Annotated in this window: 57 protein-coding genes (2 of these 57 running past the window's edge); 22 read left to right on the forward strand and 35 right to left on the reverse strand. The window is 63.8% G+C overall.

Annotation, left to right across the window (positions count from 1 at the left end):
• Positions 1 to 32 carry the beginning of a sulfate adenylyltransferase subunit CysD gene (gene cysD / locus AC0SZ7_RS13650; protein ID WP_008365348.1) on the reverse strand. It extends 886 nt beyond the left edge of the window, so 32 of the gene's 918 nt are visible here — the first part of the coding sequence; its start codon is at positions 30 to 32; the stop codon falls past the left edge of the window.
• Positions 33 to 177: 145 nt separating this feature from the next.
• Entirely contained in the window at positions 178 to 936 is a 759-nt protein-coding gene (locus AC0SZ7_RS13655) for a Nif3-like dinuclear metal center hexameric protein (protein WP_475504905.1), read from the reverse strand.
• A 115-nt stretch (positions 937 to 1,051) separates the two neighbouring features.
• On the opposite strand from AC0SZ7_RS13655, the gene algW reads away from it, so the two are divergent.
• Entirely contained in the window at positions 1,052 to 2,215 is a 1,164-nt protein-coding gene (gene algW / locus AC0SZ7_RS13660; protein ID WP_475504906.1) for a Do family serine endopeptidase AlgW, read from the forward strand.
• A 124-nt stretch (positions 2,216 to 2,339) separates the two neighbouring features.
• Positions 2,340 to 3,155 (forward strand): carbohydrate binding domain-containing protein, encoded by an 816-nt coding sequence (locus AC0SZ7_RS13665; RefSeq protein WP_475504907.1) that lies wholly within the window; start codon positions 2,340 to 2,342, stop codon positions 3,153 to 3,155.
• 126 nt (positions 3,156 to 3,281) lie between these two features.
• Here AC0SZ7_RS13665 and hisC read toward each other — a convergent pair whose 3' ends face one another.
• The 10 genes from hisC to AC0SZ7_RS13715 form a co-directional block, all read right to left on the reverse strand.
• The gene (hisC, locus tag AC0SZ7_RS13670; protein ID WP_475504908.1) at positions 3,282 to 4,325 is read right to left on the reverse strand and encodes a histidinol-phosphate transaminase; all 1,044 of its coding nucleotides are present in this window, start codon (positions 4,323 to 4,325) and stop codon (positions 3,282 to 3,284) included.
• A gap of 3 nt (positions 4,326 to 4,328) precedes the next feature.
• Positions 4,329 to 5,657, reverse strand: a complete 1,329-nt coding sequence (gene hisD, locus AC0SZ7_RS13675) for a histidinol dehydrogenase (RefSeq protein ID WP_475504909.1) — start codon at positions 5,655 to 5,657, stop codon at positions 4,329 to 4,331.
• Positions 5,658 to 5,795: 138 nt separating this feature from the next.
• Positions 5,796 to 6,431, reverse strand: coding sequence for an ATP phosphoribosyltransferase (hisG, locus tag AC0SZ7_RS13680; RefSeq protein ID WP_027976828.1), 636 nt, complete (start codon positions 6,429 to 6,431; stop codon positions 5,796 to 5,798).
• A 119-nt stretch (positions 6,432 to 6,550) separates the two neighbouring features.
• Positions 6,551 to 7,816: a UDP-N-acetylglucosamine 1-carboxyvinyltransferase gene (murA, locus tag AC0SZ7_RS13685; RefSeq protein WP_027976827.1), complete on the reverse strand. Its 1,266-nt coding sequence runs from the start codon at positions 7,814 to 7,816 to the stop codon at positions 6,551 to 6,553.
• A 22-nt stretch (positions 7,817 to 7,838) separates the two neighbouring features.
• Positions 7,839 to 8,078 carry a BolA family protein gene (locus AC0SZ7_RS13690; RefSeq protein ID WP_027976826.1) on the reverse strand — a complete coding sequence of 80 codons (240 nt, stop codon included), beginning with the start codon at positions 8,076 to 8,078 and terminating at the stop codon, positions 7,839 to 7,841.
• A 120-nt stretch (positions 8,079 to 8,198) separates the two neighbouring features.
• A complete protein-coding gene (locus AC0SZ7_RS13695) occupies positions 8,199 to 8,504 on the reverse strand; it encodes an STAS domain-containing protein (protein WP_475504910.1) in 306 nt (101 codons plus the stop codon).
• A complete protein-coding gene (locus tag AC0SZ7_RS13700) occupies positions 8,501 to 9,145 on the reverse strand; it encodes an MlaC/ttg2D family ABC transporter substrate-binding protein (protein ID WP_475504911.1) in 645 nt (214 codons plus the stop codon). Before AC0SZ7_RS13700 ends, AC0SZ7_RS13695 begins: the two co-directional genes overlap by 4 nt.
• Positions 9,146 to 9,156: 11 nt before the next feature.
• Positions 9,157 to 9,624, reverse strand: coding sequence for an outer membrane lipid asymmetry maintenance protein MlaD (gene mlaD, locus AC0SZ7_RS13705; protein ID WP_475504912.1), 468 nt, complete (start codon positions 9,622 to 9,624; stop codon positions 9,157 to 9,159).
• A complete protein-coding gene (gene mlaE, locus AC0SZ7_RS13710) occupies positions 9,624 to 10,421 on the reverse strand; it encodes a lipid asymmetry maintenance ABC transporter permease subunit MlaE (protein WP_475504913.1) in 798 nt (265 codons plus the stop codon). Before mlaE ends, mlaD begins: the two co-directional genes overlap by 1 nt.
• The gene (locus AC0SZ7_RS13715; protein WP_473004452.1) at positions 10,421 to 11,230 is read right to left on the reverse strand and encodes an ATP-binding cassette domain-containing protein; all 810 of its coding nucleotides are present in this window, start codon (positions 11,228 to 11,230) and stop codon (positions 10,421 to 10,423) included. Before AC0SZ7_RS13715 ends, mlaE begins: the two co-directional genes overlap by 1 nt.
• Positions 11,231 to 11,461: 231 nt before the next feature.
• Between AC0SZ7_RS13715 and AC0SZ7_RS13720 the strand changes: the two genes are divergently transcribed.
• From AC0SZ7_RS13720 to AC0SZ7_RS13765, 10 genes are all read left to right on the forward strand, one after another.
• A complete protein-coding gene (locus AC0SZ7_RS13720; RefSeq protein WP_475504914.1) occupies positions 11,462 to 12,436 on the forward strand; it encodes a KpsF/GutQ family sugar-phosphate isomerase in 975 nt (324 codons plus the stop codon).
• The gene (locus AC0SZ7_RS13725; RefSeq protein WP_475504915.1) at positions 12,436 to 12,960 is read left to right on the forward strand and encodes a KdsC family phosphatase; all 525 of its coding nucleotides are present in this window, start codon (positions 12,436 to 12,438) and stop codon (positions 12,958 to 12,960) included. Before AC0SZ7_RS13720 ends, AC0SZ7_RS13725 begins: the two co-directional genes overlap by 1 nt.
• An 8-nt stretch (positions 12,961 to 12,968) precedes the next feature.
• Complete coding sequence (gene lptC, locus AC0SZ7_RS13730) at positions 12,969 to 13,541, forward strand: LPS export ABC transporter periplasmic protein LptC (protein WP_475504916.1); 573 nt, start codon at positions 12,969 to 12,971, stop codon at positions 13,539 to 13,541.
• A complete protein-coding gene (gene lptA / locus AC0SZ7_RS13735; RefSeq protein ID WP_416426873.1) occupies positions 13,528 to 14,067 on the forward strand; it encodes a lipopolysaccharide transport periplasmic protein LptA in 540 nt (179 codons plus the stop codon). Before lptC ends, lptA begins: the two co-directional genes overlap by 14 nt.
• Positions 14,067 to 14,792, forward strand: a complete 726-nt coding sequence (gene lptB / locus AC0SZ7_RS13740) for an LPS export ABC transporter ATP-binding protein (RefSeq protein ID WP_475504917.1) — start codon at positions 14,067 to 14,069, stop codon at positions 14,790 to 14,792. Before lptA ends, lptB begins: the two co-directional genes overlap by 1 nt.
• Before the next feature lie 172 nt (positions 14,793 to 14,964).
• Positions 14,965 to 16,461 carry an RNA polymerase factor sigma-54 gene (locus AC0SZ7_RS13745; RefSeq protein WP_475504918.1) on the forward strand — a complete coding sequence of 499 codons (1,497 nt, stop codon included), beginning with the start codon at positions 14,965 to 14,967 and terminating at the stop codon, positions 16,459 to 16,461.
• A 111-nt stretch (positions 16,462 to 16,572) separates the two neighbouring features.
• Positions 16,573 to 16,881, forward strand: a complete 309-nt coding sequence (gene hpf, locus AC0SZ7_RS13750; RefSeq protein ID WP_416426876.1) for a ribosome hibernation-promoting factor, HPF/YfiA family — start codon at positions 16,573 to 16,575, stop codon at positions 16,879 to 16,881.
• A gap of 12 nt (positions 16,882 to 16,893) precedes the next feature.
• Entirely contained in the window at positions 16,894 to 17,358 is a 465-nt protein-coding gene (gene ptsN / locus AC0SZ7_RS13755) for a PTS IIA-like nitrogen regulatory protein PtsN (RefSeq protein WP_475504919.1), read from the forward strand.
• A 2-nt stretch (positions 17,359 to 17,360) separates the two neighbouring features.
• Positions 17,361 to 18,218: an RNase adapter RapZ gene (gene rapZ / locus AC0SZ7_RS13760; RefSeq protein ID WP_475504920.1), complete on the forward strand. Its 858-nt coding sequence runs from the start codon at positions 17,361 to 17,363 to the stop codon at positions 18,216 to 18,218.
• A gap of 16 nt (positions 18,219 to 18,234) precedes the next feature.
• Positions 18,235 to 18,510 (forward strand): HPr family phosphocarrier protein, encoded by a 276-nt coding sequence (locus AC0SZ7_RS13765; RefSeq protein ID WP_475504921.1) that lies wholly within the window; start codon positions 18,235 to 18,237, stop codon positions 18,508 to 18,510.
• Between the two features lie 198 nt (positions 18,511 to 18,708).
• On the opposite strand, the gene AC0SZ7_RS13770 is transcribed toward AC0SZ7_RS13765, so the two are convergent.
• The 5 genes from AC0SZ7_RS13770 to pmbA all read right to left on the reverse strand — a co-directional run bounded on the left by AC0SZ7_RS13770 (position 18,709) and on the right by pmbA (position 23,090).
• Entirely contained in the window at positions 18,709 to 19,320 is a 612-nt protein-coding gene (locus AC0SZ7_RS13770) for a superoxide dismutase (RefSeq protein ID WP_475504922.1), read from the reverse strand.
• Position 19,321: 1 nt separating this feature from the next.
• Positions 19,322 to 19,753: a hypothetical protein gene (locus AC0SZ7_RS13775; RefSeq protein ID WP_475504923.1), complete on the reverse strand. Its 432-nt coding sequence runs from the start codon at positions 19,751 to 19,753 to the stop codon at positions 19,322 to 19,324.
• A gap of 30 nt (positions 19,754 to 19,783) precedes the next feature.
• Positions 19,784 to 21,160 (reverse strand): class II fumarate hydratase, encoded by a 1,377-nt coding sequence (locus tag AC0SZ7_RS13780; protein ID WP_475504924.1) that lies wholly within the window; start codon positions 21,158 to 21,160, stop codon positions 19,784 to 19,786.
• The gene (locus AC0SZ7_RS13785) at positions 21,153 to 21,548 is read right to left on the reverse strand and encodes a FagA protein (protein WP_475504925.1); all 396 of its coding nucleotides are present in this window, start codon (positions 21,546 to 21,548) and stop codon (positions 21,153 to 21,155) included. The genes AC0SZ7_RS13780 and AC0SZ7_RS13785 overlap by 8 nt, the downstream gene beginning before the upstream one ends.
• Positions 21,549 to 21,743: 195 nt before the next feature.
• Complete coding sequence (gene pmbA / locus AC0SZ7_RS13790; protein ID WP_475504926.1) at positions 21,744 to 23,090, reverse strand: metalloprotease PmbA; 1,347 nt, start codon at positions 23,088 to 23,090, stop codon at positions 21,744 to 21,746.
• Between the two features lie 109 nt (positions 23,091 to 23,199).
• On the opposite strand from pmbA, the gene yjgA reads away from it, so the two are divergent.
• Positions 23,200 to 23,721: a ribosome biogenesis factor YjgA gene (gene yjgA, locus AC0SZ7_RS13795; RefSeq protein ID WP_475504927.1), complete on the forward strand. Its 522-nt coding sequence runs from the start codon at positions 23,200 to 23,202 to the stop codon at positions 23,719 to 23,721.
• A gap of 37 nt (positions 23,722 to 23,758) precedes the next feature.
• Here yjgA and tldD read toward each other — a convergent pair whose 3' ends face one another.
• The 8 genes from tldD to mreB form a co-directional block, all read right to left on the reverse strand.
• Entirely contained in the window at positions 23,759 to 25,201 is a 1,443-nt protein-coding gene (gene tldD, locus AC0SZ7_RS13800) for a metalloprotease TldD (RefSeq protein WP_475504928.1), read from the reverse strand.
• Positions 25,202 to 25,203: 2 nt separating this feature from the next.
• On the reverse strand, positions 25,204 to 26,055 hold the full coding sequence (locus AC0SZ7_RS13805; protein ID WP_475504929.1) for a carbon-nitrogen hydrolase family protein: 852 nt from the start codon (positions 26,053 to 26,055) through the stop codon (positions 25,204 to 25,206).
• Positions 26,056 to 26,073: 18 nt separating this feature from the next.
• On the reverse strand, positions 26,074 to 29,886 hold the full coding sequence (locus AC0SZ7_RS13810; protein WP_475504930.1) for a YhdP family protein: 3,813 nt from the start codon (positions 29,884 to 29,886) through the stop codon (positions 26,074 to 26,076).
• Between the two features lie 64 nt (positions 29,887 to 29,950).
• Positions 29,951 to 31,408, reverse strand: coding sequence for a ribonuclease G (rng, locus tag AC0SZ7_RS13815; protein WP_475504931.1), 1,458 nt, complete (start codon positions 31,406 to 31,408; stop codon positions 29,951 to 29,953).
• Positions 31,409 to 31,497: 89 nt separating this feature from the next.
• Positions 31,498 to 32,097: a Maf family protein gene (locus AC0SZ7_RS13820; protein ID WP_475504932.1), complete on the reverse strand. Its 600-nt coding sequence runs from the start codon at positions 32,095 to 32,097 to the stop codon at positions 31,498 to 31,500.
• Between the two features lie 52 nt (positions 32,098 to 32,149).
• Positions 32,150 to 32,641: a rod shape-determining protein MreD gene (gene mreD / locus AC0SZ7_RS13825; RefSeq protein ID WP_475504933.1), complete on the reverse strand. Its 492-nt coding sequence runs from the start codon at positions 32,639 to 32,641 to the stop codon at positions 32,150 to 32,152.
• Positions 32,641 to 33,687, reverse strand: coding sequence for a rod shape-determining protein MreC (gene mreC, locus AC0SZ7_RS13830; protein ID WP_475505086.1), 1,047 nt, complete (start codon positions 33,685 to 33,687; stop codon positions 32,641 to 32,643). Before mreC ends, mreD begins: the two co-directional genes overlap by 1 nt.
• A 183-nt stretch (positions 33,688 to 33,870) precedes the next feature.
• Complete coding sequence (gene mreB / locus AC0SZ7_RS13835) at positions 33,871 to 34,908, reverse strand: rod shape-determining protein MreB (protein ID WP_008371426.1); 1,038 nt, start codon at positions 34,906 to 34,908, stop codon at positions 33,871 to 33,873.
• Positions 34,909 to 35,130: 222 nt separating this feature from the next.
• Here mreB and gatC point away from each other — a divergent pair, with 222 nt between their 5' ends.
• The 6 genes from gatC to AC0SZ7_RS13865 all read left to right on the forward strand — a co-directional run bounded on the left by gatC (position 35,131) and on the right by AC0SZ7_RS13865 (position 40,366).
• Positions 35,131 to 35,418 carry an Asp-tRNA(Asn)/Glu-tRNA(Gln) amidotransferase subunit GatC gene (gatC, locus tag AC0SZ7_RS13840; RefSeq protein ID WP_008371428.1) on the forward strand — a complete coding sequence of 96 codons (288 nt, stop codon included), beginning with the start codon at positions 35,131 to 35,133 and terminating at the stop codon, positions 35,416 to 35,418.
• 18 nt (positions 35,419 to 35,436) lie between these two features.
• A complete protein-coding gene (gene gatA / locus AC0SZ7_RS13845; protein WP_475504934.1) occupies positions 35,437 to 36,888 on the forward strand; it encodes an Asp-tRNA(Asn)/Glu-tRNA(Gln) amidotransferase subunit GatA in 1,452 nt (483 codons plus the stop codon).
• Between the two features lie 12 nt (positions 36,889 to 36,900).
• On the forward strand, positions 36,901 to 38,346 hold the full coding sequence (gene gatB / locus AC0SZ7_RS13850; RefSeq protein ID WP_475504935.1) for an Asp-tRNA(Asn)/Glu-tRNA(Gln) amidotransferase subunit GatB: 1,446 nt from the start codon (positions 36,901 to 36,903) through the stop codon (positions 38,344 to 38,346).
• A 141-nt stretch (positions 38,347 to 38,487) separates the two neighbouring features.
• Entirely contained in the window at positions 38,488 to 38,859 is a 372-nt protein-coding gene (locus AC0SZ7_RS13855; protein ID WP_475504936.1) for a septal ring lytic transglycosylase RlpA family protein, read from the forward strand.
• A gap of 56 nt (positions 38,860 to 38,915) precedes the next feature.
• The gene (locus tag AC0SZ7_RS13860; RefSeq protein ID WP_475505087.1) at positions 38,916 to 39,968 is read left to right on the forward strand and encodes a calcium/sodium antiporter; all 1,053 of its coding nucleotides are present in this window, start codon (positions 38,916 to 38,918) and stop codon (positions 39,966 to 39,968) included.
• Positions 39,969 to 39,982: 14 nt separating this feature from the next.
• A complete protein-coding gene (locus tag AC0SZ7_RS13865) occupies positions 39,983 to 40,366 on the forward strand; it encodes a carboxymuconolactone decarboxylase family protein (protein ID WP_475504937.1) in 384 nt (127 codons plus the stop codon).
• Here AC0SZ7_RS13865 and AC0SZ7_RS13870 read toward each other — a convergent pair.
• From AC0SZ7_RS13870 to AC0SZ7_RS13910, 9 genes are all read right to left on the reverse strand, one after another.
• Positions 40,363 to 41,718 (reverse strand): amino acid permease, encoded by a 1,356-nt coding sequence (locus AC0SZ7_RS13870; protein WP_475504938.1) that lies wholly within the window; start codon positions 41,716 to 41,718, stop codon positions 40,363 to 40,365. The two genes, AC0SZ7_RS13865 and AC0SZ7_RS13870, sit on opposite strands and share 4 nt — an antisense overlap.
• Before the next feature lie 57 nt (positions 41,719 to 41,775).
• A complete protein-coding gene (locus tag AC0SZ7_RS13875; protein ID WP_475504939.1) occupies positions 41,776 to 42,717 on the reverse strand; it encodes an AEC family transporter in 942 nt (313 codons plus the stop codon).
• Between the two features lie 90 nt (positions 42,718 to 42,807).
• Positions 42,808 to 44,361 carry a galactarate dehydratase gene (gene garD, locus AC0SZ7_RS13880; protein WP_027976792.1) on the reverse strand — a complete coding sequence of 518 codons (1,554 nt, stop codon included), beginning with the start codon at positions 44,359 to 44,361 and terminating at the stop codon, positions 42,808 to 42,810.
• Positions 44,362 to 44,373: 12 nt separating this feature from the next.
• Complete coding sequence (locus tag AC0SZ7_RS13885; protein WP_473004473.1) at positions 44,374 to 45,738, reverse strand: D-galactonate transporter; 1,365 nt, start codon at positions 45,736 to 45,738, stop codon at positions 44,374 to 44,376.
• Positions 45,739 to 45,886: 148 nt separating this feature from the next.
• Positions 45,887 to 46,798 (reverse strand): 5-dehydro-4-deoxyglucarate dehydratase, encoded by a 912-nt coding sequence (kdgD, locus tag AC0SZ7_RS13890; protein ID WP_027976790.1) that lies wholly within the window; start codon positions 46,796 to 46,798, stop codon positions 45,887 to 45,889.
• A gap of 211 nt (positions 46,799 to 47,009) precedes the next feature.
• A complete protein-coding gene (locus tag AC0SZ7_RS13895) occupies positions 47,010 to 47,756 on the reverse strand; it encodes a FadR/GntR family transcriptional regulator (RefSeq protein ID WP_027976789.1) in 747 nt (248 codons plus the stop codon).
• A 67-nt stretch (positions 47,757 to 47,823) separates the two neighbouring features.
• Positions 47,824 to 49,563, reverse strand: coding sequence for an ABC transporter ATP-binding protein/permease (locus AC0SZ7_RS13900; RefSeq protein WP_475504940.1), 1,740 nt, complete (start codon positions 49,561 to 49,563; stop codon positions 47,824 to 47,826).
• 85 nt (positions 49,564 to 49,648) lie between these two features.
• A complete protein-coding gene (locus AC0SZ7_RS13905) occupies positions 49,649 to 50,209 on the reverse strand; it encodes a response regulator transcription factor (RefSeq protein ID WP_416426900.1) in 561 nt (186 codons plus the stop codon).
• Complete coding sequence (locus AC0SZ7_RS13910) at positions 50,202 to 51,464, reverse strand: ATP-binding protein (protein WP_416426901.1); 1,263 nt, start codon at positions 51,462 to 51,464, stop codon at positions 50,202 to 50,204. The genes AC0SZ7_RS13905 and AC0SZ7_RS13910 overlap by 8 nt, the downstream gene beginning before the upstream one ends.
• A 327-nt stretch (positions 51,465 to 51,791) precedes the next feature.
• Between AC0SZ7_RS13910 and AC0SZ7_RS13915 the strand changes: the two genes are divergently transcribed.
• Complete coding sequence (locus tag AC0SZ7_RS13915; protein ID WP_475504941.1) at positions 51,792 to 52,316, forward strand: RNA polymerase factor sigma-70; 525 nt, start codon at positions 51,792 to 51,794, stop codon at positions 52,314 to 52,316.
• Between the two features lie 3 nt (positions 52,317 to 52,319).
• Here the strand turns inward: AC0SZ7_RS13915 and AC0SZ7_RS13920 are convergent, their stop codons facing one another.
• On the reverse strand, positions 52,320 to 53,231 hold the full coding sequence (locus tag AC0SZ7_RS13920; protein WP_475504942.1) for a LysR substrate-binding domain-containing protein: 912 nt from the start codon (positions 53,229 to 53,231) through the stop codon (positions 52,320 to 52,322).
• A 241-nt stretch (positions 53,232 to 53,472) separates the two neighbouring features.
• Here AC0SZ7_RS13920 and AC0SZ7_RS13925 point away from each other — a divergent pair, with 241 nt between their 5' ends.
• A complete protein-coding gene (locus AC0SZ7_RS13925; protein ID WP_475504943.1) occupies positions 53,473 to 54,585 on the forward strand; it encodes an ABC transporter ATP-binding protein in 1,113 nt (370 codons plus the stop codon).
• A gap of 9 nt (positions 54,586 to 54,594) precedes the next feature.
• Positions 54,595 to 54,699 carry the beginning of an ABC transporter permease gene (locus tag AC0SZ7_RS13930; protein WP_475504944.1) on the forward strand. It continues 825 nt past the right edge of the window, so 105 of the gene's 930 nt are visible here — the first part of the coding sequence; the start codon lies at positions 54,595 to 54,597; the stop codon falls past the right edge of the window.

Raw genomic sequence — 54,699 nt, forward strand, 5'->3', positions numbered from 1 at the left:
AACTGTTTCAAATGCGTCAGTTTGTCGACCATGGCTACTCACGGGGATTACATTCGTTATGGACGGCCTGCGGGCCGTGTTCGAGCCGCCCACTCTAGCACAGCGGCCTCTTCTATCTAATTGGGTGGTTAGAACGAAGCAGTATAAGAATATGCCTGGGAGTTTGGGCCCTTCCCCTCAAATAGGATTCGGGATGTCGATGAAAATGTGCTCCAGCGCAAAGCGCCTTGCCAGGTAGTCGCCCAGCGCCTGCACGCCGTAGCGCTCGGTGGCGTGGTGGCCGGCGGCGATGAAGCTCACGTCGTTTTCGCGCGCGCTGTGGAAGGTCTGCTCGCTGGCTTCACCGCTGATGAACAGGTCGACGCCGGCAGCGATGGCCTGGTCGATGTAGCCCTGGCCGCCCCCGGTGCACCAGCCGACGCGGCGGATCATGTCGCTGCCTTCGATGACCAGCGGCTCGCGGCCCATGACTTCCTGCACCCGACGGGCGAAGTCGCGGGCAGTCATGGGCTCGGCCAACGAGCCCACCAGCCCCACTACGCGGGCGTTGTCGGGGTCCAGCGGGCCTTCCACGGTAATGTCCAGCTGGCGAGCCAGCTGCACGTTGTTGCCCACCTCGGGGTGCAGGTCCAGCGGCAGGTGGTAGGCCAGCAGGCTGATGTCGTGCTTGAGCAGGGTTTTCAGCCGGCGCTGCTTCATGCCCACCACGCAAGGGTTCTCGCCCTTCCAGAAGTAGCCATGGTGCACCAGCACCAGGTCGGCCTGGGCTTCCACCGCCGCATCCAGCAGAGCCTGGCTGGCGGTGACGCCGCTGACGATGCGCATCACCTGCGGGCGCCCCTCAACCTGCAGGCCATTGGGGCAGTAATCCTGGATTTTCGCGCTGTTGAGGTAACGGTCGGCCTCTTCCACCAGGGTGCTCAGGGCAACAGCCATAAAAGACTCCTAAATAGCAGTTCAGAGCGGCTAAACCACTCGTATAATGGCGCCCATTATGAGCCACCCACACGGGTTTGGCTCACGCTCCGTGCAAACTCCCAGGATCCGTTAAATGTTCAAGGCACTGCGTTATTTTGGCTGGCCGCTGCTGACTGGTTTACTCATCGCATTGCTGATCATCCAGCGCTTCCCGCAACTGGTCGGGTTGCCGAGCCAGGACGTCAACCTGCAGCAAGTGGCCCAGACCTCCTCAAGCGTGGTCCAGGGCCCGGTCACCTACGCCGACGCCGTGGTGCTGGCGGCGCCGGCGGTGGTCAACCTGTACACCACCAAGGTGGTCAACAAGACCAACCACCCACTGTTCGAAGACCCGCAGTTCCGCCGTTTCTTTGGTGACAACCTGCCCAAGCAGAAGCGCATGGAGTCGAGCCTGGGTTCGGGCGTGATCATGAGCCCCGAAGGCTACCTGTTGACCAACAACCATGTGGTCACCGGCGCCGACCAGATCGTGGTAGCCCTTAAAGATGGCCGCGAGACTCTGGCCCACGTCATCGGCAGCGACCCGGAGACCGACCTGGCGGTGCTGAAGATCGACCTCAAGAACCTGCCGTCGATCACCATCGGCCGCTCCGACAACATCCGTATCGGCGACGTGGCCCTGGCCATCGGCAACCCGTTCGGCGTCGGCCAGACCGTGACCATGGGCATCATCAGCGCCACCGGCCGCAACCAGCTGGGCCTGAACACCTATGAAGACTTCATCCAGACCGACGCCGCCATCAACCCGGGCAACTCCGGCGGCGCGCTGGTGGACGCCAACGGCAACCTGACCGGTATCAACACCGCCATCTTCTCCAAGTCCGGCGGCTCGCAGGGCATCGGCTTCGCCATCCCGATCAAGTTGGCATTGGAGGTGATGAAGTCGATCATCGAGCATGGCCAGGTGATTCGCGGCTGGCTGGGCATTGAAGTACAGCCGTTGACCCAGGAACTGGCTGACTCCTTCGGCCTGAAAGACCGCCCGGGCATCGTCGTCGCCGGCATCTTCCGCGACGGCCCGGCGCAGAAAGCCGGCCTGCAGCTGGGTGATGTGATCCTGAGCATCGACGACCAACCTGCCGGTGACGGGCGCAAGTCGATGAACCAGGTGGCGCGCACCAAGCCGAACGACAAGATCGCCATCCAGATCATGCGCAACGGCAAGGAAATGAAGCTTACCGCCGAAGTAGGCCTGCGGCCGCCGCCAGCGCCGAGCGCCACTGAAGAAGTGCAGTAACGAAAAAGCCCGCGAAAGCGGGCCTTTTGTTTGATGGCATTTGGCCAACTGATAGTTCTAACAGTAGCCCCGTGTAGATACTCTGCCCATGCTCTCCAGACAAGACAAATCTGGAGCAATAAATATGTCCATTCAGCATCCAACGCAAGATCAGTCGACGACTTCCAGCGAACAGTTCGAAATCGACAACCTGATCAAAAATAGTGCTTTCGAAGGCACATTTACTCACTGGGTGGTCGACAACCGCGGCAACCCCGAGAATTGCAAAGCCTTGGCGAACGCTGCCGAATTGGCCAACGGCGGAAATATCACCCAAACGGTACAGGCCGAGCGAGCAACCCCGTACACCCTTCGCTTCACAGGAGCAGGCCCCGCCTGGGGAGCGGGCGTCGCGCATGTACTGGAAGACGGGGTGGTTACGCAAACTATCCACGTGGAGTCAAACGGAACAAAACGTAGCTTCGTCACGCGTGAAAACACTTCCGAAACCAAGGTCCGCTTTACAGGGAATGACACCAACCCGTTTTTTGTCCTGAACATTTCCCTTGTAAAAGATGTGCCGGACCCGGATGAAGTCATCAAGAATGGTGACTTTGATTTTGGCGCGGAAAACTGGGAAACCAGGGGCAACGTCGCCATTTATGATGGCCGTTGCGAACTACGAGGCGGCGGCGCTTTCGCTTATCAACCCATTACGGGGCTGACCCCTGGAGCCACCTACAGGATCACCTGCGCCGCCAACGACCTTCCATCGTTCGTGTATGGCTACGTGTTCCTTCAACTGGCGGCTGGCCGCGTTGAGGCAATCAAAGTGGTAGCCGGTACACAAGACTACACCTACGAGTTCCAGGTATCGGACGCGACCTTGACCCTTGAGTTGGAGGGTATCAATGTAGCGTACGACAAGATCTCCATGAAGCGGATCAGCGTGGCTCGCTAGAAGTGAGAAAGGCCCAGCAAAAAGCCCGCGAAAGCGGGCTTTTTCATGGTGTGGCCGCACGCGGCCTTCGGCAGCCGCTACGCAACCTCCGTAGCAGCGGCCAAAGGCCGCGTCAGGGCTGCCCCGTTACAGCGCGTCCAGCAGCGCCTGGTTCTGCGCAGGTGTGCCGATGCTGATGCGCAGGAACTGGGCAATGCGCTGCTGCTTGAAGTGGCGCACGATCACGCCCTTCTCGCGCACCTTGGCGGCGATGGCTGCGGCGTCCTGCTGTGGGTGGCGGGCGAAGATGAAGTTCGCCGCCGACGGCAGCACTTCGAAACCGCGCTGTTCCAGTTCAGCCACCAGCTTCTCGCGGCTGTCGATCACCAGCTTGCAGGTGTGCTCGAAGTACTCGCGGTCCTTGAACGACGCTGCGCCACCGACGATGGCCAGGCGGTCCAGCGGGTAGGAGTTGAAGCTGTTCTTGACCCGCTCCAGCGCCTCGATCAGGTCCGGGTGGCCGACTGCCAGGCCCACGCGCAGGCCGGCCAGGGAGCGCGACTTGGACAGGGTCTGGGTCACCAGCAGGTTCGGGTAGCGGTTGACCAGGCTGATGGCCGTCTCGCCACCGAAGTCGATGTAGGCCTCATCGACCACCACCACCGAATCCGGGCTGTTCTTCACCAGTTGCTCGACCGCGTCCAGCGCCAGCAGGCAGCCGGTAGGCGCGTTGGGGTTGGGGAAGATGATGCCGCCGTTGGGGCGTGCATAGTCTTCGACGCGGATCTGGAACTGCGCGTCCAGCGCCACCTGTTCGAAGGCGATGCCGTAGAGGCCGCAGTAAACCGGGTAGAAGCTGTAGCTGATGTCCGGGAACAGCAGCGGCTGCTCGTGCTGGAACAGGCCGTGGAAAATGTGCGCCAGCACCTCGTCCGAGCCGTTGCCCAGGAACACCTGGTTGGGCTGCACGCCGTAGAACTCGCACACCGCCTGCTTGAGCAGGTCGCTGTTTGGGTCTGGGTACAGGCGCAAGCTGTCGCCCAGTTCGGCGCGCATGGCTTCGACCGCCTTCGGCGACGGGCCGTAGGGGTTTTCGTTGGTGTTGAGTTTCACCAGGTTGGCGACCTTGGGCTGCTCGCCCGGCACGTAGGGCACCAATTCCTTGACGAAGGAACTCCAGAATTTGCTCATGTCTCAGTTCCCCTGCTTGTCGTCGGCGAGAATGCGGTATTCGGCGCTGCGGGCGTGGGCGCTCAGCGACTCGCCGCGGGCCAGGATCGAAGCGGTCTTGCCCAGCTCGGAGGCACCCTGCTGCGAGCAGAAGATGATCGACGAGCGTTTCTGGAAGTCATACACGCCCAGCGGCGAGGAGAACCGCGCGGTGCCCGAGGTAGGCAGCACGTGGTTGGGGCCGGCGCAGTAGTCGCCCAGCGCCTCGCTGGTGTGACGGCCCATGAAGATGGCACCGGCGTGGCGAATTTTCGGCAACCAGGCCTGCGGGTCGGCGACCGACAGCTCCAGGTGCTCCGGGGCAATGCGGTTGGCCACTTCGATGGCCTGCTCCATATCGGCCACCTTGATCAGCGCGCCACGGCCGTTGATCGAGGTCTTGATGATTTCCGCACGGTCCATGGTCGGCAGCAGCTTGTCGATGCTGGCGGCCACCTTGTCGAGGAATTCGGCGTCCGGGCTGACCAGAATCGACTGCGCATCTTCATCGTGCTCGGCCTGGGAGAACAGGTCCATGGCGATCCAGTCCGGGTCGGTCTGGCCGTCGCACACCACCAGGATTTCCGAAGGGCCGGCAATCATGTCGATGCCTACCTGGCCAAACACGTGACGCTTGGCGGTGGCCACGTAGATATTGCCCGGGCCTACCACCTTGTCCACCTGCGGCACGCTTTCGGTGCCATAGGCCAGCGCGGCCACGGCCTGGGCGCCACCGATGGTGAACACACGGTCGACGCCGGCGATGCAGGCGGCGGCCAGCACCAGTTCGTTCACTTCACCACGCGGGGTGGGCACCACCATGACCACTTCGGTCACGCCGGCCACCTTGGCGGGAATGGCATTCATCAGCACCGAAGATGGGTAAGACGCCTTGCCGCCAGGCACGTACAGGCCGGCGCGGTCCAGCGGGGTGACCTTCTGGCCCAGCACGGTGCCGTCGGCCTCGGTGTAGCTCCAGGAATCCTGTTTCTGCTTTTCGTGGTAACTGCGCACGCGGGCGGCCGCGGTTTCCAGCGCCTGGCGCTGCTCGGGGGTGATGCGCGTCAGGGCCAGCTCCAGGCGCTCGCGCCCCAGGATCAAGTCGGCCATGGAGGCCACTTGCAGGCCGTCAAAGCGCTGGGTGAATTCCACCAGCGCCGCATCGCCACGCTCGCGCACGGCCTTGATGATATCGAGCACGCGCTGGTTGACCGAGTCGTCGGACACGCTTTCCCAGCTCAGCAGATGATCCAGATGGCGCGCGAAGTCCGGATCAGTGGCGTCGAGTCGGCGGATTGCAGTGGACGTGGTCATAGCGGGCCTCAATAGTTGGCGAATGCTGAAAATAGCAAATCTCAGGCGCCGCTAGACTACCAAGCCATCCGCGTGGGCACCTGAGAATTCTGGCTATGACACGGATAGATGGGCGCGGCTCAAGGCCGCGCATGTGGGTCAGTCGTGGTGTCGCGATTCCACCGCTTTGCGCAGGGTGTCGATCAGCGCCTGGATGCGGGCGTGCTGCATCTTCATGGAAGCCTTGTTGACCACCAGGCGCGAGCTGATCGTGGCGATCAGTTCCTGGGGTTCCAGGCCGTTGGCGCGCAGGGTGTTACCGGTGTCGACGACGTCGATGATCTTGTCGGCCAAGCCGATCAGCGGGGCCAGCTCCATGGAGCCGTACAGCTTGATGATGTCGACCTGGCGGCCCTGTTCGGCGTAGTAGCGCTTGGCTACGTTGACGAACTTGGTGGCCACGCGCAGGCGGCCCTTGGGCTCCACCGCACCAATGGCGCCGGCGGTCATCAGCTTGCACTTGGCAATCTGCAGGTCCAGTGGCTCGTACAGGCCCTGGCCGGTGTATTCCATCAGCACGTCCTTGCCCGCCACGCCGAGGTCGGCGGCGCCATGTTCGACATAGGTCGGCACGTCGGTGGCACGCACGATCAGCAGGCGCACGTCGTCCTGGGTCGTGGGGATGATCAGCTTGCGGCTCTTATCCGGATTCTCGGTCGGCACGATGCCGGCCTCTGCCAGCAATGGCAGGGTATCGTCGAGAATGCGGCCCTTGGACAGCGCGATGGTCAACATGGAAAACGTCTTTCCTTAATCAGGATTGTGCCCGGTCGCAAACGGCGCCGGGCCACTGCCAGGCCCACAAGGCCTGGCTGGACAGATTCATGGGGCGCGTCCCTGCGCCCGAAAGCAGGTTAGCCCGGCACGCGACGGATCTTCGCGCCCAGCATCTGCAGTTTTTCCTCGATGCACTCGTAACCACGGTCGATGTGGTAGATGCGGTCGATCAGGGTGTCGCCCTCGGCAACCAGTGCCGAGATTACCAGGCTGGCCGAAGCGCGCAGGTCGGTAGCCATGACTGGCGCGCCCTTGAGCTTCTCGGTGCCGGTGACGATGGCAGTGTTGCCTTCCACCTGGATGTGCGCGCCCATGCGGTGCATTTCATACACGTGCATGAAGCGGTTTTCGAAGATGGTCTCGATGACCGCGCCAGTGCCTTCGGCAATGGCGTTCAGGGAGATGAACTGCGCCTGCATGTCGGTCGGGAAGGCCGGGTACGGCGCGGTGCGCACGTTGACGGCCTTCGGACGCTTGCCATGCATGTTCAGCTCGATCCAGTCCTCGCCCACGGTGATCTCGGCGCCCGATTCCTTCAGTTTCTCGAGTACGGCTTCGAGAATGGTAGGGTCGGTGTCCTTGACCTTCACGCGGCCACCGGTGGCGGCTGCGGCCACCAGGTAGGTGCCGGTCTCGATGCGGTCAGGCATTACCTTGTAGGTAGCCGAATCCAGGCGCTTCACGCCATCAATGGTGATGGTGTCGGTGCCGGCGCCGTGAATCTTGGCACCCATGGCGATCAGGAAGTTGGCCAGGTCGACCACTTCCGGCTCGCGCGCGGCGTTCTGCAGCACGCTGCGGCCGTTGGCCAGGGCTGCGGCCATCATGATGTTCTCGGTACCGGTCACGCTGACGGTATCGAAGAAGAAGTTGGCACCACGCAGGCCGCCTTCAGGCGCCTTGGCCTTGATGTAGCCGCCTTCCACGTCGATGACCGCGCCCATCGCTTCCAGGCCACGGATGTGCAGGTCCACCGGACGCGAGCCGATGGCGCAACCGCCAGGCAGGGCCACTTCGGCTTCACCGAAACGGGCAACCATTGGGCCCAGCACCAGGATCGACGCACGCATGGTTTTCACCAGCTCGTACGGTGCGACCAGAGTCTTGATGGTGCGCGGGTCGATCTCGACCGACAGTTTTTCGTCGATCACAGGCTCGATGCCCATGCGGCCGAACAGCTCGATCATCGTGGTGATGTCGTGCAGGTGCGGCAGGTTGGCCACGGTCACCGGGCCATCGGCCAGCAGTGTTGCGGCCAGGATCGGCAGGGCGGAGTTCTTCGCCCCGGAAATGCGGATTTCGCCATCAAGACGAACGCCGCCAGTAATAATCAGTTTGTCCATAAGAATCTCGACGCCCTCAGGCTCAGGTGCGCTCAGCCCAGGCTGCGCTGCTGAAAAATTTCATTGTGACCGCATGGATGCTGCCATCGACGATCCAGGGATTGAGATGAGCATAGATCTGCTGCTGACGCTTGACCGGGCTCAATGCGGCCAGCTCGTCACTGATCACGTTCAATTGGAAGTTGCAGCCTTCGCCTTCAACTTCGACCTGGACATTTGCCAGCTGTGCTTCAAGGAAGCTCTTAACTTCTACGGCCTGCATGCTCAACCTCGATCGGCGCCCTGTGCGCGCGGGTCGGCCATCATACAAAAAAAGCCCCTCGCCTGCGAACCCTGCTTGCAAGGACTCGGACGGAGGGGCTTGTTCATTGTGCCTGAATGCTCATGCGGCGGACAAAATACCGCTCACCTGGCACACCTCGGCAATTTGCTGCATGTCACGCGGCAGGCCCCGAATGCTCAGGGTCTTGCCGCTGGCAATGGCGTCCCGCTGCAGGCACAGCAGCAGGGACAGGCCCACGCTGCTGGACTTGACCACGCCGGTGCAATCAAGCACCAGCGCGCTGGCTGGGCTTGCCTGCACCAGCTTCTGGCCCTGGTTGCGCAGGGCCTTGCCGGTGCTGTAGTCCAGCACGCCGGTCAACAGCAGCTCGCCGCCAGCACCCTGGCTGATGGCTGCCTGGGTCATTGGGCAGCCTTGTCGGTGTTGGCCTTCTGCTTGGCCTGGGCCACTTCGCCGGCCCAGCCGTCGATGGTCTTGTCCAGGTTGTTGCCGTTGCGCTGCATGGCGTCGGCGAACTGGTCGCGGAACAGCTTGCCAATGTTGATGCCGTTGACGATGACGTTACGCACTTTCCATTCGCCGTTCAGCTTGACCAGGGTGTATTGCACAGGGTAGACGGCGCCATTGTTGCCCTTGACGGTCATGTCGACGCTGGTGCGGTCGCCGCTCTCGTCCTTGGCCGGGCTGACGGTGATGCCCTGGTTGTTGTATTCCAGCAGGGCGTTGCCGTAGAACTGCATCAGGCTGCGCTTGAAGTTTTCTTCAAAGCGCTGGATCTGCGCAGGGCTGGCGCCGCGCGAGTACTTGACGGTCATGATGCTCTTGGAGATGCCGTCGGCATCCACCACCGGGCCGATGATGTTGTTCAGCGCATCGTAGAACTTGTCCGGGCTGGCCTTGTACTGTTCCTTGTTCGCCGCCAGGTCTGCCAGCAGCTCCTTGGTGGTGCGATCCACAAGGTCATGGGCCGATTGGTCGGCAGCGTTGGCCAGCAGCGGCACACAGGCCAGCAGAACCAGCAGGCCACGTCGCAGGATGGACATCATGGAGTAACTCCTCATTTGGCGTCTTTGCTAACGGTATTGAGCAGGAATTTGCCGATCAGGTCTTCCAGTACAAGGGACGACTGGGTGTCGTGAATGGTTCCGCCATCCTTGAGCAGCGTGTCTTCGCCGCCCACGCTCAGGCCGACGTATTTCTCGCCCAGCAGGCCAGCGGTCAGGATAGATGCCGTGGAGTCGGTCGGCAGGTTATTCACTTTCTTGTCGATCTGCATGGTGACGCGGCCGGTGAAGTTGTCCCGGTCCAGGTCAATGGCAGTGACCTTGCCCACGGTGACGCCGGCCATGGTGACCTTGGCGCGCACGGTCAGGCCGGCGATGTTGTCGAAGTTGGCGTACAGCTTGTAGGTGTCGTTGGCGGCGCTGGTGGACAGGCCGCTGACGCGAAGGGCCAGCAGAATCAGTGCCAGAATCCCGGCCAGCAGAAACATGCCGACACCGATTTCCAGGGTGCGGTTTTGCATCAGAAATCTCCAAACATCAAAGCGGTCAGAATAAAGTCCAGGCCCAGGATGGCCAGCGAGGCATACACCACGGTCTTGGTGGTGGCACGGCTGATGCCTTCGGAAGTAGGGTCGCAGTCATAGCCCTGGAACACGGCGATCCACGTCACCACGAACGCGAACACCAGGCTCTTGACCACGCCGTTGAGGACGTCGTCGGTGAAGTTGACACTGTTCTGCATGTTGGCCCAGAACGAACCGTCATACACGCCCAGCCAGTCGATGGCCACCCACGAACCGCCCCAGATACCCACGACGCTGAAGATCATGGCCAGGATAGGCAGGGAAATGAAACCTGCCCACAGGCGCGGCGCGGCGATGTACTTGAGCGGGTCGACGCCGATCATTTCCAGGCTCGACAGCTGCTCGGTGGACTTCATGTTGCCGATTTCAGCAGTCAGCGCGGAACCTGCGCGGCCCGCGAACAGCAAGGCGGTAACCACCGGGCCAAGTTCGCGCAGCAGGGTCAGGGCGACCATCTGCCCCACGGCCTGCTCGGAACCGTACTTGGTGAGGATACTGAAGCCCTGCAGGGCCAGCACCATGCCGATGAACATGCCGGACACGACGATGATCAGCAGCGACATCACGCCAACCGAATACAGTTGCTTGACCAGCAGTTGAAAGCCACCGCCGACGCCGCGGCGGCCGACCAGTGCGTGCATCAGGAACAGCCCGGAGCGCCCCAGCACCGCCACCATGTCGATGGCCGCGCGGCCGAACAGGCGAATGCGTTCCAGTAGTGATTTCTTGCGCATCAGCGCGTCCCCAGAAGATCGGCGCGGTAGTCAGGCGCCGGGAAATGGAAAGGAACCGGCCCGTCGGGGTCGCCTTTCATGAATTGACGGATTCGAGGGTTGTCGGCCGCCATCAGTTCCTGCGGCGTGCCCTGCCCCAGCACCTGGCCGTCACCCACCACATAGATGTAGTCGGCGATGCTGGCGGTTTCGGCCAGGTCATGGGACACCACGATGCTGGTAATGCCCAGGGCATCGTTGAGCAGGCGGATCAGGCGCACCAGCACGCCCATGGCAATGGGGTCCTGGCCGACGAAGGGTTCGTCGTACATGAGGATCTGCGGGTCCATGGCGATGGCGCGGGCCAGGGCCACGCGACGCTTCATGCCGCCGGACAGTTCGTCGGGCATCAGCTCCACGGCGCCGCGCAGGCCAACGGCCTGCAGCTTGAGCAGGACGATGTCGCGGATCATTTCCTCGGGCAGGTCGGTGTGCACCCGCAGCGGGAACGCCACGTTCTCGAACACGTCGAGGTCGGTGAACAGCGCGCCGCTCTGGAACAGCACGCCCATGTGCTTGCGGGCGTCGAACAGGTCGCTGCGCGACAGGGCCGGCAGGTTCTGGCCATTGACCCACACCTCGCCACCGCTTGGGCGCAGCTGTGCACCCATCAGGCGCAGCAGGGTGGTCTTGCCGCAGCCGGAAGGTCCCATGATACCGGTGACCTTGCCTCGTGGAATGCGGATATCGACATTGTTGAAGATACTCCGCGAGCCGCGCTTGAAGGAGACGCCCTTCAGCTCGACCGCGTAGTCATTATCGGCACTCATCTAAACTCCTTGCGATGCAGCCTGTCCTCGGACGCTTTCCCCCGTCGCGAAGACACGCGCGCTTCTGGCGGGCCAACTGGCGGCGAACTATATCACCCCAGACACACGCGCCCCAAGGCTGTTCCAAGGACGATTCAGCAACAAGACATTTAAAGGATGACGATCGAACGTGAGGGTTTCGATCAATACGGCTATAATCGCCGCCTTTTCATCAGGCAATACGTTTCCGACATGAGCCAATCCAGCGACCTGATCCAATCGGCACAGCGCACCATTCGCCTAGAACTCGAGGCGGTCGAGGGCTTGCTGGCCCATATCGACGCCGACTTCGTCCGTGCCTGCGAAATCATTCTCGCCAGCAAGGGCCGTGTCGTGGTGGTGGGCATGGGCAAGTCGGGGCACATCGGCAACAAGATCGCCGCCACCCTGGCCAGCACCGGCACCACGGCGTTCTTCGTGCACCCGGCCGAAGCCAGCCATGGCGACATGGGCATGATCACCCGTGACGACGTGATCCTGGCCCTGTCCAACTCTGGCTCCACCGCCGAGATCGTCACCCTGTTGCCGCTGATCAAGCGCCTGGGCATCCAGCTCATCAGCATGACCGGCAACCCCGACTCGCCGCTGGCCAAGGCTGCCGAGGTCAACCTGGACGCCCGCGTGGCGCACGAGGCCTGCCCGCTGAACCTGGCGCCCACCTCCTCCACCACCGCAGCCCTGGTACTGGGCGACGCCCTGGCCATCGCCCTGCTGGAGGCGCGCGGCTTCACGGCCGAGGACTTCGCCTTCTCGCACCCCGGTGGCGCCCTGGGCCGCCGCCTGCTGCTCAAGGTCGAGAACGTGATGCACGCCGGCACCGAGCTGCCGCAAGTGGTGCGCGGCACGCTGCTGCGCGACGCCCTGATGGAAATGACCCGCAAGGGCCTGGGCATGACTGTCGTGCTTGAAGAAGATGGCCGCCTGGCCGGGATATTCACCGACGGTGACCTGCGCCGCACGCTGGACCGCACCATCGACGTGCACAGCACGCGCATCGAGGAAGTGATGACCCCGCACGGCAAGACCGCCCGCGCCGAGATGCTCGCCGCCGAGGCCCTGAAGATCATGGAGGACCACAAGATCAGCGCGCTGGTGGTCGTCGACAAGCAGGACCGCCCGGTGGGCGCCCTGAACATGCACGACCTGCTGCGCGCCGGAGTAATGTAATGACCCAGGATTTGCTTGAACGCGGCCAGGCCGTGAAATTGGCGGTATTCGACGTCGACGGCGTGCTGACCGACGGCCGCCTGTACTTCTGTGAAGACGGCAGCGAGATCAAGACGTTCAGCACCCTGGACGGCCAGGGCATCAAGATGCTGATCAATTCGGGCGTGACCACGGCGATCATCACCGGGCGCAAGAACCCGATCGTCGAGCGCCGGGCGAAAAGCCTGGGCATTGCGCACCTGTACCAGGGCCGCGAAGACAAATTGGTGGCGCTGGATGACCTTCTGGCACAACTGGGCCTAAGCTATGAGCAGGTAGCCTACCTGGGCGACGACCTGCCCGACCTGGCGCCCATTCGTCGTGTCGGCCTGGGCATGGCCGTGGCCAATGCCGTGCCGTTCGTGCGCGAGCACGCCGCCGGCGTGACCCAGGCCCGTGGCGGCGAAGGCGCCGCCCGCGAGTTCTGCGAGCTGATCCTGCGCGCCCAAGGCAACCTGGAAGCGGCCCTGGCCGCCTATTTATAGAGTTTCCCATGCCGAGCAAAAAACTGCGCAATCTCCTGATGTTCTGTGTCGTCGCGGCGATCTTCGTCTCGGTCGGCTACTGGAACATCAACCCGGACACCTTCCTCGACAAGCCCGCAGCGGCTGTCGACGAAGGCGCCATCGACTATTACGCCATCAACGCCCACGCTGTGCAGTTCCTGCCCGACGGCGGCGTGCAGTACCGCATGACCGGTGACAAGGTCGAGCACCTGCAGGCCAGCCAGGTCACCAAGGTGACCAACCCGGACATGAACCTGTACCGCGGCACCGTGTACCCATGGCACGTGACCAGCGACCACGGCGAAGTGAACCCCGACGGCACCCAGGTGGAGCTGATCGACAACGTACGCGTGGCCCGTACCGACCAGAAAAACCGTCCTACCCTGATTACCACCACACGCATGACGGTATTCCCACAACAACAATATGCGCAGACAGACCGAGACGTTAGAATCGACGGCGCCGGTGGCGTCTCTACGGGCACGGGCATGAAGGCATATTTGAAAGACAGCAAGATCAACTTGCTGTCCAACGTAAGAGGACTGTATGAGGCTCGCTAAAACCCTCCCTTTATTGCTCTCCCTGGGCTCTGCACTGGGGAGCGCTGGCGCCTGGGCACTGCCTACGGATCGCGACCAGCCGATCCACATCCAGTCCGACGACGCACAACTGGACGACAAGCAGGGCGTGGCCGTCTACAAGGGTAATGTGATCATTACCCAGGGCACCATGAAGATCACCGGCAACACCGTGACCATCACCCGCAACGCGCAGGGCGACGTCGACACCTTCACCTCGGTGGGCAACCTGGCCTACTACGAGCAGAAGCCGGCCATCGACAAGCCGATCGTGCAGGGCTACGGCAAGACCATCCAGTACTTCTCGGCGCAGAACCGCATCATCCTGATCGACCAGGCCAAGGTGGTGAACGACGGCAACACGTCCGAAGGCGAAAAAATCGTCTATGACACCGTCAAGCAGGTCGTGAACGCCGGCCGCGCCACAGGCGCCAAGGTCACGCCTCGCCCACGGATCGACATGGTCATCCAGCCGAAAAGCAAAACCGACCAGCAGCAGGGCAAGTAATGGCTATCCTCAAAGCCCAGCACCTGGCCAAGGCCTACAAAGGCCGGCAAGTGGTGCGTGACGTCAGCATGTCCATCGAAAGTGGGCAGATCGTCGGCCTCCTGGGGCCTAACGGCGCCGGCAAGACCACCTGCTTCTACATGATTGTCGGCCTGGTGCAGGCTGACCAGGGCCGCGTGCTGATCGACGACCTGGACGTGAGCCACCAGCCCATGCACGGGCGCGCTCGCTCGGGCATCGGCTACCTGCCGCAGGAAGCTTCGATCTTCCGCAAGCTGTCGGTCTCCGACAACATCATGGCCATCCTGGAAACCCGCCCAGAGCTGGATAAAGCCGCGCGCGTGAAGGAACTGGAAAGCCTGCTGCAGGAATTCCACATCACGCACATCCGCGACAACCTGGGCATGAGCCTGTCGGGTGGTGAGCGTCGCCGGGTGGAAATCGCCCGCGCCCTGGCCACCGCGCCCAAGTTCATCCTGCTGGACGAACCGTTTGCCGGTGTCGACCCGATCTCGGTCGGTGACATCAAGCAGATCATCCACCACCTCAAGAACAAGGGCATCGGCGTGTTGATCACCGACCACAACGTTCGCGAGACGCTGGATATCTGTGAAACCGCTTACATCGTCAACGATGGCCAGCTGATCGCCGAAGGCGACGCCGAGACCATCCTGGCAAACCAACTGGTGAAAGAGGTCTACCTCGGTCACGAGTTCCGCCTGTAATCGGCGAGGTGTTTGGCTTGTTGCCCGGGGCGTGTCGTGAATTAATTGCGGCGTCGCTCTAGGCAAACACTTCGGTTTCAGGCATATAATTTGCTTACGACAAAAGCCGAGAGCCTCGGCGCCCGTAGTGGATGGCGCTTTGCGCCGGCGAATAAGGTGTTAAGCCCCTGCCATGAAACCATCGCTCGTCCTAAGAATGGGCCAGCAACTGACGATGACACCGCAGTTGCAACAGGCCATCCGCCTCCTCCAGCTCTCCACCCTGGACCTCCAGCAGGAAATCCAGGAGGCCCTGGAATCCAACCCGATGCTCGAGCGCCAGGAAGAAGGCGACGACTTCGACAACAGTGACCCCATGGCCGACAAGGCCGAACAACAGGTCACGCCGGAAATCCAGGAACCGAGCTACCAGGAAACCTCGGCCCCCACCGTCGACAACCTCGAGGACGGTGAATGGAGCGAACGCATTCCCAATGAGCTTCCGGTGGACACCGCCTGGGAAGACATCTACCAGACCAGCGCCAGCAGCCTGCCCAGCAACGATGATGACGAATGGGACTTCACCACCCGCACGTCGGCCGGCGAGAGCCTGCAAAGCCACCTGCTGTGGCAATTGAACCTGGCGCCCATGTCCGACACCGATCGCCTGATCGCGGTCACCCTGATCGACTGCATCAACAACCAGGGTTACCTGGACGAGACGCTGCAGGAAGTCTGCGATTCCTTCGACCCGGAACTGGACATCGAGCTGGACGAAGTGGAAGCCGTGCTGCACCGCATCCAGCAGTTCGAGCCCGCCGGCATCGGCGCCCGCGACCTGAGCGAGTGCCTGCTGCTGCAACTGCGCCAACTGCCCGCCCGCACGCCGTGGCTCAGCGAAGCCCAGCGCCTGGTGGCCGACTACATCGACCTGTTGGGCAGCCGCGACTACAGCCAGCTGATGCGCCGCATGAAGCTCAAGGAAGACGAGCTGCGCCAGGTCATCGAGCTGGTGCAAAGCCTCAACCCGCGCCCCGGCTCGCAGATCGAATCCAGCGAAGCCGAGTACGTGGTGCCCGACGTGATCGTGCGCAAGGACAACGAGCGCTGGCTGGTGGAGCTGAACCAGGAAGCCGTGCCGCGCCTGCGCGTCAACCCGCAGTACGCAGGCTTCGTGCGCCGCGCCGACACCAGTGCCGACAACACCTTCATGCGCAACCAGCTGCAGGAAGCGCGCTGGTTCATCAAGAGCCTGCAAAGCCGCAACGAGACGCTGATGAAGGTCGCCAGCCAGATCGTCGAGCACCAGCGCGGTTTCCTCGATTACGGCGACGAGGCCATGAAGCCGCTGGTGCTGCACGATATTGCCGAGGCGGTGGGTATGCACGAGTCGACCATCTCGCGGGTGACCACGCAGAAATACATGCACACCCCGCGTGGCATATACGAGCTGAAATACTTTTTCTCCAGCCACGTCAGCACCTCCGAGGGCGGTGAATGCTCGTCCACGGCGATCCGCGCGATCATCAAGAAACTGGTTGCCGCCGAAAATCAGAAAAAGCCATTGAGTGACAGCAAGATCGCTGGTTTACTGGAGGCACAAGGCATCCAGGTAGCCCGCCGCACTGTCGCAAAATACCGCGAATCCCTAGGAATCGCGCCGTCCAGCGAACGCAAGCGGCTGATGTGAATCCTGGCAGCGCCAACGCGCTGCCAGTGGGCTTGCCGGATGTGCCACAGCGTTCCAGTGGCAGGTTAACCAACCTGTCTCTTTATGCACTGGCAATAAGGAGAAAGCGGTATGCAAGTCAACATCAGTGGACATCAACTGGTTGTGACCGACGCCATGCGCACTTACATCGGCGAGAAACTCGACCGATTGGAGCGCCATTTCGACAAGATCACCAACGTGCAGGTCATCATGGAGGTCGAGAAGCTGAAACAGAAAATCGAGGCCACCCTGCGCGTACCCGGTGGCGAGGTTGTGGCAAACGCGGAACATGACGACATGTACGCGGCCATCGACCTGCTGACCGACAAGCTCGACCGCCAACTCAAAAAGCATAAGGAAAAACAGCAAAGTCTGCTGCAAGGCCAGACCGCCCGCTGACACTCCCCCCTCATGATCCGACTTGAAAATATCCTGCCCCCCGGCCGTTCCCTCGTGAACGTGCCGGGCGGCAGTAAAAAGAAAGTAATCGAGACAATCGCCGCACTGATCGCCCGGGACGTCCCCGGCCTTGGTGAGGAAGTTGTGCGCGACAGCCTGTTTGCCCGTGAAAAACTCGGTTCGACCGGTTTCGGCAACGGCATTGCCATCCCCCATTGCCGCCTGGCCGGCTGCACCACGCCGATCAGTGCCCTGCTGCACCTGGAGAACAAGATCGACTACGACGCCATCGACGGCGCGCCGGTCGACCTGGTCTTCGTGCTTCTGGTCCCTCAGGAAGCCACCAACGAACACCTGGCGTTGCTGAGCCAGATCGCCGGCATGCTCGACCGCGCCGATGTGCGCGAACGCCTGCGCTCGGCTAAAAACAGCGAAAGCCTCTACCAAGTCGTGCTGGACGAACAGAAAGGTCATTGACCATGCGCCTGATCATCGTCAGCGGCCGTTCCGGCTCGGGTAAAAGCACCGCGCTGGACGTGCTGGAAGACAACGGTTTCTATTGCATCGACAACCTGCCCGCCGGCCTGCTGCCGGAACTGGCCGAGCGTGCGTTGATCCGCACCGAGCTGGCCCAGCCGCTGGTGGCCGTGTCGATCGACGCCCGCAACCTGCCCAGCGACCTGTCGCGCTTCCCGCAGCTGTTGCAGGAAGCCCGTGACAAGCACATCCAGTGCGACGTGCTGTACCTGGACGCCGACGAAGAAACCCTGCTCAAGCGCTTCTCCGAAACCCGCCGCCGCCACCCGCTGAGCAACGCCAGCCGCTCGCTGGCCGAAGCTATCCGGGTGGAAACCAGCCTGCTCAGCCCTATCGCTGACCTGGCTGACCTGAAGATCAACACCACCCACCTGAACCTGTACCAGCTGCGCGACTCGCTCAAGCTGCGGCTGCTGAACAAGCCGGAGCCGGGCACGGCATTCCTGGTCGAGTCCTTCGGGTTCAAGCGCGGCATGCCGGTGGACGCCGACCTGGTGTTCGACGTGCGCTGCCTGCCCAACCCCTACTGGAAGCCGGAACTTCGCGACCATTCGGGGCTCGAACAGCCGGTCATCGACTACCTGGCCGCACAGCCGGACGTCGAGGAAATGTACCAGGACATCGCCACCTATCTGCAAAAGTGGTTGCCGCGCTTCGCTGCCAGCAACCGCGCCTACGTCACCATTGCCATCGGCTGCACCGGCGGGCACCATCGCTCGGTCTACCTGACCGAACGCCTTGGCCAGGCCCTGCAGCAGACGCTCAAGAATGTCCAGGTTCGCCACCGCGACCTCAGCTGAAAGGATCCCCACCGCGATGCCTGCTCGTGAAATCGAAATCATCAACAAGCTTGGCCTGCACGCCCGCGCGGCTGCCAAGTTCGTCGGCGTCGCCGGTCGCTTTGGCAATTGCCAGGTTCGCATCGGCCGCAACGCCGACAGCCTGATCGACGGCAAGAGCATCATGGCCGTCATGATGCTGGCCGCCGGCAAGGGCACCCAGGTGTACCTGTCCACCGAGGGCGAAGAGCAGGAAGAAGCCATGGCGGCGATTGTCGAACTGATCAACAACAAGTTCGACGAAGGCGAATGACCGCCCTGCCCCACCCAACAAAAAGCCCGGCCAAGTGCCGGGCTTTTTGTTGGCTGCCGCAAGGGCCGCCGCTACAGGTGATACGTGTTCAAATCGGCGCGAAACGCGCCAGGGCTTCGGCGATGATGATGGCAGCGCCCGCCAACAGCAGGGCACTGCCCAGGAGCAGCCGCAGCCGGGTCAGCAGCAGGCGCCGATTCAAGCCAGCGCTGCCTTGTAGCGCCGCTCTACTTCGGCCCAGTTGACCACGTTGTAGAAAGCGTTGATGTATTCAGGGCGACGGTTCTGGTACTTCAGATAGTAGGCGTGCTCCCACACGTCCAGGCCCAGAATCGGCGTATTGCCGTTCATCAGTGGGCTGTCCTGGTTGCCGCTGCTTTCCACTACCAACTGCTTCTGCGGGGTCACGCTCAGCCATGCCCAGCCACTGCCGAAGCGGGTCAGCGCCGCCTTGGTGAAGGCATCCTTGAAGGCGTCGAAACCGCCCAGTTGCTTGTCGATGGCTTCAGCCACGCTGCCTTGGGGCAAGCCGCCGCCCTTGGGCGCCATCACTTCCCAGAACAGCGAGTGGTTGGCGTGGCCGCCGCCCTGGTTGACCACCGCCGGCTGCAGTTTCTCGGGCAACTGCTTGACGCTGCCTACCAGCTTTTCAATAGGCCATTCGGCGTACTCGGTGCCTTCCACGGCGGCATTGAGGTTATTGATGTAGGTCTGGTGGTGCTTGGTGTAGTGGATTTCCATGGTGGCCGCATCAATGTGCGGCTCCAGGGCATCGTAGGCGTAAGGCAGCGCAGGCAAGGTATAGGGCATTTCAATGGACTCCGTGTTGGGGGGCCGCGCGGCCCCGGGGTTCCTGGCCGAACAACAGCCGGCTGGTGCGCGGGTATTCGCCGTATTCGCTGATGAAGGCCAGCAACTCGGCGTAGGTCTTGCTGCTGTGGCGCAGCGCTGCCTCACGCAGCGCCGGGGTAAGACGTGGGTCCTGGGCGGCCTGCAGCAGGCGCTGGTGAATGGCGCAGAGGTACTCGGCGCTCTCCTCCGGCTGCATCAGCCGCAGGTGCAGGTCGGCCAGGTTGTGATGGGAAATCACGCACGCCGCCACCGCTTCGTCGACATCCGCCCAGCGTTCGAACAGCACCTGGGCCAGTGCGAGCGCCTGCAGGTACAACTCCCGCGCGTCTACCAGTTCACCGCGGGCAAAACAGGCGTTGGCCATTTCGATGGTGCGTTTCCAATGCTGCATGGTGTGCCTCCGAAGCGATAGAACAGCGGCTCAGATGCCGCCGGCGGTGAGCTTTTCCGGGTCCAGCAGGGTTTCCAGCTGGCTGCGTGACAGGTCCGTGTGCTCCAGCGCCACATCAATGATCGGGCGGCCTTCCTTGTAGGCGGTCTTGGCGATTTCGGCGGCCTTCTGGTAGCCGATGATCGGGTTCAGCGCGGTGACCAGGATAGGGTTGCGCGACAGCGCCTCCTTGAGCTTGGCCTCGTTGACCTTGAAGCTGGCAATAGCCTTGTCGGCCAGCAGGCGGCTGGCGTTGGCCATCAGCTCGATGCTCGACAACAGGTTCTGCGCGACGATGGGCAGCATCACGTTGAGCTCGAAATTGCCCGATTGGCCGGCGATGGCGATGGTGGTGTCATTGCCGATGACCTGTGCCGCAACCATGGCGGTGGCCTCAGGGATTACCGGGTTGACCTTGCCCGGCATGATCGAGGAGCCCGGCTGCAGGCCTTCCAGCTCGATCTCGCCCAGGCCTGCCAGCGGGCCGGAGTTCATCCAGCGCAGGTCGTTGGCGATTTTCATCAGCGACACAGCGGCGCCTTTCAGCTGGCCGGACACGGCCACGGCGGTGTCCTGGGAGCCGATCAGGGCGAACAGGTTCTGCCCTTGAGTGAACTCCACGCCGGTCAGCAGGCTCAGCTGGTGGCTGAAACGCTTGGCGAACTGCGGGTGGGCGTTGATCCCTGTGCCCACCGCAGTGCCGCCCTGCGCCAGCGACTGCAGGCTTGGCAGCAGGCCGCGCAAGTGGCCGATGTTGGCGCGGATCTGCGCCGCCCAGCCATTGAGCACCTGGCTCATGCGCACGGGCATGGCGTCCATCAAGTGAGTGCGGCCGGTCTTGACATAGGCGTGCACCTGCTCGGCTTTTTGCTCGATCACCTGCACCAAGTGCTCCAGCGCCGGCAGCAGTTGCTCATGCAGGGCCAGGGCGGCGCTGACGTGGATGGTGGTGGGGATGATGTCGTTGCTGCTCTGGCCACAGTTGACGTGGTCGTTGGCGTTGACGGCGTCGCCCAGGCGGCGGGTGGCCAGGGTGGCGATCACCTCGTTGGCGTTCATGTTCGAACTGGTGCCCGAGCCGGTCTGGAAAATGTCCACCGGGAAGTGCTGCATGAAATCTTCAGCCAGCAGTTGCTGGCAGGCCTGGACGATGGCCTCGCCCTGGGCGGCGCTGATCTGCTCGAGCTCGACGTTGGCCTTGGCTGCGGCGGCCTTGGCCAGCACCAGCGCACGAATGAACTGCGTGGGCATGGGCTGCCCGCTGATCGGGAAATTGTTTACCGCGCGCTGGGTCTGGGCACCGTACAGGGCCGCCTCCGGCACCTGCAGTTCGCCCATGCTGTCACGCTCGATTCGGGTATTACTCATCGGGATGTCCTTGCAGCAGATCGGAAAAGGAAATCGATGGCAGCAGCGTGCACACGGCCAGTTGCCGGCCATGCTGATGCCACAGTTGCAGGTGTTCGGGGCTGCGCGCCGCCAGGCGCATATCGCGCAGCGGGCGGTAGGCCTGGTCCAGGCACAGACAGCGCCAGTGCCACGGCAGGGCCGGGTCGGCGGCGGTGTCGAGCAGCAGGCGGAAGCAGGTACGGGCCACGGTCCAGGCGGAGGCTGCGCCACAGCTGATGAGGAAACGGCCCTCTGCCATGTAGTCCTCGATGATGCGCGGGTCATTCGGCGTCAATGCGCAGCGGATCTGCCGGCTTAACCAGCGCCAGTTTTCCAGGTAGGACTGCTCTTGAACGGCGGACTTCATCGACGCGGCCTCATAGCGATAATGATATTTATTATTAATTGATATTGAGAATCAAAACAAGCACAAACAAAAAAGGCGTGACGCCCGAAAGCGTCACGCCTTTTCTCGAATCCCCGTAGCAGCTGCCGAAGGCTGCGTCCTGGCATTACACCGCGCTGCCTGTGGACGCGGCCTGGCGGCCGCTGCTACACGGGACTAGCTGCCGGCCACGGTCATGCGCTCGATCAGCACGGAACCGGTGCGCACGTTGCTGCGCAGCTCCAGGTCGCTGCCAACGGCGACGATCTGGCGGAACATGTCCTTCATGTTGCCGGCAATGGTCACTTCCTGCACCGGGAACTGGATCTCGCCGTTTTCCACCCAGAAGCCTGCGGCACCACGGGAGTAGTCACCCGTCACCATGTTCAAGCCCTGGCCCATCAACTCGGTCACCAGCAGGCCACGGCCCATCTGCTTGATCAGCGCGGCCTGGTCCTGGTCGCCATGGGTGACGAACAGGTTGTGCACGCCGCCGGCGTTGGCCGTGCTTGGCATACCCAGCTTGCGGCCCGAGTAGGTGCTGAGTACGTAGGACACCAGGCGGCCGTTTTCGACGAACGGTTTGGCGTAGGTCGCCAGGCCGTCACCGTCGAACGCCGCGCTACCCAAGGCGCGCTGCAGGTGCGGGCGCTCGTCCAGGGTTAACCACTCGGGGAACAGGGTCTGGCCCATGGCGCCTTCCAGGAACGACGACTTGCGGTACAGGTTGCCGCCACTCACCGCCGACAGGAAGCTGCCGAACAGCCCGCCCGCCAGCTCGGCGCTGAACAGCACCGGCACTTCGCAGGTAGGCACCGGGCGCGCACCCAGGCGACCAGCGGCACGTTGCGCCGCGCGTTGGCCGATCAGCGCAGGATCTTGCAGCAACTCGCCCTGGCGGTTGACGTCGTACCAGTAGTCGCGCTGCATCTGGCCGTCGGCCTCGGCAATCATCACGCAGCTGAGGCTGTGGCGGGTCGAGGCGTAGCCACCGATGAAGCCGTGGCTGTTGCCGTACACGCGGCAGCCCTGGTGGCTGCTCAGGGTGGTGCCATCGGCATTGAGAATGCGGGGATCAGCGTCGAACGCCGCGGCTTCGCACGCCAAGGCGCGCTCGATGGCCTGCTCGGGGCTGATGTCCCAGGCGTGGAACAGGTCGAAGTCCGGCTGCTCGCGCGCCATCAGGGCTGCGTCGGCAAGGCCCGAGGCTTCATCCTCGGAGGTGTGCTTGGCAATGGCCAGGGCCGCCGCCACGGTTTCGCGAATGGCGTCCGGGCCGCTGGCCGAGGTGCTGGCCGAGCCTTTGCGCTGGCCCACGTACAGGGTGATGCCAAAGCCCTGGTCGCGGTTGAACTCCACGGTTTCCACTTCACGCTGGCGCACCGAGGTCGACAGCCCCTGCTCCAGCGACACCGCCACTTCACAGGCGCTGGCGCCCTGGCGCTTGGCTTCGGCGACGATCTGCTCGACCTGTTCCTGCAGGGCCGGCAGTGCCGCGGGACCGACGCTTTGAATTGCGTTCATGGTGTTCTCCACTCAAAATCTGCTGTCATCAGGGGGTCAAGCTACGACCGGGCCGGACAAGCGGCCCCTGACTGGTTATCATGGCGGCGTTTATTAGCGGACTGCCCCCATGGTTGATTCTTACGACGACTCCCTCGACGAGGGAAAAAGCAAAACTCAGGTCAAACGCGAGCTGCACGCGCTGGTTGACCTCGGTGAGCGCCTGACCACACTCAAGGCCGATGTATTGGCCAAGTTGCCCCTGACCGACGGTTTGCGCCGTGCCCTGGCCGAAGCGCCAAAGCACACGGCCAACATCGCGCGCAAGCGGCACATCCTGTTCATTGGCCGGCTGATGCGCGACCAGGACACTGATGCGATCCTGCAACTGCTCGATCAACTCGATGCCTCCACGCGCCAGTACAACGAACGTTTCCACAACCTGGAGCGCTGGCGCGACCGTCTGGTCTCGGGCACTGACGAGGTACTGGAGAAGTTCGTCGGCGAATACCCCGACGCTGACCGCCAGCACCTGCGCCAGCTGATCCGCCAGGCCCAGCACGAGACCGCGCAGAACAAACCGCCAGCGGCCACGCGTAAAATCTTCAAGTACATCCGCGAGCTGGACGAAGTGCAGCGCGGCTTGCGCTGACTGCTTGTGGGAGCTGGCATGCCAGCTCCCAGCTTCTTCAAGCCCCGGTACCGCCCACGGTAATCGCGTCAATCTTCAGCGTCGGCTGGCCAACGCCCACCGGCACCGACTGCCCGTCCTTCCCGCACGTCCCCACGCCACTGTCCAGCGACAGGTCGTTGCCCACCATCGACACCTTGCTCATGGCCTCCGGCCCGTTGCCGATCAGCGTCGCGCCTTTCACCGGGGCGGTGATCTTGCCGTCCTCGATCAAATACGCCTCGCTGGTGGAGAACACGAACTTGCCGCTGGTGATGTCCACCTGGCCACCGCCCAGGTTGGCGCAGTAGATGCCGCGTTTCACCGAGGCAATGATTTCCGCCGGGTCACTCTGGCCGCCCAGCATGTAGGTGTTGGTCATGCGCGGCATGGGCAGGTGCGCGTAGGATTCGCGACGGCCGTTGCCGGTGGCAGCCATGCCCATCAGGCGCGCGTTGAGCTTGTCCTGCATGTAGCCGGTGAGCACGCCATTCTCGATCAGCGTGGTGCACTGGGTAGGCGTGCCTTCGTCGTCGACGCTCAGCGAGCCACGGCGGCCAGCCAGGGTGCCGTCATCGACGATGGTGCACAGCTTGGAGGCGACCATTTCGCCCAGGCGGCCGCTGTAGTTGGAGCTGCCCTTGCGGTTGAAGTCGCCTTCCAGGCCATGGCCCACGGCTTCGTGCAGCAGCACACCGGACCAACCCGAGCCCAGTACCACCGGCAAGGTGCCAGCAGGTGCGGGAATCGCTTCCAGGTTCACCAGCGCCTGGCGCAGGGCCTCGCGGGCGTAGCCCATGGCGCGGTCGTCCTGCAGGAAGTAGCGGTAGTCGGTGCGCCCACCGCCACCATGGCCGCCACGCTCGCGACGGCCGTTCTGCTCGACGATGACGCTGACGTTGAAACGCACCAGCGGCCGTATGTCGGCGGCCAGGCTGCCGTCGGCGGCGGCCACCAGGATGCGCTCCCACACGCCGGCCATGCTCACGCTGACCTGCTGGATGCGCGGGTCAAGGGCACGGGTGGCGACGTCGATGCGCTTCAGCAGCTCTACTTTTTCAGCGCGGCTCAGCACGTCCAGGGGGTTGTCCGGCGCGTACAGCTGGGCCACGTCCTGGCTGGTGAACGCCTGCACGCGGCCGTTCTGGCCGGCGCGGGAGATCGAGCGGGCGGCGCGGGCCGCCTGCAACAAGGCGTCCTGGTTGATGGTGTTGCTGTAGGCAAAGCCGGTCTTCTCGCCGGACTGGGCACGCACGCCCACGCCCTGGTCGAGGTTGAAGCTGCCTTCCTTGACGATGCCGTCTTCCAGCGACCACGACTCGGAAATCTGCCCCTGGAAATACAGGTCGGCAGCGTCGATGCCCGGCCCCGCGAGTTCGCCCAGCACCGACTGCAGGCTGTCCAGGGTCAAGCCGCCGGGGGCCAGCAGGTGTTCGCTGACGGTGGATAACATCTCGCTCATAATCACTCCGCGATAGACGCAGGCCGCGTGGCGCCCTGCGAGAAAAAGCGCCGGTGACTGGCCACCGGCATCCGCGCCCGTATGGACGCCTGTTCGCTGCTGTCCCGTTCGGCCAGCAGCACGGCTTCGCCTTGATCACGCTGGGCGACGATGCGCCCCCAGGGATCGACGATGGCCGCGTGCCCGTAGGTCTCGCGCGGCCCTGGATGTGTTCCGCCCTGGGCCGCCGCCAGCACGTAGCATTGGGTTTCAATGGCGCGCGCCCGGATCAATACGTCCCAGTGCGCTGCGCCGGTCACTGCGGTAAACGCCGACGGTGCGGTAATCAGTTCGGCGCCGGCCTTGCGCAGTTCGCTGTACAGCTCGGGGAAGCGCAGGTCGTAGCACACACTCAAGCCGAGGCGCCCCACCGGCGTGTCGGCTACCACCACCTCCTGCCCATGAGCATAGTCGTCCGACTCACGGTAGCGGCCGCGGCTGTCAGCCACGTCCACATCGAACAGGTGCAGTTTGTCGTAGCGCGCCACTTCCTGCCCCTGGTCGTCGATCAGCAACGAACAGGCGCGCACCTTGGCGTCCGGCTGCCCCTGCGGGGGCAACGGCAGCGTGCCGGCCACTATCCATAAGTTGAGGTCGCGGGCCGCCTGTTTCAACCATGGCAGCACCGGCCCCCGACCAAGGGCTTCGTTGCGGCCCAGTTCTGCGCTGTCGCGACGGCCAAGGGCGGAGAAGTTTTCCGGCAGCACCGCAAGCTTCGCCCCACCGGCTGCCGCCTGTTCCAACAGGCGACGGGCGCTGGCCAGGTTGGCCAGCACGTCGCTCTGGCTGACCATCTGAATCACTGCCAAAGACATGGGGAGCTCCTGCTGCTGTCAGTTTGCTTTCTGGAACGGCTTGTCGAAAGTAATCTTAGGCTCTTTCCACGGCCCTTCGACCTTGTATTGCACACTGGCGAAGCGCGCCACACGGTCACCCAGCAGCTTGTCCACCAGGAACAGCGCCCCGCCCACCGCCGGCGCGCCTACCAGCAGCGCAGCAATCGGCAGGTTGGTGGTCACGGGCAGGGTCACCAGCAGCTTGGCGTCGACGCGGTCCTGGTTCATGTCCAGGGTGCCATTGAGCTCAAGGTTGGTTGAGGGGCCGGTCATGGTGATCGGCTCGCGGGTCACGTACACGCCGTTGCTGGCCACCAGCAGGCCCTTGACCCGGTCGTAACCCAGGCCCTTGCCCACCAGGTCAGAGAAGTCCAGGCGCAGCCGGCGCCCGATGGAGTTGAAGTTCAGCAGGCCGAACACCCGCAGCGCCTGGGCGCCGCCCTCCACTTCGACGAACTGGCCGCGGTTGAGCGTGGCATCCAGGCTGCCGGAGAAGCGCTTGAGCGCCGCCCAGGCCGGCGAGCCCGGCCAGCTGCCGTCCACGTTCAGCTCGAAGTCCTGGCTGGTGGTGCTGGGCGCATAGCCCCAGGCCTTGAGCACATCGGCGAGGTTCTTGCCCTTGAGGTTGCCCTTCAGCCAACTGGCCGAATTGCCGGGTGAACCTTCCCAACTGCCCTGCCCCACCAGGCTGATGCCCTTCAGGCCCAGGTCCAGGTCCTTGAGGGCGATACCCTTGCCGTTCGGGCGAATTTTCAGTGCCCAGGCGCCCATCAGGTCATTGCCCTGCCACAGCTTGAGAATTTTCACGTCCACCGCGGGAATCTTGCGCGGGTCCACCGAAGCCAGCGGGTCGGGGGCGTTTTCGTCGGTCACGGCCTTGGGGTCGGGGGCCGGCAGGCGCACGGTCTGCATGTCCACCAGGATCGGTACGCCCTTGGCGTCCGGCAGGCTGGCGGTGCCGTTCAGTTGCTTGGCGTCGACCGACAGGTTCCAGGCGCTGGAGCTGCGGTTGAGCATCACCCGCGCCTGGTCCAGGTCGAAGCCGAAACCGGTGACCTTGCCGATTTTCAGGTCGACGCTGTTCAGCGTCTGCCGCGCGCTGCCACCCGGGTCATCCCCAGCGTAGCGGTCCACCTGGGCTTTCCACGGGGTCACGTCCAGGGTGTCGAGGCTACCGCGCACGCGCAGGCCCTTGTCGGCCGGGATTTGCGGCATGCCGGCGCCCAGCAGCAGTTCCCCGCGGCCGTCGGCCAATTTGCCGCCCGGCGCCACGTAGCCAAGTGTGGCCAGGTCAGCGTAGCTGACATCGATGCGCCGGTCGGCGCCCTGCAGGTTCATCTGGAACTGGGTGTCGCGGGTATCGGTGGCAGCCTTGCCGAACGGCGCCGGAAGGTCGATGGCCAGGCCCTTGAGGTCGCTCTTGATGCTCAGCTGGCTGTTGCCGCCCAGGTTCACCTGCAACTGGTACGGCAGGTCGCCGGAGGCCGGCAGGTTGGGGTTCACCTGCAGCCAGTCGGTGAGTTTGCGCAGGGCGATGCTGCCCTTGGCGGTAATGCGCGTCAGCGGATTGCCCGGCTTGCCCTCGGCGAATATCTGCGCCGTGACAGGCCGGTCGAACGCCTGGGCGGCGATGTTCTGGCCGCTGAGGCCCTTGTCGAAATCAAAACGGAAGTCGCCCTTCAGCTGGCTGAGGTCGAGGGCCGGCTCCTTGATTTTCAGGTTGGCACCCTGGGTGCTGAAGTCGACCACCACCTTGGGCTGCTCACCCTTCACCAGGGGAATATCGAGGTTCAGCTTGCCATCCAACGGCCCCGTGCCCTGCCAGCCGGCGAAGATCGGCCCGGTGCCGATGGGCGCGTCCTGCAGGATCTTCACCCCGTCGCCCAGGCTGCCGTCGAAGTCGCCCTTCACGTACAAGTGCGAGTGCTGGTCAGCCGGCACGTGCGGCACGGTGACCTCGACGTTGCTGACCTGGGTGTCGAGCAGCTGGCCCTTGCTGGCCAGGATGCGCACGTCACCGTCCTGGATGAACACGTCGCCCGCCACCTTCGACACTTCCGGCCAGCCAGGCTGGAAGGCCAGGCGCGCGTCATGCACCTTGAAGTACAGGGTGATGCTGCGCGAATGGTCCGGCGCCGCATGGCTGAGGGAGCCCTGGTACTGGAAGTAGCCCTGGTCCACCGCGCCTTCGAGGATGGCGGTGCGCAGCCAGTGGTCCACCGCCGGGCTCAGCACTTGTGGCAGGTACTTGGAGGTAAAGCGGCCGTCGCCCTGGGTCAGGCCCACGCGCAGGTCCATGTAGGGTTCGACGTCGTCGTGGAACGGCAGGCGGATGAGGAAGTCGCCGGCGATGTTGCCTTCATCACCCTTCACCTTCAGGTACGGGGCGACCAAAGTGAAGCCATCCTGGTTGATTTTCCAGGTCAGGCGGGCGTTGGATTGGTGGTAGTACCAGGGGTTGGCGAAGATCGGGTACAGGTGCAGCATGAACTGGTCGGTGGCCAGGCGCAGCTCGCCCTGGCCCAGGTTGCCACTGATGGCGCCACTGACGCCGCCAGCCGCCGGGGCGCCATGGGTGGCCTGGAAGCCGACGTTGTCGAGGTTGGCGGCAAAGCTCAGGCGCTCATCACCCGTGGCCTGGGGGCGGTAGTCCAGCAGCACATTGCGCAAACCACCGGTCACCTTCAACGCATCGATGACTGCGGCGACCTTGTCGGGCACCGGCACCAACGCGTCCAGCACCGGGGTGACCGGCGTCAGGTCAAGGCGGTCGGCCTGCAGGTGAAAATTCTGCTGGGTGCTGTCGGTGGCATCTGCCTGGCGCAGTTGCAGGTGCGATTCCCAACGGGTCTTGCCCAGGCTCATGGCCAGGGAGTCGACCGTCACGTCATAGCCACCGGCGTTGCGCTGGAACCAGGCGTTGAGCGCCAGGTTGTCGATGCTGATGGCCTTGCGGTCGGCGTAGGCGCCCTTGAACGCCGGCGCATTGAGGCGCACGGCGGCGCTTTGCAGCGCACCCTTGCCCCACTGCGCCCACAGCTCGCCGCCCGCCTTCAACTGGTCAAGGTGCCAGCCCTGGGTGAGCCGCGTTGGCAACCAGTGTGCCCAGTTGCTCTGGGGCAGGCTGAGGTAGGCCTGGGCCTCGCCGTCCTGCCAGTGGGCGGCGTCGATGCGGGTGCGCAGGCTCAGCGCCAGGGGCTGGCCGTCGGGCAGGGTCAGGCGCAGGTCCAGGCGCTGGCGGCTGAAACCGCTGGTCAGGCTGGCGCCTACATAGGTGAGGGTCATGGCCGGGTGGTCGTAAGGCTCCAGCGTCAGCTGGCTGTCCAGCACCGACACCTTGCTGACCTGCTGCATGCGCGCAAGTATCTGGCCCGGGTCCAGTGGGCCGCTGTCCTGCGCTGGCAGGCCCTTGAGCGACCACTTGCCGTCCTCGGCTTCCTCGGCCGTCAGTTGCAGGCCGCTGACTTCCAGGTGGGCGATGCGCACCGAGCGGCTGCGCAGGGTGGCCCACAGGTCTGGCACCACGCGCACCTGGTCGAGGCGCAGGGCGCTGTCGCCCTCGCCCACCATCACGTCGTGGGCCATCAGCACCGGCGCCATGCCGCTCCAGCGCCCCTCCAGGCCGCCGATGCTCACCGGCAGGCCCAGGGCCTCGCTGGCCTTGTCCTGTGCCTCGTAGCGGTATTGATCGACCAGTGGCACCAGTTGCCGGCCCAGGCTGACGTACACCGCCACCAGCACCAGCACCAGCGCGCACAGGCCCAGGCCCCAGCGGGTCAGCGCGCCCAGCAGGCGAGTCACACGCTCCATGCGCGAAGGGTCCCGGAACAGGCGGCGGGGTCAGTGGCGCAAGGCCACGCGGGGGTGAACGAAATCAGAGCAGCACCACGTCGTATTGTTCCTGGGAGTACATGGACTCTACCTGAAAGCGGATAGTTCGCCCGATAAAAGCCTCGAGCTCGGCGACATTGCCCGATTCTTCATCCAGCAGGCGGTCCACCACCTTCTGGTTGGCCAGTACTCTATAGCCTTCAGCCTGGTAAGCACGCGCCTCGCGAAGTATTTCCCGGAAAATCTCGTAACAGATCGTCTCAGGAGTTTTCAGCTTGCCGCGGCCCTGGCAGCTGTTGCATGGCTCGCAGAGCACCTGTTCCAGGCTTTCGCGGGTGCGCTTGCGGGTCATCTGCACCAGGCCCAGCTCGGTGATGCCGATGATGTTGGTCTTGGCGTGGTCGCGCTCCAGCTGTTTTTCCAGGGTACGCAGCACCTGGCGCTGGTGCTCTTCGTCTTCCATGTCGATGAAGTCGATGATGATGATGCCGCCGATGTTGCGCAGGCGCAGCTGGCGGGCGATGGCGGTGGCCGCTTCCAGGTTGGTCTTGAAGATGGTTTCTTCCAGGTTGCGGTGGCCCACGAACGCGCCGGTGTTGACGTCGATGGTGGTCATGGCCTCGGCCGGGTCCACCACCAGGTAGCCGCCGGACTTGAGCGGCACCTTGCGGTCCAGGGCGCGCTGGATCTCGTCTTCGACGCCATACAGGTCGAAGATCGGCCGTTCGCCCGGGTAGTGTTCCAGGCGGTCGGCGATCTCGGGCATCAGCTCGGCCACGAACTGCGTGGTTTTCTGGAAGGTTTCCCGCGAATCGATGCGAATTTTCTCGATCTTGGGGCTGACCAGGTCGCGCAGGGTGCGCAGGGCCAGGCCCAGGTCTTCGTAGATTTCGGTGGGCGCGCCCACGGTCTTGATCTGCAGGCCGATCTGGTCCCACAGGCGGCGCAGGTAGCGGATGTCCATGAGGATTTCATCGGCGCCAGCGCCCTCGGCTGCGGTACGCAGGATGAAACCGCCGGCTTCCTTGATACCTTCCTGGGCCACGCAGTCGCTGACCACCTTCTTCAGGCGGTCGCGCTCGGCTTCGTCCTCGATTTTCAAGGAAATGCCCACATGGCTGGTGCGCGGCATGTACACCAGGTAACGCGACGGAATCGACAGCTGCGTGGTCAACCGCGCGCCCTTGGAGCCGATGGGGTCCTTGGTGACCTGCACCACCAGGCTCTGCCCTTCGTGCACCAGCGCGCTGATGGTTTCCACCGCCGAGCCTTCGCGCAGGGAGATTTCCGAGGCGTGGATGAACGCCGCGCGTTCCAGGCCGATGTCGACGAAGGCCGCCTGCATGCCCGGCAGCACGCGTACCACCTTGCCCTTGTAGATATTGCCGACGATGCCGCGGCGCTGCGTGCGCTCGACATGGACTTCCTGCAGAACACCGTTCTCTACCACCGCCACGCGCGATTCCATCGGCGTGATGTTGATCAGAATCTCTTCACTCATGGCAGGGTCTCGTCAAAGGTAGTCACCGAAAATGATGGATTACGCCGCGCTTGTCGACGTTTCCATTCTCGCAGGCTGGCGGCGGGCGCTCAGCGTGCCTGTTGGCCTTGCCAACAGGGTATGCCGAAATGGCCCAGCAGGTCTGCGGTTTCGCACAATGGCAGGCCCACTACCGCAGAATAACTGCCCGCAAGGCTTTCGACGAATATCGCCGCCAGGCCCTGGATGGCGTAGCCGCCGGCCTTGTCCTGCGGTTCACCGCTGGCCCAGTAGTCGCGCGCCTGCTGCGCGCTGATGGTGCGAAAACGCACGCGGCTGCGGACACTGCGCACCTCGAAGCGCTGGCCGGACACCAGGGCGATGGCGGTCAGCACTTCGTGTTCACGGCCCGACAGCGCCGCCAGCATGGCCAGGGCGTCGGCTTCATCCAGCGGTTTGCCGAGAATGCGCCCGTCGAGCACCACCGCCGTGTCGGCGCCCAGTACCACCGGCGCAGGGTCGGCAGGGGCCAGCAACGCCAGGCCGGCCTGGGCCTTGCCCAGCGCCAGGCGCTCCACATAGGCCAGCGGGCTTTCGCCAGGCAGCGGGGTTTCGTCGATGGAAGCGCTCAAGGGCGTGAAGGCGACGCCGATCTGGGTCAGCAGTTCGCGCCTGCGGGGGGAGCCGGAAGCCAGGTATAGCGGGTGCATGAAGACGTCTCCCTGTCGAAAATCGAATGCCGGGCGACGGCCCGCGTCACGCTCAGTTGATACCCAGGCGGCGACGCAGGCCCCGCAGGGCGAAGCTGACCCATGGCCACAGCAGCGCGCTCATCAGCGCCGGCAGCAGCAACGCCAGCGTAGGCTGGCGGTTGCCGGTCAGGGCGCTGAGCCACAGCTGCGCCAGTTGCCCCAGGCCGAAGATCACCAGTATCACCAGGCATTGCTGCCACACGTGGAAGGTGCGCATGCGTTGCGCCAGGGACAGAATCAGGAAGCTGATCAGCGTCAGGATCAGGGCGTTCTGCCCAAGGTAGGTGCCGTACAGCACGTCTTCGGCCAGCCCCAGCAGGAACGCCGTGGTCATGCCGACCTTGTGCGGCAATGCCAGGGTCCAGAAGGTCAGCAGCAGGGCCAGCCACAAGGGACGCAGGATTTCCATGAACTGCGGCAGCGGCGATACGCTCAGCAGCAGGCCGAGGGCGAATGTGAACCAGACGAACCAGCCGTTACGCGGGCGGGTGCTGTTGACCATCAGTGTCTCTCCCGGGAGGTGCCATGGGCACTGGCGGCCGGTTTCGCCGGGGCAGCAGCGGGGGCGGCAGCGGGCGTGGTGGCCGGCTTGGCCACGGCGGCCGGGTGCTCGGCACCAGGCGCAGGGGTTGCCACGGCAGCGGCCGGAGCAGCAGCGGCAGCAGCCGGGGCTGCGGTTCCCGCAGGAGCTGCCTGGCCCTGGTGATCAGCGGCCTCCTGGGCCTGGGCGGCATCAGTGGCACGCTGCTCGGGCGAGCGGCTGTCGGAGAACACCAGCAACAGGTAACGGCTGCGGTTGAGCGCCGCCGTGGGCACCGCGCGGACGATTGCGAACGGCTGGCCAGAGTCGTGGATCACTTCCTTCACCGTGGCCACCGGGTAGCCGGCCGGGAAGCGCTGCCCCAGGCCGGAGCTGACCAGCAGGTCGCCTTCCTTGATGTCGGCAGTGTCCGCCACATGGCGCAGTTCCAGGCGTTCCGGGTTGCCGGTGCCGCTGGCAATGGCACGCAGGCCGTTGCGGTTCACCTGCACCGGAATGCTGTGGGTGGAGTCGGTGAGCAGCAGCACGCGGGCGGTGTACGGCATCAGCTCAACCACCTGGCCCATCAGGCCACGGGCATCGAGCACCGGCTGGCCAAGGAACACGCCATCGCGCTCACCCTTGTTGATCAGGATGCGCTGGGTGAAGGGGTTGGGGTCCATGCCGATCAGCTCGGCCACCTCGACCTTCTCGTTGACCAGCGCCGAGGAATTCAACAACTCGCGCAGGCGCACGTTCTGCTCGGTCAGGGCCGCCAGCTTCTGCAGGCGCCCTTGCAGCAGCAAGGCTTCGGTCTTGAGTTTTTCGTTCTCGGCGACAAGCTCGGTGCGGCTGCCGAACTGGCTGGACACACCCTGGTACAGACGCTGGGGCAGGTCCGTGATCCAGTAGGCCCGCATCAGCACCAGCGACGCCTGGCTGCGCACCGGCTGCAACAGCGTGAAGCGCGCATCCACCACCATCAGGGTGATGGCCAGCACGACCAGCACCAACAGGCGCACGCCCAGCGAGGGGCCCTTGGAGAAAAGCGGTTTAATAAGCCGCTCCTCCCAGGCTGATGTTCATTGGCTCATTCATACGGCTTCAAACCGGCCCGGATGCAGATTGACAGAAATGCGCCAACGACAGGCGCAGGCCCGAGGTCGACAGCGCAAACTGTAGACCGGGCCCCGTGGTTGCCGCCAGCGAAGTCATTCGCTGGAGAGCAGGTCCATGGTGTGCTTGTCCATCATTTCCAGGGCACGGCCGCCACCGCGAGCCACGCAGGTCAGCGGGTCTTCGGCAACGATCACCGGCAGGCCGGTTTCCTGGGCCAGCAGTTTGTCCAGGTCACGCAGCAGGGCGCCACCACCGGTCAGCACCAGGCCACGCTCGGCGATGTCGGAAGCCAGTTCCGGCGGCGACTGCTCCAGGGCGCTTTTCACGGCCTGGACGATGGTCGCCAGCGACTCCTGCAGGGCCTCCAGCACTTCGTTGGAGTTCAGGGTGAAGGCACGTGGCACGCCTTCGGCCAGGTTACGGCCGCGCACGTCTACTTCACGCACTTCGCCGCCCGGGTAGGCAGTACCGATTTCCTGCTTGATGCGCTCGGCAGTGGATTCGCCGATCAGGCTGCCGTAGTTGCGGCGTACGTAGGTCACGATCGCTTCGTCGAAACGGTCGCCGCCCACACGTACGGACTCGGCATACACCACGCCGTTCAGCGAGATCAGGGCGATTTCAGTGGTACCACCACCGATGTCGACCACCATCGAACCGCGTGCTTCCTCGACCGGCAGGCCGGCACCGATGGCGGCGGCCATTGGCTCTTCGATCAGGAACACTTCGCGGGCACCGGCGCCCAGCGCCGATTCACGAATGGCACGACGCTCCACCTGGGTGGATTTGCAAGGCACACAGATCAGCACGCGCGGGCTTGGCTGCAGGAAGCTGTTCTCGTGAACCTTGTTGATGAAGTACTGGAGCATCTTTTCACAGACGCTGAAGTCGGCGATAACGCCGTCCTTCATCGGACGAATGGCTGCAATATTGCCCGGTGTACGGCCCAGCATGCGCTTTGCCTCGGTACCGACCGCAACAACACTTTTCTGATTTCCGTGGGTCCGGATGGCCACTACCGAGGGCTCATTCAGGACGATACCGCGCTCACGCACGTAAATAAGGGTGTTGGCAGTGCCCAGGTCGATGGAAAGATCGCTGGAAAACATGCCACGCAGTTTCTTGAACATGGGAAAGTGACCCTAGGCAACGCGTGGGTAAAAAAGTGCGGCAAACTCTAACAACGGCGGGGATTTTGGGCAAGGCGCCAATATGTTAAATTGGCTGTTTTTCCGAGCAGGCCCTCACTCAATCGCGGCCATATGACCGTAGAATTGGCGTTCTGTTCCGACAATCTAACACACGGACTGACACTTCATTCGATTCCGTGCTGTTTTCCACTGGAGATACCCATGGCGCTTGATCGCTCCGACGTGGAAAAAATCGCTCATCTGGCCCGTCTGGGCCTGAATGAAGCCGATCTGCCACGCACCACCGACGCACTCAACAGTATCCTGGGTCTGGTCGACCAGATGCAGGCGGTCGACACCAGCGGCATCGAGCCCCTGGCCCACCCCCTGGAAGCCAGTCAGCGCCTGCGCGCCGACCAGGTCACCGAAAGCAATCATCGCGAGGCCTACCAGGCTATCGCGCCTGCGGTCGAGAACGGCCTGTACCTGGTTCCGAAAGTCATCGACTAAAAGGGAAAAGAGCCTGCCATGCATCAAATGACTCTGGCCGAGATCGCCCGCGGTCTCGCCGACAAGAAGTTTTCCGCCGAAGAGCTGACCCGCACCCTGCTGGCGCGCATCGCGCAGCTGGACCCGCAGCTCAACAGCTTCATCACCGTGACCCCGGACCTGGCCATCGCCCAGGCCCAGGCCGCCGACGCCCGTCGCGCCGCCGGTGAGACCGGTGCCCTGCTGGGCGCCCCGCTGGCGCACAAGGACCTGTTCTGCACCCAGGGCGTGCGCACCAGCTGCGCCTCGAAGATGCTCGACAACTTCACCGCCCCCTACGACGCCACCGTGGTGTCGCGCCTGGCCAAGGCCGGTGCGGTCAGCCTGGGCAAGACCAACATGGACGAATTCGCCATGGGTTCGGGCAACGAGAACAGCTTCTACGGCGCGGTGAAGAACCCGTGGAACCTGGCCCACGTACCGGGTGGCTCGTCGGGTGGTTCGGCCGCCGCAGTGGCAGCTCGCCTGCTGCCAGTTGCGACAGGTACCGACACCGGTGGCTCCATCCGACAACCGGCAGCTTTTACCAACCTGACCGGCCTGAAACCGACATACGGTCGTGTGTCGCGCTGGGGCATGATCGCCTACGCGTCCAGCCTGGACCAGGCTGGTACCTTCGCCCGCACCGCCGAAGACTGCGCCCTGCTGCTGCAAGGCATGGCCGGTTTCGACCCGCAGGACTCCACCAGCATCGATGAGCCGGTGCCCGACTACAGCGCCAGCCTGAACGGCTCGCTGCAGGGCCTGCGCATCGGCGTGCCGAAGGAATACTTCGGCGCCGGCCTGGACCCACGCATCGCCGACCTGATCCAGCAAAGCATCAAGGAACTGGAGAAGCTGGGCGCCACGGTCAAGGAAATCAGCCTGCCGAACATGCAGCACGCCATCCCGGCGTACTACGTGATCGCCCCGGCCGAAGCCTCGTCGAACCTGTCGCGTTTCGACGGCGTGCGCTTCGGCTACCGCTGCGAGAACCCGGCCGACCTCACCGACCTGTACAAGCGTTCGCGCGGCGAAGGCTTCGGCATTGAAGTGCAGCGCCGCATCATGGTCGGCGCCTACGCCCTGTCGGCCGGCTACTACGACGCCTACTACCTGCAGGCGCAGAAGATCCGCCGCCTGATCAAGAACGACTTCATGGCAGCGTTCCACGACGTCGACGTGATCCTGGGCCCGACCACGCCGAACCCGGCCTGGAAGATCGGCGCCAAGAACGCCGACCCGGTGGCCGAGTACCTGGAAGACGTGTACACCATCACCGCCAACCTCGCTGGCCTGCCGGGGCTGTCCATGCCCGCCGGCTTCGTCGATGGCCTGCCGGTAGGCGTGCAACTGGTGGCACCGTACTTCCAGGAAGGTCGCCTGCTCAACGTCGCGCACCAGTACCAGCAGGCAACTGACTGGCACACCCGCACGCCCGAAGGCTTCTAAGGAGAAACTTGTATGCAATGGGAAGTCGTCATCGGGCTGGAGATTCACACCCAGCTCACCACCCAGTCGAAGATTTTCTCCGGCAGTTCCACCACGTTCGGCTCCGAGCCCAACACCCAGGCCAGCCTGGTAGACCTGGGCATGCCCGGCGTGCTGCCGGTGCTGAACCAGGAAGCGGTGCGCATGGCGGTCAAGTTCGGCCTGGCCATCGACGCCGAGATCGGCCAGCACAACGTGTTCGCCCGCAAGAACTACTTCTACCCTGACCTGCCCAAGGGCTACCAGATCAGCCAGATGGAACTGCCGATCGTCGGCAAGGGCCACCTGGACATCACCCTGGAAGACGGCACCGTCAAGCGCATCGGCGTAACCCGCGCGCACCTGGAAGAAGACGCCGGCAAGAGCCTGCACGAAGACTTCAACGGCCTGACCGGCGTTGACCTGAACCGTGCCGGCACGCCGCTGCTGGAAATCGTTTCCGAGCCGGACATGCGCAGCGCCAAGGAAGCCGTGGCCTACGTCAAGGCCATGCACGCGCTGGTGCGCTACCTGGGCATCTGCGACGGCAACATGGCCGAAGGCTCGTTGCGTTGTGACTGCAACGTCTCGGTACGCCCGAAAGGCCAGGCCGAGTTCGGCACCCGCTGCGAGATCAAGAACGTCAACTCGTTCCGCTTCATCGAGAAGGCCATCAACAGCGAGATCGCCCGTCAGATCGAACTGATCGAGGACGGCGGCAAGGTCATCCAGCAGACCCGCCTGTACGACCCGAACAAGGACGAGACCCGTCCGATGCGCAGCAAGGAAGAAGCCAACGACTACCGTTACTTCCCCGACCCGGACCTGCTGCCGGTGGTCATCGAACAAGCGTTCCTGGACACCGTGCGCGACACCCTGCCCGAGCTGCCGCCGGCCAAGCGCGAGCGCTTCCAGAGCCAATACGGCCTGTCGGCCTACGATGCCAGCGTGCTGGCTTCCAGCCGCGAGCAGGCAGACTACTTCGAGCAGGTGGTAGGCCTGAGCGGTGACGCCAAGCTTGCCGCCAACTGGACCATGGTCGAGCTGGGCAGCCTGCTGAACAAGCTGGGCGTGGAAATCGAGCAGTCGCCGGTCAGCGCCGAGCAACTGGGCGGCATGCTGGTGCGCATCAAGGACAACACCATCAGCGGCAAGATCGCCAAGATGGTCTTCGAGGCCATGGCCAATGGCGAAGGCAGCGCCGATGAAGTCATCGAGGCGCGCGGCCTGAAGCAGGTCACCGACAGCGGCGCCATCGAGAAGGTGCTGGACGAAGTGCTGGCCGCCAACGCCGAGCAGGTCGAACAGTACCGCGCCGCCGACGAAGCCAAGCGCGGCAAGATGTTCGGCTTCTTCGTGGGCCAGGCCATGAAAGCCTCCAAAGGCAAGGCCAACCCGCAACAGGTGAACGAATTGCTGAAAAGCAAACTCGAAGGCTGATGCGCCAAGGGGGCACGACTGCTCCTGAATGGCGCCCCCGTAGCAGCTGCCGCAGGCTGCGTCCGGCATCACCTCGGTGAAACGCCAGACGCAGCCTGCGGCAGCTGCTACAGGGCTCAACCTATTCCTGGAGATCGCTGCATGCTGCGCCTGGTCGCCCCCCTCTTGCTACTCACCCTCCTCGCCGGCTGCGCCAGCCATGACATCGACCCCCGCGGCTACGATCAAACGGGCACCGCCAGCTTCTACGGCGCCAGGCACCAGGGCAAACGCACCGCCAGCGGCGAGCGTTTCGACCAGCACGCCATGACCGCCGCCCACCGCCAGTTGCCCTTCGGCACCCATGTGCTGGTGACCAACCTCGCCAACAACCGCAAGGTGGAAGTACGCATCAACGACCGCGGCCCCCACACCCGCGGCCGCCTGATCGACCTGTCACATGCAGCCGCAGAACAATTGGGCATGATCGGTAGCGGTTCCGCGCGAGTGCGGGTACAAAGTCTGAGCGACTGAGCCATTACCCCCGGAGCTTGACCATTTTCGACCTGGACTCCTTTACCGTCTTCAGCCTGCTGCAATTGGCCGGCGGCCTGCTGCTGCTGCTCCTCGGCGCCGAACTGATGGTGCGCGCCGCCGTGCGCCTGGCCGCCAGTTTCAAGGTGCGCCCGCTGATCATCGGCCTCAGCGTGGTGGCCCTGGGCAGCAGCGCGCCGCAAATGGCCGTCAGCCTGCAGGCGGCCTTCAGCCATGCGCCGGACATTGCCGTGGGCAGTGTGTTTGGCAGCAACATCTTCAACATTCTGGTCACCCTGGGCCTGTGCGCGCTGATCATCCCCTTGCGGGTGTCGCGCCAATTGGTGCGCCTGGACATCCCGCTGATGATCAGCGCCAGCGCCCTGGTGTTCGCCTTGTCACTGAACCAGACCCTGGGCCGCCTGGAAGGCGTGGTGCTATTGGTGGCCCTGGGCGGCTATTTCGCCCTGCTGCTGCGCCAGTCGCGCCGCCACCAGCGCCCCCGGGTGCACACCCATGCGGTGGAGCGGCACGGCCCGCCGCCCTGGCTGAGCAGTGTCTTCATGACGCTGGCAGGCCTGGGCCTGCTGGTGTGGGGCGGGCACCTGATTCTGGGCGCGGCGGTTGAACTGGCCACCGACTACGGCTTCTCCGACCGCATTATCGGCCTGACTATCGTCGCCGTGTGCACCTCGCTGCCGGAACTGGCCACCTCGCTGATCGCCGCCATCCGCGGCGAGCGCGAGATTGCCGTGGGCAACGTCATCGGCAGCAACCTGTTCAACCTGCTGGGGGTGTTGGGCCTGACCGCCGTCATTGCCCCTACGCCGCTGTCGGTCTCGCCCAACGCGCTGGATTTCGACCTGCCGGTGATGCTCGGCGTCGCCGTGCTGTGCCTGCCGCTGTTCTATTCGGGCTACCGCATCACCCGCGCCGAGGGCCTGGTGCTGCTGGGGCTGTTCGCCGCCTACGGCCTGCACGTGGTCACCTTCACCACCGGCATGCCCTTGGCGGGGCGGCTGGAACACCTGATGCTGTTCTACGTACTGCCGGTGCTGGGCCTGTTCGTGCTGGTCAGCACGCTGGTTGCCTGGCGCCGGCAACATTGAGAGAGGAGAAGCTGATGACCGCCAACAACCAGAACAAGCCGGGCGTCGAGATGCGTCGCCAGGTAATGGGCGACGCCTTCGTCGACCGCGCCCTGGGCAACGCCACCGAGTTCACCCAGCCGCTGCAGGACTTCGTCAACGAACACGCCTGGGGCAGCGTGTGGAACCGCCCGGGCCTGGAGCTGAAAACCCGCAGCCTGATCACCCTGGCGGCGCTGACCGCGCTCAAGTGCCCGCAAGAGCTCAAGGGCCACGTGCGCGGCGCCTTGAACAATGGTTGCACGGTAGAGGAAATTCGCGAGGCGTTGCTGCATTGCGCGGTGTATGCCGGCGTACCGGCGGCCATCGATGCCTTCCGTGCGGCGCAGGAAGTCATCGACAGCTATCAGCCAGCTTAAGCCCTGGCGCGGCGCTTGAGCACGTAGGCAAGCGCCAGCGCGATTACCCAGGCGGGCATCAACATCACCGAGATGCGAATGCCCGGGGTCAGCCACATCACCAGCACAATGCCGGCCACGAAGGCCAGGCACAGGTAGTTGGTGACCGGGTAGCCCCAGCTTTTGAACGAGGTGGCCTCGCCGGCCTGGCGCTTGGCCTTGCGGAACATCAGGTGGGTGATGCTGATGATCACCCAGTTGATCACCAGCGCCGCCACGGCCAGCGCCATCAGCAAGCCGAACGCCTGGCCAGGCATCAGGTAGTTGATCAGCACGCACAGGCCGGTGGCGGTGGCCGACACGCCCAATGCCGTCAGCGGCACGCCACGCTTGTTGACCTTGAGCAGCGCCTTCGGGGCATCGCCTTGGGTGGCCAGGCCGAACAGCATGCGGCTGTTGCTGTACACGCAGCTGTTGTACACGGACAGCGCGGCGGTCAGCACCACGGCGTTGAGCAGCGTGGCGACGATGTTGCTGTCCAGCGCATGGAAGATCAGCACGAAGGGGCTACCGCCCGTCACCACCTTCTGCCACGGGTACAGCGACAGCAGAATGGCCAGCGCGCCTACATAGAACAGCAGGATGCGGTAGATCACCTGGTTGGTGGCGCGCGGGATGCTGCGCTTGGGGTCATCGGCCTCGGCGGCAGTGATGCCCACCAGTTCCAGGCCGCCAAACGAGAACATGATCACCGCCATGGCCATGGCCAGGCCGGCGATGCCATTGGGGAAGAAGCCGCCGTGCTGCCACAGGTTGGCCACGGCAGCGTCAGGGCCACCGTTGCCACTGGCCAGCAGCCAGGCGCCGAAGCCGATCATGGCGATGATCGCGGCCACCTTGACCAGCGAGAACCAGAACTCCATCTCGCCGAACACTTTCACCTGGGTGAGGTTGATCAGGTTGATCAGCACGAAGAATATCGCCGCCGACACCCACGTCGGCACGCCCGGCCACCAGTACTGCACGTAGATGCCCACGGCCGTCAGCTCGGCCATGCCCACCAGCACGTACACCACCCAGTAATTCCAGCCCGAGACAAACCCGGCCATACCGCCCCAGTAGCGGCTGGCGAAGTGGCTGAAACTGCCCGCCACCGGCTCGTCCACGACCATCTCGCCCAGCTGGCGCATGATGAAGAAGGCCATCAGCCCGGCGATGGCGTAGCCGAGGATAACCGACGGCCCGGCCATGTTGATGGTCTGGGCAATGCCCAGGAACAGCCCGGTGCCAATGGCACCACCCAGCGCGATCAGCTGGATGTGACGGTTCTTGAGCCCCCGGTGCAAACCCGTGGGCGTCGATTGTTGGTCCATTGAAGCTTCCTTGAGCTCGGATGACTGCATGACGGCATGCGCAAAGGCGCACAGGATCTAGATCCAGCCGCCCCACTGCAATAGGAAAATGCCGATATTGGTGGTAATTGCGGCACCAACGGTCGTAATAACGATGATGGCTGCGGCCAATTGATGATTGCCATTGGCCGCGCGGGCCATGACATAGCTGGCCGCCGCGGTGGGGCTGCCGATGTACAGGAACAGAATGCCCAGTTCCGCGCCACGGAAACCGCACAGCCAGGCACCCAGGGTGCCGAACAGCGGCAGCCACACCATCTTCACCAGGCTGGCGCTCAGGGCCAGTTGGCCGCTTTCACGCAGCGCTGCCAGCGACAAGGTGCCGCCGATGCAGATCAGTGCCAGTGGCAAGGTCATCTGCGCCAGGTAGTCGCTGCTGGCCAGCAGCCAGTTGGGCAGGCCGATCTGCAGGTAATTCATGGGCGTGGCCGCCAGCACGCTGATGATCAGCGGGTTGGCCAGCACGCTCTTGAAAATGCTCCAGGGGTCGGACTTGATGTTGGGGCTGTAGATGGCCAGCACCACGGTGGACAGGCTGTTGTAGAGCAGAATCACCAGGCCCGCGAGGATGGCCCCCAGGGAAATGCCGTAGTCGCCGTACATGCTGGCGGCCAGCGCCAGGCCCACCACGCCGTTGTTGCCGCGAAATGCGCCCTGGGTGTAGATGCCCCGGTCTGCCGGCGGGCTGCGCCAGATGGCCATGCCCCAGGCGGCGGCGAAGCTGGCGAAGGTCACCGCGACGAAATAGATCAGCAACCCCGGCTTCATGGCCGCGTGCAGGTCGGCGTGGTAGATGCCCAGGAACAGCAACGCCGGCATGCAGACGTTGAACACCAGTGCCGAGGCTATATGAATGAAATTGTCGTTGATCCAGTCGATGCGCTTGAGGAACACACCGAGAAACAGCATCGCGAACACCGGTGCGGTGATGTTCAGCGTCTGTATGAAAATGGCCAGCATGCCAAGGGAACCTGATTGCCCGTCGTTAGGGGGCCAATGATAAGGCCTGCGGGGCAGTTGATGTGAAAATCAATCGTCCGCGTCCCAACCTCAGGTAATCGGCGCCGGGTTGAACAGCACGATGTCGTTGTGCAACTTGTGCTTCTCGGCCCAGGTCTGCTGCTTGCCGCTGGCCACGTCCAGGTAGTAGTGGAACAGCTCCCAGCCCAGGTCCTCGATGCTGGCCCGGCCGGTGGCGATGCGCCCCGCGTCGACGTCGATCAGGTCCGGCCAGCGCTGGGCCAGTTCGGTGCGGGTGGATACCTTCACCACCGGGGCCATGGCCAGGCCGTACGGCGTGCCGCGGCCAGTAGTGAACACGTGCAGGTTCATGCCCGCCGCCAGCTGCAGGGTGCCGCAGACAAAATCGCTGGCCGGCGTGGCGCAGAAGATCAGGCCCTTGCGTTGCACCCGCTCGCCCGGCCCGACCACCGCGTTGATGGCGCTGTTGCCGGATTTCACGATCGAACCCAAGGACTTCTCGACAATGTTCGACAACCCGCCCTTCTTGTTGCCGGGCGTGGTGTTGGCGCTGCGGTCAGCCTCGCCCTTGGCAAGGTAGCGGTCGTACCAGTCCATCTCGCGCACCAGCGCATCAGCCACAGCCGGCGTTTCCGCCCGTGAGGTCAGCAGATAGATGGCGTCGCGCACCTCGGTCACTTCCGAGAACATCACCGTGGCACCGGCGCGCAACAGCAGGTCGCTGGCATAACCCAGCGCGGGGTTGGCGGTAATGCCGGAGAAGGCATCGCTGCCACCGCACTGCATGCCCAGGATCAACTCACTGGCCGGCACCGTCTCACGGCGGCGCTCGTTGAGTTTTTTCAGGCGCGTCTCGGCCAGTTCCATGATCTGCTCGATCATTTCCGTGAAACCGTGGCTGGCGTCCTGCAGGCGGTACAGCCAGGGCTCGCTGAGATCCACGGAGCTATCGTTTTCGTGCATCACCTGGCCGGCCTGCAGCTTCTCGCAGCCCAGGCTGATCACCAGCGCCTCGCCACCCAGGTTGGGGTTGCGCGCCAGGTTGCGCACGGTGCGAATCGGGATGTAGGCGTCAGTGGCGGTAATGGCCACACCACAGCCGTAGCTGTGGGTAATGGCCACTACGTCATCCACATGGGGGTATTTGGGCAGCAGCTCGTCGCGGATGCGCTTCACCGCGTGGTCCAGCACCCCGGTCACGCACTGCACCGTGGTGGTAATGCCGAGGATATTACGCGTACCCACGGTGCCGTCGGCGTTGCGGTAGCCTTCGAAGGTAAAGCCTTCCAGCGGCGGTAGCGCCTGGGGCACCTTGTCGGACATGGGCAGGCTGTCCAGCGCCGGCGCGGTTGGCATGCGCAGCAGGTCTTCGCGCACCCAGGTGCCGCGCGGGATGGGCTTGAGCGCATAGCCGATCACCTGGCCGTAGCGAATGACCTCGCCACCTTCGGCGATGTCCACCAGGTTCACCTTGTGGCTTTGCGGTACGTGTTCCAGGGTGATCAGGCCGCCCGGCAGTTCGGTGCCTTCAGGCACGCCCTGGTCGTTGACGATCACCACAACGTTGTCGCGCTCGTGCAGGCGAATCACCCGCGGCGAGTCAGCGTGCTCAATTAACTGCATGAAACGCGCTCCTCAAATTTTGGCTGGGGACAGCTGTTCTACCGGCTTGCGCGAGCCTTTGCTCGGCGGCTCGGTCAGCTCGACCCGTTTGATCTGGCCGACAATCACCAGGTAGCTGATCACCGCCACCAGCGCGTTGGCGCCGACGAACACCAGGGCCCATTTGAACGAGCCGGTGGTGCTGATGATGTAGCCGATGACGATCGGCGTGGTGATCGAGGCAATGTTGCCGAACATGTTGAACAGGCCACCGCTCAGGCCGGCGATCTGCTTGGGCGAGGTGTCGGACACCACGGCCCAGCCTAGCGCGCCTACGCCCTTGCCGAAGAACGCCAGGGCCATGAAGCCCACCACCATCCACTCGATGTCCACATAGTTGCACGCCACGATGGTGGTCGACAGCAACAGGCCGCCAATGATCGGCGCCTTGCGGGCGAAGGTCAGGGAGTGGCCACGGCGCAGCAGCCAGTCGGAAATGATGCCGCCCAGCACGCCGCCGATAAAGCCGCAGATGGCCGGCAGCGAAGCGATGAAACCGGCCTTGAGGATGGTCATGCCGCGCTCCTGTACCAGGTACACCGGGAACCAGGTCAGGAAGAAATAGGTGATGCCGTTGATGCAGTACTGGCCCAGGTACACGCCCAGCATCATGCGGTTGGTGAGCAGCTGGCGCACATAGTCCCACTTGGGGCCTTCGCGCTTGCCCTGGGGCTTGTCGTCCATGTCGACCATGCCGCCGTTGCTGGCGATGTGTTCGAGTTCGGCCTTGTTGATCATCGGGTGCTGGCGCGGGCTGTGGATAACTTTCAGCCACACCAGCGAGAAGGCGATGCCGATGCCGCCCATGATCATGAACACGTGCTGCCAGCCGAAGGTGAAGACAATCCAGCCCATCAGCGGCGCGAACAGCACGGTGGCGAAATATTGCGCGGAGTTGAAGATCGCCGACGCAGTGCCACGTTCGGCGGTGGGGAACCAGGCGGCGACGATGCGCGCGTTGCCGGGGAACGACGGCGCTTCGGCCAGGCCCACCAGGAAACGCAGCATGAACAGCGCGACCACTGCCGTGGACACGCCAAAATCACCGACGAAGCCTTGCAGCACGGTGAACGCCGACCAGGTGAAAATGCTCAGGGCGTAGACCTTCTTCGAGCCGAAGCGGTCCAGCAGCCAGCCACCGGGAATTTGCCCGGCCACGTAGGCCCAACCGAACGCGGAGAAGATGAAACCCAGGGTGACGGCGTCGATGCCGAGGCTTTTTTGCAGGCTGGAACCGGCAATAGCGATGGTCGCACGGTCGGCGTAGTTGATCGTGGTCACCACAAAGAGCATGAGCAGGATCAAATAGCGGACGTGCGTCTGCTTGGCGGCTTGCATGAAGGTGTACTCCCACTGATTATTTTTTTTAACGCGGGTTTTTCATTCACGGTGTAACAGTGTGGGAGCTGGCTTGCCAGCGAGCTCTTAGGGCCTCAAAAGCTCGCTGGCAAGCCAGCTCCCACTGGCCAGGTAGGAGCAGTAAAGCTTACTGCGGGCCCATCTTGTCCATCAGGGCTGCCAGCATTTCGTACTCTTCGCCGGTCAGGTCGGTCAGCGGGGTACGCACCGGGCCTGCGTCGTAGCCGGCGATCTTGGCGCCTGCCTTGACGATGCTCACGGCGTAGCCGGCCTTGCGGTTACGGATGTCCAGGTACGGCAGGAAGAAGTCATCGATGATCTTGCCGACGGTGGCGTGATCTTCCTTGGCGATGGCGTGGTAGAAGTCCATCGCGGTTTTCGGGATGAAGTTGAACACCGCCGACGAATACACCGGCACGCCCAGCGCTTTGTAGGCCGCGGCGTAGACTTCGGCGGTCGGCAGGCCGCCCAGGTAGCTGAAGCGGTCGCCCAGGCGGCGGCGGATCGACACCATCAGTTCGATGTCACCCAGGCCATCCTTGTAACCGATCAGGTTGGGGCAGCGCTCGGCCAGGCGTTCCAGCTGCACGGCATTCAGGCGGCAGACGTTGCGGTTGTAGACGATGACGCCGATGTTCACCGATTTGCACACCGCTTCCACGTGGGCGGCAACGCCGTCCTGGCTGGCTTCGGTCAGGTAGTGCGGCAGCAACAGCAGGCCCTTGGCGCCCAGGCGCTCGGCTTCCTGTGCGTACTCGATGGCCTGGCGGGTGGCACCACCGACGCCGGCGAGGATTGGCACGCTACGGGCGCAGGTGTCGACGGCAGTCTTGATGACTTGCGAGTACTCGCTGGCAGCCAGGGAGAAGAATTCACCGGTACCGCCGGCGGCGAACAGCGCGCTGGCGCCGTACGGGGCCAGCCACTCCAGGCGCTTGATGTAGCCAGCGCGATCGAAGTCGCCCTGGGCATTGAAATCGGTCACCGGGAAAGACAGCAGGCCGGCGGAGAGGATGGACTTCAGTTCTTGTGGATTCATTATTCGAACACCCTGGTTTGCGTGGAATGTGCGCTCAGCCTTCGCTGATGTCGTACGTCATCGTACAACTGAAATTATGAATGCTCAATAGGCTGGGCGACGAAATGTCATGGGAAGCGGAAAGGGGTCGAAGACGTCTGTGGGAGCTGGCTTGCCAGCGAGCTTTTGAAGGCCCCAAAACTCGCTGGCAAGCCAGCTCCCACACTGCGGATCAGGCGGTTGCCTGCGCCTCTTCATGCGCCTGGCGCAGCCGCTCGCGGCTGTTGGTGAGGTGCAGGCGCATGGCCGCGCGGGCGGCATCGGAATCCTGGCGGGCGATGGCCTCGTAGATTTCCTCGTGCTCGCGGCTCAGGCGGTTCATGTAGTGCTGCTGGTCATCATGGGCCAGGCGCGCCGAGTTCAACCGCGTGCGCGGGATGATGCTGGTGCCCAGGTGGGTCATGATGTCGGTGAAGTAACGGTTGCCCGTGGACAGGGCAATCTGCAGGTGGAACTGGAAGTCCGAGGCCACGGCGTCCGAGGCGTGCGCGGCGCTTTCGGCCAGCGCATCCAGGGCCGCGCGCATGGCGGCCAGTTGCTCGGGCGAGCGACGCTGGGCGGCCAGGCCAGCCGATTCCACTTCCAGGCTGATGCGCAATTCAAGCACGGCGAGCACGTCACGCAGGGTGACGATGGTCGCCGGATCGATACGGAAGCCGCTGGGGCTGGGCGTGTCGAGCACGAAGGTGCCGATGCCATGGCGGGTCTCCACCTGCCCCGCCGCCTGCAAGCGCGAGATGGCCTCGCGCACCACGGTGCGGCTGACGCCCTGCTCTTGCATGATCGCCGACTCGGTGGGCAACTTGTCGCCACGCTTGAGCTCACCCTTGAGGATGCGCTCGGTCAGCACGGTGACCAGTTCCTGGGCAAGGCTGCGAGGTTTGCGACGGCCGCGAGGCGGGGCGATTGGCGTTTCCATGGCGAACTTCTTATCTCGAGATCACGTTTATAGGCGCATCATAGCGCATTCCAGTCGTACGACCACATTACACCGCCGTCGGTGCCCCGGTGATTTGATTCACCAGATGTCCGCCCTCGATACGCACGTGGCGCGAATGGAAGCGCTTGAGCGTGCTGCGGTGGCCAACGCTGATGATGCTCAAGCCTGGCAGCTGCTCGATCAGGCCCTGGTACAGCGCCGCTTCGTCTTCCTCGTCCATGGCCGACGTCGCCTCATCCATGTACAGCCACTTGGGCGCGTAGAGCATGGCGCGGGCAAAGGCCACGCGCTGCTGCTCGCCCGGCGAGAGCAGGCGCTGCCAGTGGTTACCTTCGTCCAGGCGCTCCACCAGGTGCGGCAGGCGGCAGGCTTGCAGCACCTGCACGTAGCGTTCCTGGGTGTAGGTGTCGCCTGGCTGGGGATAACTCAACGCCTCGCGCAGCGGGCCGATCGGCAGGTACGGTTTCTGCGGCAGGAACAGCGAGCGGCCCTGGGGCATGCGGATATGCCCGTGGCCGTTGGGCCACAGCCGCCCCATGGCGCGCAGCAAGGTGCTCTTGCCGCTGCCCGAGCGGCCGCTGACCAGCAGGCGTTCGCCCGAGGCCACGGCCAGGCTGGCGCCCGCCAGCAGGTGGCGGCCATCGGCCAGGTCGAGGTTGAGGTTGTCGACGCACACAGCCTCGCCCTGCTCTTCCACGGCAATGGCCGGCGCGCGGCTTTCATTGTCGCTCATGGCCTGGCGGAAGCTGATAAGACGGTCGCAGGTGGCTTTCCAGCCGGCGATGGTGGAAAAACTGTCGATGAACCAGCTCATGTCGCCCTGCACGTTGCCGAACGCCGAGTTGATCTGCATCAGCTCGCCCAGTTCGATCTTGCCGGCGAAATAGCGCGGCGCCGCCACCACGAACGGGAAAATCACCGCCGCCTGGCTGTAACCGGCGGTGAAGAAGGTCAGGCGCTTGGTGACTTTCATCAGCGCCCAGTAGTTGCTCCACACCTTGCCGAAGCGGGTGGTCAGGCGCTCTTTCTCGTTGGGTTCGCCGCTGTACAGGGCGATGCTCTCGGCGTTTTCACGCACCCGGATCAGCGAGAAACGCATGTCGGCTTCGAACCGCTGTTGCTGGTTGTTCAGCGGGATCAGGCTGCTACCGATCCAGCGGGTCAGGAAGCTGCCGACAATGGCATACACCAGCGCACACCAGAACATGTACCCGGGGATCGTCACGCCAAACACTTCGATGCTGCCCGACACGCCCCACAGGATCACCGAGAACGACACCAGGCTGACCACCGTGCGGATCAGGCCCAGCACCAGGCTCAGGGTGTCGGAGGTGAAGTTGTTGAGGTCTTCACTGATCCGTTGGTCAGGGTTGTCGGTGTGGCCGCTCTGCTCCATCTGGTAGTAGCTCTTGTTCTCGAGCCAGCGGTTGAAGTGGCGTTGGGTGAGCCAGCGGCGCCAGCGAATGGTGAGCATCTGCGTCAGGTACAGGCGGTACACCGCGCCAAGGATGGCCACCGCGGCAATGCCGCAGAAATACAGGATCAGGTGGGTGAAAGCGGCGAAGTCCTTCTTCTGCAGGGCGTTGTAGAAGTCGCGGTACCAGCTGTTCATCCACACCGAGATCCACACGCTGAACAGCGACAGGCCGATCACCGAGGCCAGCAACAGCCAGGCCTTGCCCTTCTCTTCACTGCGCCAGTAGGGCCAGATCAGCTGCCATACCCTTCGAAAAAAATGACCACGCACGGCATCGTTGACCGCGGAATATTCAGCGTTCTGATTCATTGGACAGGCTCGACGGTAGGAGGCCACGCAGGGCAGATCGATCCCGATCTACCCGCGCGGAAAAAAGACTCATGGGTTCGGCGACTCAGCGACGAACCGGGCGCTTCTGAAGTTTGCGCTGCAGGGTGCGCCGGTGCATGCCCAGGGCGCGGGCAGTGGCGGAGATGTTGCCTTCGTGCTCGGTGAGCACGCGCTGGATGTGTTCCCACTGCAGGCGGTCCACCGACATCGGGTTTTCCGGCACCAGGGTATCCAGGTCAGCGTGTTCGGACAGCAGGGCTGCCAGCACGTCGTCGGCGTCGGCCGGCTTGCACAGGTAGTTGCAGGCGCCGCGCTTGATGGCCTCGACCGCAGTGGCGATGCTCGAGTAACCGGTGAGGATCACCACGCGCATCTCCGGGTCCAGCTCCAGCAGCTTGGGCAGCAGCACCAGGCCCGAGTCACCTTCCATCTTCAGGTCCAGGGCCGCGTAGTCCGGCAGGTCTTCCTGGGCCAGCTTCAGGCCTTCGTCGGCGCTGGCGGCGGTGGTCACGCGGAAGCCGCGGCGCGCCATGGCGCGGGCCATCACGCGGGTAAAGGTCGAATCGTCGTCGACCAGCAACAGATGCGGCAGCTCTTCGCTTTCGACCTGGTTTTCATCACTCATGTCTGTCTCCTCGGGCGTCACGGGGCAGGCGCAACTCTGTGAGTGTACCGCCCTGCTCATGACTATAGAGTTTTACCGAGCCGCCTGCGCGTGTCACGCTGGCCTTGCTCAAAAACAGGCCAAGGCCGAAGCCCTTGCCCTTGGTAGTAAAGAAAGGTTTGCCGATTTGCTCGGCGATAGCCAGAGGCACGCCCGGGCCGTGGTCGCGAATCACGATGAAGATATCTTCAGCGTTCCAGTCCAGGTGCACTTCCAGGCCCTCGGCGCAGGCATCGGCGGCGTTGTTCAGCAGGTTCAGCAGCGCCTGGGTCAGGTCTGGCGGCGGCGCCAGCTCCGGCACCTCGCCCTGGCCCAGGCGCTGGAAGCGGTAGGTGGCTTCGGGGCGCATCAGGTGCCAGCGGTTCAGCGCCTCGTCCAGCCAGGCCGTCACCGGCTGTTCCATCACCGCCATGCGGCGGTTGGCCTCGGCGGCGCGCACCAGTTGTTGCAGGGTTTCCTTGCACAGCTTGACCTGGTCCTGCAGCACCGACAGGTCCTCCTGCAGCGCCGGGTCGTGGTGGTCCTGGCGCATTTCCTTGAGCAGCACGCTCATGGTCGCCAGCGGCGTGCCCAGTTCATGGGCGGCACCGGCGGCTTCCGTGGCCACGGCCAGCAGTTGCTGGTCGCGCAGGCCTTCCTCACGGCGCTGGGCACGCATCTGCTCTTGCCGGCGCAACTCCTCGGCCATTTTCGCGGCGAAGAAGGTAATGACCCCGGCGGCCAGGGCGAAACTCAGCCACATGCCGTAGTTCTGCAGGTTTTCCCTGGCGATCGGCAACGTTGGCAGCGGGTAGAAACGCACCAGCAGCACCGAGTAGCAGGCCAGGGCGATGCCCGACAGAATCACCGAGTACAACCACGGCAGCGTCACCGCGGCAATGGTCAGCGGCACCAGGTAGTACGACACGAACGGGTTGGTGGACCCGCCCGAGTAATACAGCAGCGCACTGTGCAGCAGCAGGTCGCAGGTCAGCTGCAGGGCATATTCCTGCTCGGTCACCGGCAACGAGGCGCGCACGCGCAGCGCCGTCACGGTGCACAGCAGCAACGACACCGCCAGGGTGGCGCTGAGCTGCAGCCACGGCAGCGGCAACAGGTGCGTCAGGTAGGCAAAGCCCACCGAGCCGGCTTGGGCGGCCAGCACCAGGAAACGAATAAAGGTCAGGCGCCAGAGGTTCTGGCGTGTAGCGGACAACGGCATAGATGGGGCGAGCATGAGCTCTCCTGATGAGCGCTCCAGGCAGATCGTTGCAAGTATAACCAACTCACGGCGCGCACAGACAAATGTGCGGCAAAGCGCCACAGCCCGGGGGCCTGTAGCAGCGGCCGCCAGGCCGCGTCACAGGCGCTGCGCAGAACCAGGCAAACGCGGTGCGCCCGGACGCAGCCTGCGGCAGCTGCTACGGGGTGGGAAGCGTGATGGCAATTGTGTCATATAAGAAAAAATTCACAGGGTGAGAGCAGAAATCATTTGATAAAGATTATCAATCACATTAGTTTTACCGCTTCCCCATGTGCACTGCCGCATAGGTCAACACGTCAAATGCCTAAAACAATCAGCATCGAGCCAAGGCCGGCTCTTCAGCAACTGTTCGTGACCCATCGCCAGCGTTTCATCAGCGCCGCCACCCGCATCCTGGGCTGCCGGGCATCCGCTGAAGACGTGGTGCAGGATGCCTTCGTGAAAATGAACGGCAGCGGCGAAAGCCCGGGCATCCAGTCCCAGAGCAGCTACCTGATGCGCGTGGTGCGCAACCTGGCCATCGACCACTACCGCCGCCAGGCGCTGGAAAAACGTTATAAATGCAGCGAGGAGGAAGGCCTGAGCGTAGCGGTGCCCGGCGCCAGCCCCGAGATGCTGCACGAAGACCGCCAGACGCTCGACAAGCTGGCCCTGGCCCTGCAGGACCTGCCGCCGCGCACCCGCTATGCCTTCGAGCAGTACCGCCTCAACGGCCAGTCGCAGAAGGACATCGCCCTGGAACTGGGCGTGTCGCCGACGCTGGTCAATTTCATGATTCGCGACGCCCTGGTGCACTGCCGCAAGACCCTCAAGACCCTGGGCTGAGGCCTACACGCCGGCGGCGTCGAAGGCGCCGGCGAACTCCTCGCGCAGTGCGTCGCCCAGCCACTGCTGGAACCACTGCACGTCCGCCGACAACTGCCCGCTGGGCGTCAGCAACTGGTAGCTTTCCAGCGGCACCTCCACGTCAATCGCCCGCACCAGCGTGCCGGCCGCCAACTCATCGCGCACCAGCACCTCGTTCGCCAGGGCAATGCCCTGCCCGCTCTCGGCCACGGCCAGGGCGTGGTCGTTGCTGACATACAGCACGTCCGACGTCAGCTGGGCATCTATGCCCAACGCCTTGAACCACATGTTCCACCACTCGCCGTCGTCGAAGTGGATGAGGTCCAGCGTCATCAAGTCCTGCACCCGGCGGATCGGCTTGATGCTGGCCAGGTAGCGGGGCGTGCAGATGGGGAACACTCGCGGGCAGATCAGCGTGGCGCGGCTGTTGGCGTACTGGCCGGGCATGCCATAGACGATGCCCAGGTCGGCAGTACGTGCGTCCACCTCGGTAAAGGTGGAGTTTGGCTCGATCGCCACCTTCAACCCCGGGCGCAAGTGCCGCAGGGTCTCGATGCGCGGCGTCAACCAGCGCTTGGCCAGGCCCGGCACCACCATGATGCGCAACCAGCGCTCGCTGGCGTGGGGCTGCACGGCCTCGCCCGCTTCGATTATCTGCTGCAAGGCGCGGGAAATCTTCTGGTGGTACTTGCGCCCAGCCGGCGTCAGCACCACGCCCCGCGAGGTGCGCTCGAACAATTGCACGCCCAGCCAGTCCTCCAGCAACTTGACGTGCCGGCCCACCGCCGGCTGGGTCACGTGCAGGGCCTTGGCGGCCTCCACATAGCTGCCCAGGCGCGCGGCGGCATCGAAGGCGCGGATGGCGTTGAGGGGTGGCAAATGCAGGTTGGACATGACGTTTCCGGCCTCGCGAGCTGTTAAATTATTTAACACCACCTATGTTAAAATTGATCTTTCGCCCCGGCAATCCCTCGCTGATAATCAGGCCAACGCAGAACAACAACGGCCCTGCCAAGCGGCCGGTTTCACTACTCTCTACTCCTGCCAAAACAACAATATTCCATCGTCCCGGGCTGCATGCGGTGCACTTGGCCGCCTGTACTAAAGGGTTCGATGGGGGAATCGGAGGTACTGCATGAGCGCCCTGCATTCGCTACAGATGCTGGCTGTTTCCATCCGTTCGGTACGCAAGGTCTACGGCGACCCGGACACCGGGCCCGTGGCCCTGAAGCACGTTGACCTGGATATCCGCGACAACGAATTCTTCACCCTGCTCGGCCCCTCGGGCTGCGGCAAGACCACCCTGCTGCGGATGATCGCCGGCTTCGAGTTTCCCACCCGCGGCGAGATCCAGCTGTACGGCGAAAACATCGCCGACCGCCCACCCCACCAGCGCCCCGTGAACACCGTGTTCCAGCACTACGCGCTGTTTCCGCACATGAGCATCGCCCAGAACCTGGCGTTTGGCCTGGAGTCGCACCCCATGGGCAAACGCCTGGGCAAGCCGCAGGTGGCCGAACGGGTGCGTGAAATGCTGGCGCTGGTGCAGATGGAGCGTTTCGCCGAGCGCCGCCCCGCGCAGCTGTCGGGCGGCCAGCAGCAACGGGTAGCCTTGGCCCGGGCGCTGGCGCCGCACCCCAAGGTGCTGTTGCTGGACGAGCCGCTGTCGGCGCTGGACCTCAAGCTGCGCCAGGCCATGCGTGAAGAACTCAAGGCCATCCAGGCGCGCACCGGCATCACCTTCATCTTCGTCACCCATGACCAGGAAGAAGCCCTGACCATGTCCGACCGCATCGCCGTGCTCAGCGAGGGCGAGGTGCAGCAGGTGGGCCGCCCGGACGAGATCTACGAACGCCCGCGCAACCGCTTCGTCGCCGATTTCATTGGCGAGACCAACCTGATTCCGGCTGTAGTCAGCCGCATCGACGGCGCCAGTGCGCTGTACCAGACGCCGGGCGGCGCTGCTGTTACCGCGCCAGTGCATGAGGGCCTGCAGATAGGCGCCAGCGTCAACCTGTCGATCCGCCCCGAGCGCCTGCAACTGATCGAGTTGCCACGCCAGGGCGCCATGGACTGCACCGTGGAGCAGCAGATCTACCTGGGCACCGACCTGCAGTACCAGGTGCGCCTCACCGGCGGCCAGCGCCTGACCGTGCGCGTGCCCAACAGCGGCGGCCAGCGCTTTGCCCTGGGCGGCCGCGCCGGCCTGCTGCTGGAAAACAACAGCGCCAGCGTGCTGGTGGACTGAGGAGGCAACATGGACACAACCACTGTGCTGCCCCGCCCCAGTGCCCTGCTGCGCCGCAAGGCGCTGGGTAACGTGCTGGGCGTGAGCCCGGCGCTGACCGCCATCGGCCTGTTC

The sequence above is a fragment of the Pseudomonas sp. JC1203 genome (assembly GCF_056175065.1).

What these genes read in the sequence shown, in the direction of transcription:
- AC0SZ7_RS13695 (WP_475504910.1), bottom strand. Translation starts at nt 8,504, where the DNA reads ATGACCCAGGCAGCCATCAGCCAGGGTGCTGGCGGCGAGCTGCTGTTG.
- AC0SZ7_RS13895 (WP_027976789.1), bottom strand. Translation starts at nt 47,756, where the DNA reads ATGGAAACGCCAATCGCCCCGCCTCGCGGCCGTCGCAAACCTCGCAGC.
- hisD (WP_475504909.1), bottom strand. Translation starts at nt 5,657, where the DNA reads ATGACCACGTCCACTGCAATCCGCCGACTCGACGCCACTGATCCGGAC.
- lptA (WP_416426873.1), top strand. Translation starts at nt 13,528, where the DNA reads ATGAGGCTCGCTAAAACCCTCCCTTTATTGCTCTCCCTGGGCTCTGCA.
- AC0SZ7_RS13775 (WP_475504923.1), bottom strand. Translation starts at nt 19,753, where the DNA reads ATGCAGCATTGGAAACGCACCATCGAAATGGCCAACGCCTGTTTTGCC.
- tldD (WP_475504928.1), bottom strand. Translation starts at nt 25,201, where the DNA reads ATGAGCGAGATGTTATCCACCGTCAGCGAACACCTGCTGGCCCCCGGC.
- AC0SZ7_RS13920 (WP_475504942.1), bottom strand. Translation starts at nt 53,231, where the DNA reads ATGTCCAACCTGCATTTGCCACCCCTCAACGCCATCCGCGCCTTCGAT.
- mlaE (WP_475504913.1), bottom strand. Translation starts at nt 10,421, where the DNA reads ATGCGCAAGAAATCACTACTGGAACGCATTCGCCTGTTCGGCCGCGCG.
- ptsN (WP_475504919.1), top strand. Translation starts at nt 16,894, where the DNA reads ATGATCCGACTTGAAAATATCCTGCCCCCCGGCCGTTCCCTCGTGAAC.
- AC0SZ7_RS13910 (WP_416426901.1), bottom strand. Translation starts at nt 51,464, where the DNA reads ATGCTCGCCCCATCTATGCCGTTGTCCGCTACACGCCAGAACCTCTGG.
- AC0SZ7_RS13865 (WP_475504937.1), top strand. Translation starts at nt 39,983, where the DNA reads ATGACCGCCAACAACCAGAACAAGCCGGGCGTCGAGATGCGTCGCCAG.
- kdgD (WP_027976790.1), bottom strand. Translation starts at nt 46,798, where the DNA reads ATGAATCCACAAGAACTGAAGTCCATCCTCTCCGCCGGCCTGCTGTCT.
- rng (WP_475504931.1), bottom strand. Translation starts at nt 31,408, where the DNA reads ATGAGTGAAGAGATTCTGATCAACATCACGCCGATGGAATCGCGCGTG.
- garD (WP_027976792.1), bottom strand. Translation starts at nt 44,361, where the DNA reads ATGCAGTTAATTGAGCACGCTGACTCGCCGCGGGTGATTCGCCTGCAC.
- algW (WP_475504906.1), top strand. Translation starts at nt 1,052, where the DNA reads ATGTTCAAGGCACTGCGTTATTTTGGCTGGCCGCTGCTGACTGGTTTA.
- murA (WP_027976827.1), bottom strand. Translation starts at nt 7,816, where the DNA reads ATGGACAAACTGATTATTACTGGCGGCGTTCGTCTTGATGGCGAAATC.
- hisG (WP_027976828.1), bottom strand. Translation starts at nt 6,431, where the DNA reads ATGTTGACCATCGCGCTGTCCAAGGGCCGCATTCTCGACGATACCCTG.
- AC0SZ7_RS13925 (WP_475504943.1), top strand. Translation starts at nt 53,473, where the DNA reads ATGAGCGCCCTGCATTCGCTACAGATGCTGGCTGTTTCCATCCGTTCG.
- AC0SZ7_RS13720 (WP_475504914.1), top strand. Translation starts at nt 11,462, where the DNA reads ATGAGCCAATCCAGCGACCTGATCCAATCGGCACAGCGCACCATTCGC.
- yjgA (WP_475504927.1), top strand. Translation starts at nt 23,200, where the DNA reads ATGGTTGATTCTTACGACGACTCCCTCGACGAGGGAAAAAGCAAAACT.
- AC0SZ7_RS13725 (WP_475504915.1), top strand. Translation starts at nt 12,436, where the DNA reads ATGACCCAGGATTTGCTTGAACGCGGCCAGGCCGTGAAATTGGCGGTA.
- rapZ (WP_475504920.1), top strand. Translation starts at nt 17,361, where the DNA reads ATGCGCCTGATCATCGTCAGCGGCCGTTCCGGCTCGGGTAAAAGCACC.
- gatA (WP_475504934.1), top strand. Translation starts at nt 35,437, where the DNA reads ATGCATCAAATGACTCTGGCCGAGATCGCCCGCGGTCTCGCCGACAAG.
- hisC (WP_475504908.1), bottom strand. Translation starts at nt 4,325, where the DNA reads ATGAGCAAATTCTGGAGTTCCTTCGTCAAGGAATTGGTGCCCTACGTG.
- AC0SZ7_RS13820 (WP_475504932.1), bottom strand. Translation starts at nt 32,097, where the DNA reads ATGCACCCGCTATACCTGGCTTCCGGCTCCCCCCGCAGGCGCGAACTG.
- mlaD (WP_475504912.1), bottom strand. Translation starts at nt 9,624, where the DNA reads ATGCAAAACCGCACCCTGGAAATCGGTGTCGGCATGTTTCTGCTGGCC.
- gatB (WP_475504935.1), top strand. Translation starts at nt 36,901, where the DNA reads ATGCAATGGGAAGTCGTCATCGGGCTGGAGATTCACACCCAGCTCACC.
- mreB (WP_008371426.1), bottom strand. Translation starts at nt 34,908, where the DNA reads ATGTTCAAGAAACTGCGTGGCATGTTTTCCAGCGATCTTTCCATCGAC.
- AC0SZ7_RS13770 (WP_475504922.1), bottom strand. Translation starts at nt 19,320, where the DNA reads ATGCCCTATACCTTGCCTGCGCTGCCTTACGCCTACGATGCCCTGGAG.
- AC0SZ7_RS13745 (WP_475504918.1), top strand. Translation starts at nt 14,965, where the DNA reads ATGAAACCATCGCTCGTCCTAAGAATGGGCCAGCAACTGACGATGACA.
- AC0SZ7_RS13805 (WP_475504929.1), bottom strand. Translation starts at nt 26,055, where the DNA reads ATGTCTTTGGCAGTGATTCAGATGGTCAGCCAGAGCGACGTGCTGGCC.
- AC0SZ7_RS13665 (WP_475504907.1), top strand. Translation starts at nt 2,340, where the DNA reads ATGTCCATTCAGCATCCAACGCAAGATCAGTCGACGACTTCCAGCGAA.
- gatC (WP_008371428.1), top strand. Translation starts at nt 35,131, where the DNA reads ATGGCGCTTGATCGCTCCGACGTGGAAAAAATCGCTCATCTGGCCCGT.
- AC0SZ7_RS13690 (WP_027976826.1), bottom strand. Translation starts at nt 8,078, where the DNA reads ATGCAGGCCGTAGAAGTTAAGAGCTTCCTTGAAGCACAGCTGGCAAAT.
- AC0SZ7_RS13870 (WP_475504938.1), bottom strand. Translation starts at nt 41,718, where the DNA reads ATGGACCAACAATCGACGCCCACGGGTTTGCACCGGGGGCTCAAGAAC.
- AC0SZ7_RS13875 (WP_475504939.1), bottom strand. Translation starts at nt 42,717, where the DNA reads ATGCTGGCCATTTTCATACAGACGCTGAACATCACCGCACCGGTGTTC.
- AC0SZ7_RS13810 (WP_475504930.1), bottom strand. Translation starts at nt 29,886, where the DNA reads ATGGAGCGTGTGACTCGCCTGCTGGGCGCGCTGACCCGCTGGGGCCTG.
- lptC (WP_475504916.1), top strand. Translation starts at nt 12,969, where the DNA reads ATGCCGAGCAAAAAACTGCGCAATCTCCTGATGTTCTGTGTCGTCGCG.
- hpf (WP_416426876.1), top strand. Translation starts at nt 16,573, where the DNA reads ATGCAAGTCAACATCAGTGGACATCAACTGGTTGTGACCGACGCCATG.
- AC0SZ7_RS13900 (WP_475504940.1), bottom strand. Translation starts at nt 49,563, where the DNA reads ATGAATCAGAACGCTGAATATTCCGCGGTCAACGATGCCGTGCGTGGT.
- AC0SZ7_RS13905 (WP_416426900.1), bottom strand. Translation starts at nt 50,209, where the DNA reads ATGAGTGATGAAAACCAGGTCGAAAGCGAAGAGCTGCCGCATCTGTTG.
- lptB (WP_475504917.1), top strand. Translation starts at nt 14,067, where the DNA reads ATGGCTATCCTCAAAGCCCAGCACCTGGCCAAGGCCTACAAAGGCCGG.
- AC0SZ7_RS13785 (WP_475504925.1), bottom strand. Translation starts at nt 21,548, where the DNA reads ATGAAGTCCGCCGTTCAAGAGCAGTCCTACCTGGAAAACTGGCGCTGG.
- AC0SZ7_RS13655 (WP_475504905.1), bottom strand. Translation starts at nt 936, where the DNA reads ATGGCTGTTGCCCTGAGCACCCTGGTGGAAGAGGCCGACCGTTACCTC.
- mreD (WP_475504933.1), bottom strand. Translation starts at nt 32,641, where the DNA reads ATGGTCAACAGCACCCGCCCGCGTAACGGCTGGTTCGTCTGGTTCACA.
- AC0SZ7_RS13855 (WP_475504936.1), top strand. Translation starts at nt 38,488, where the DNA reads ATGCTGCGCCTGGTCGCCCCCCTCTTGCTACTCACCCTCCTCGCCGGC.
- pmbA (WP_475504926.1), bottom strand. Translation starts at nt 23,090, where the DNA reads ATGAACGCAATTCAAAGCGTCGGTCCCGCGGCACTGCCGGCCCTGCAG.
- AC0SZ7_RS13885 (WP_473004473.1), bottom strand. Translation starts at nt 45,738, where the DNA reads ATGCAAGCCGCCAAGCAGACGCACGTCCGCTATTTGATCCTGCTCATG.
- AC0SZ7_RS13700 (WP_475504911.1), bottom strand. Translation starts at nt 9,145, where the DNA reads ATGATGTCCATCCTGCGACGTGGCCTGCTGGTTCTGCTGGCCTGTGTG.
- AC0SZ7_RS13765 (WP_475504921.1), top strand. Translation starts at nt 18,235, where the DNA reads ATGCCTGCTCGTGAAATCGAAATCATCAACAAGCTTGGCCTGCACGCC.
- AC0SZ7_RS13780 (WP_475504924.1), bottom strand. Translation starts at nt 21,160, where the DNA reads ATGAGTAATACCCGAATCGAGCGTGACAGCATGGGCGAACTGCAGGTG.
- AC0SZ7_RS13915 (WP_475504941.1), top strand. Translation starts at nt 51,792, where the DNA reads ATGCCTAAAACAATCAGCATCGAGCCAAGGCCGGCTCTTCAGCAACTG.
- AC0SZ7_RS13715 (WP_473004452.1), bottom strand. Translation starts at nt 11,230, where the DNA reads ATGAGTGCCGATAATGACTACGCGGTCGAGCTGAAGGGCGTCTCCTTC.